Origin of the sequence: Streptomyces sp. NPDC093591, assembly GCF_044764885.1 — a bacterium.
Taxonomy (GTDB): Bacteria; Actinomycetota; Actinomycetes; order Streptomycetales; family Streptomycetaceae; genus Streptomyces.
Genome location: NZ_JBIWIY010000003.1, coordinates 450,299 through 504,294, shown reverse-complemented (window position 1 = coordinate 504,294; position 53,996 = coordinate 450,299). Strand labels below are relative to the sequence as shown.

Here is a 53,996-nt window from a genome sequence, read left to right as displayed (position 1 = left end):
CGCTTCAAGTCCCCCGCATCCTGATAGGCACCGGCAAGGTTGCTACGGCTGGTCAGAGTGTCGGGGTGGCAGTCACCGAGGGTCTGCTCACGCTGGGCGAGGGCGGCCTCATACAGCGGGATGGCCCGCTTCAAGTCCCCCGCATCCTGATAGGCACCGGCAAGGTTGCTACGGCTGGTCAGAGTGTCGGGGTGGCAGTCACCGAGGGTCTGCTCACGCTGGGCAAGGGTGACCTCGTACAGGAAGATCGCGAGGTCCAAGCCTCCTGCCGCCCGATAGGCGCTGGCAAGGTTGTTACGGCTGGTCAGCGTCTTGGGGTGGGTCTCGCCGAAGGTCTGCTCACGCTGGGCGAGGGCGAGTTCGTGCAGGAGGATGGCGCGCTGCAGGTCCCCCGCCTCCTGGTAGGCGAGGGCCAGGTTGTTGCGGCTGGTCACGGTGTCGGGGTGGGAGTCACCGAGGGTCTGCTCACGCTGGGCGAGGGCGAGTTCGTCCAGGAGGATGGCGCGCTCGAGGTCTCCCGCCTCCTGGTAGGCGCTAGCGAGATTGCTGCGGCTGGTCAGAGTATGGGGGTGGGTGTCGCCGAGGGTCTGCTCGCACTGGGAGAGAGTGGCCTCGTGCAGGGGGATGGCCCGGCTCAGGTCCCCGGCCGCCTGGTAGGCGCCGGCGAGATTGCTGCGGCTGGTCAGGGTGTCGGGGTGGGAGTCACCGAGGGTCCGCTCACGCTGGGCGAGAGTGGCCTCGTGCAGGGGGATGGCCCGGCTCAGGTCCCCGGCCGCCTGGTAGGCGCCGGCGAGATTGCTGCGGCTGGTCAGGGTGTTGGGATGGGAGTCACCGAGGGTCCGCTCACACTGGGCGAGAGTCGCCTCGTACAGAGGGATGGCCCGGCTCAAGTCCCCCGCCGCCTGGTAGGCGCTGGCGAGATTGTTGCGGCTGGTCAGGGTGTTGAGGTGGGTGTCACCGAAAGTCTGCTCACACTGGGCGAGAGTGGCCTCGTACAGAGGGATGGCCCGGCTCAGGTCCCCCGCCTGCCGATAGGCGAGGGCCAGGTTGTTGCGGCTGGCCAAGGTGTTGGGGTGCGAGTCGCCGAGGGCCTGTTCGTACTGGACAAGGGCGGCTACGCGCAGCCGGACGGAGTGGGCATCGCGTCCCTGACGCTGCAGGTGCTGCGCGGCGGTGTGGTAGACGTACGCCGTCTTAGTCGACGGGGAGCTGTGGGGCGGTACGGAGTCGGCAACGGCGGCGATGTGAGGCAAGAGTTGCTCCCACTGGATGGTGCTCGTGCCCTTGTCGGTTGTGGCCCGCTGGATGAGAAGTTCGGCATCTCGCCGGCCGGGCGGGTGCTCGCTGGAGTCGGCGATGGGTCGGTGACGCAGGACAGTTTGCACGAGGCGGTGGACGCTGATGGTCTTGCGGTCGGTGCTGAAGGCGATCATGTTGTACGCGTGCAGGGCACCCAGGGCTTCCCCGAGGGTGCGTGGATCGGGGCAGAGCGGGGCGAGCAGGGGGCGGGGGATGTCGTCGGGTGCCAGCCAGGCCATGGCGTCGAGGAGCGTGACGGCCTGCGGGTCGCGGCGTTCGATGGCGGTCAGGGTGTGGCGCCAGATCCGGGCGATGGTGCGCTCGGGATCGATCCCGCCTGCGGCTGTGTCCATCACCTGCCCCAGCATGTCCCGGTAGTCGGCCAGCGAGGTTCCGGTCTCGAAGAGGTAGGCGCCGGCCTGTTCCAGCGCCAGCGGCAGGTAGCCGAGGTCGGCGGCAAGGGCGGCCGCGTGCTGGCGCTGCTGTGGTGTGGGAGTGTGCTCCGGTCCGAGGGCGAGGGTGCACAGCAGATCAACGGCGGCATCGGTGTCGAGTAGGCCCAGGGGCATGGTGGGGGCGATGGCGTGCCAGCCGGTCGCGGTGCGGCTGGTGGCCAGGTGATGCCCGTCCGGGAGCGTGCCGAGGTAGTGGCGTAGGTCGGCGGGGTCTTCGACGTTGTCGAAGACGAGCAGCCAGCCGGGATGCCACTGCAGCCACAGAATCGCCCACGCTGCCCGCTCCTGCACCCCTGCGGTCGTGGCCCACTGCGGGCACAGCCGCACGGACAGGGCGGCCAGACTGGTGACGATGTGCTCGGTGCCGACGGCGTTGATCCACCACACCAGCGCGTACGTGCGTCGGTAGGTATGGGCGTAGTGCAGGGCGAGCGTGCTCTTGCCGATCCCGCCCAGCCCATGGATCGCCCGCGTCCCGGACATCTGGGTGACCGCGGCCTCTCCCTCGTCGGCCAGGAGCCGGCGCAGATGGGCCAGCTCGTCCCGGCGTCCGACGAACACGCCGGACGCGGATCCGGGCAGATTCCCGGCCCCGGGCGGTGCCTCGATCTCCCTGGCCCAGCGCACCGCCTCGGCCGGCAGCATTACCACCTGAGTGCCGTCCCCGGTGATCGCCACCCCGACACCGCCGCCCACCGCCACAGACCGTGCACCCGTCGCCTGCGGACCTCCGCCCCCGGGCACAACGCTGTCGGTCATGGCCTGATCGTCGTGTGGTCCCCGGTGACGGCCGTGGTGATGGTCTTCGCGGCGATGGACCTCTCACCCGACGCCGTCACGTTCACCGTCTCGGCAGCGGGCAGCATCCGGGCCAGCTCGGCCAGCAGCTCGGCGTCCTCGCGCAGGGCGCGTTTGATCTGCTGGCGCACAGCGGCTGCCGCGTCCGTGTCGTCCGGCGCTTCGGCCGCGTCCTGGACCGCGGCTTCTAGCTCCGCCCGGCCCTGCTCGTCACGGCGGCGCCACACCGCCTGCAGGATCCGCCGGCCCAGGTTCGCCGTGGCGTCCACGGCCGCACTCTCCGCCCGGGAGAACACCGCCACCCCATACGCGCTCACCGCAGTCGTCAGATACGGCCCAGCCTGCTCCACCAACTGCACGATCTCGGCACTCACTAGATCCCCCGGCGCTCACGGCTTCCAAAGACCCAGCGTAGGAACACAGCTCCCCGCACGTAGCCCAAACGCCCAAACCATCCCGAGCGGTTCCCGCTGCCACCCGCGTGGGAGAGACCTCCTCCCATCAGGAAGGGAGCTCGCGGACCGGCAAGTCAGTAAGTCCGGAGGTCCTCAGACCCACTCCACCTCGGAAACGACGTGCGGGGTACTTCCGGGGCCCGGCAATGGCGTCCGAGAGGGCGCCGACGGGCGAGCGACCGAAGCGCCGACCGCAGCCAACGCGGCGGCCACCACCTCCTCGCTCATCCCCGCCGGCACCGTCAGTGCGCGTGCCCGCTCGGCGCCGCCGCGGCGTTCTTGACCGTCAGCGGCAGCAGCTTCTTACCGGTCGGCCCGACCTGGATATGCGTGTCCATCTGCGGACACACCCCACAGTCGAAGCACGGCGTCCACCGGCAGTCCTCCACCTCGGTCTCGTCGAGGGCGTCCTGCCAGTCCTCCCAGAGCCAGTCCTTGTCCAACCCGGAATCCAGGTGGTCCCAGGGCAGGACCTCCTCGTACGTGCGCTCGCGCGTCGTGTACCAGTCGACGTCGACGCCGAAGGGGGCCAGCGCCTTGTCGGCACAGCTCATCCAGCGGTCGTAGGAGAAGTGCTCGCGCCAGCCGTCGAAGCGGCCGCCGTCGTCGTAGACCGCGCGGATGACCGCGCCGATGCGGCGGTCGCCCCGAGAGAGGAGGCCCTCGACGATGCCGGGCTTGCCGTCGTGGTAGCGGAAGCCGATCGAGCGGCCGTACTTCTTGTCGCCGCGGATCTTGTCGCGGAGCTTTTCGAGACGGGCGTCCGTCTCCTCCGCGGACAGCTGGGGTGCCCACTGGAACGGCGTGTGGGGCTTCGGGACGAAGCCGCCGATCGAGACCGTGCAGCGGATGTCGTTGGAGCGGGAGACCTCGCGGCCCTTCGCGATCACGTTCATCGCCATGTCCGCGATCTGCAGGACGTCGTCGTCGGTCTCCGTCGGCAGGCCGCACATGAAGTACAGCTTCACCTGGCGCCAGCCGTTGCCGTACGCCGTCGCGACCGTCCGGATCAGGTCCTCTTCCGAGACCATCTTGTTGATGACCTTGCGCATGCGCTCGGAGCCGCCCTCGGGGGCGAAGGTCAGGCCCGACCGGCGACCGTTCCTCGTCAGCTCGTTCGCCAGGTCCACGTTGAACGCGTCCACGCGGGTGGAGGGGAGGGACAGACCGATCTTGTCCTCCTCGTACCGGTCCGCCAGGCCCTTGGCGATGTCGCCGATCTCGCTGTGGTCGGCCGAGGACAGGGACAGGAGGCCGACCTCCTCGAAGCCCGTCGCCTTCAGGCCCTTGTCGACCATCTCTCCGATGCCCGTGATCGAGCGCTCACGCACCGGGCGCGTGATCATGCCCGCCTGGCAGAAGCGGCAACCGCGCGTGCAGCCGCGGAAGATCTCGACCGACATGCGCTCGTGGACCGTCTCGGCGAGCGGAACGAGGGGCTGCTTGGGGTACGGCCACTCGTCGAGGTCCATGACCGTGTGCTTGGACACACGCCACGGGACGCCCGACTTGTTCGGGACGACGCGGGCGATACGGCCGTCGGGGAGGTACTCGACGTCGTAGAACGCCGGGATGTACACCGAGCCGGTCTTCGCGAGGCGGAAGAGGACCTCCTCGCGGCCGCCCGGCCGGCCCTCCGCCTTCCACTCGCGGATGATCTTCGTCATGTCGAGCACGGCCTGCTCACCGTCGCCGATGATCGCCGCGTCGATGAAGTCCGCGATCGGCTCGGGGTTGAAGGCCGCATGGCCGCCCGCCAGCACGATCGGGTCGTCGATCGTCCGGTCCTTCGACTCCAGCGGGATGCCCGCCAGGTCCAGGGCGGTGAGCATGTTCGTGTAGCCCAGCTCCGTGGAGAAGCTGAGCCCGAACACGTCGAAGGCCTTCACGGGGCGGTGGCTGTCCACCGTGAACTGCGGTACGCCCCGCTCCCGCATCAGCGCCTCCAGGTCCGGCCACACGCTGTACGTGCGCTCGGCGAGGACGCCCTCCTGCTCGTTCAGGACCTCGTAGAGGATCATGACGCCCTGGTTGGGCAGGCCGACCTCGTACGCGTCCGGGTACATGAGCGCCCAGCGGACGTCGCACGACTCCCATGGCTTGACCGTGGAGTTGAGCTCTCCGCCGACGTACTGGATCGGCTTCTGCACATGCGGGAGCAGAGCTTCGAGCTGCGGGAACACCGACGCAGCGACTTCGGCAGGCATCTCGCGAACCTTCGTGAGCTGGACTGAACTGACAGGGGTGACCATCTAGCCTAACGCGGCCGCGACCACCCCCCGTACGCCCGGAAGGTCAGAGTGCGTCCGCCGCGTCCTTGATCCCGTCCCAGCGCCCGGGCAGCTCGGCCTCCACGGCCGCCGCCCGCTGCTCCTCACGCCCGTACAGCAGCCCGTACGTGAAGGCGCTCTCCCCCGCCGCGTGCGCCACCGCGGACAGCTCGCGCAGGGTCTGGCGGGCCATGACGCTGTCCTGGTGCTCCCCGAGCAGGTTCTGCAAGGACTTCATGGTCTTGGTCAGGGCCTTGGCGGGCTTGCCCAGGGCCGGGGTGGCCGCCTCCGCCGCGTAGCGGGTGCGCTTGGTCTTCTTGCGGGCCTCGTGGATGGCGACGTCCCGCTCGGCGCCCGGCTCCAGCTCCAGCGCCTGCTCGACGAGCGCGGACACCTTGCCGAAGTCCTTGCGCACCGCCTTGGGGAGCACCTTGCCGGGCTTCTTCCCGGCCGCCTTCAGCAGCGGCGGGTCGGCGAGCACCCCGTCCAGGGTGTCGAGCAGGGCCAGGTAGCGGCGGGAGTCCAGGACTCCGATCAGCCGGCCGCTCGCCCCGCCCGGCCTGTCACCCGCCCAGTGGCTCAGCCGCTCGGCGACCGGACCGGAGACCAGCGCGTGGGGCACCTCGTGCAGAGCCGCCGACAGGCGTTCGTTCAGCACCTCCCGGTCCCGGTCCATGCCCAGCTCGCCGGCCAGCCACTTCAGCTCGTCGCCGATCGGGTCGGTGACGGCCCGGTCCAGCACTTTCCCGTACGACTTGAAGGTGCTGCGCAGCCGACGGGTGGCGACGCGCATACGGTGCACGGAGTCCTCGACGTCCTGGCGTACGGCCGGGTCGAGCTCGACGATCGCGTCCCGCTGAGCGCGGATGTAGGCGAGCACATGGTCACCGGCGGTCACGGCGCCGTCGAGCGCGGCGGAGGAACGCTTCTTCTTGGGCGCGGTCTCCGCAAGGGCGCGGGCCAGCTTCGAGGAGGACGCGGACGGCCGTACGCCCGCCTTGCGCAGCCGCTTCTCCACCTTGTCGAGGAAGGCCGGGTCACCGCCGTCGGCGAGCTCCACCTCGATCTCGGTCCACTGGGCGTCACCGACGCCGCCACTGAGCCGCTCGGCGTGCACGGCGTCCACGCTGACCTCCGCCAGCAGCCGTCCCTCCGCGTCGAGGAGGTCACGCACGTCACGGTCCGAGCGCAGCCGTACCACGGGCAGCAGTTCGACGTCCCGGACCCGGGAGCGGACCAGAGCGGCGAGCTCGTCGGGGAGGGTGTCGGAGAGCGGGGCGCCGATCTCGTCGCGGACACCCTCGGAGACGGGGAACTTCAGGTGCCAGCCCGCGTCCGATCCGCCGGTGCGGCGGCGCAGGGTGATCGAGGACGCGGTGAGGCGTTCGTCCGCGGTGTCGTAATAAGTGGCGTCCAGGTGAGCCACACCCTTGTCGACGACGGACTCGACCCCGGCGACGCCGGTCAGATCGGGCAGGCCGCTGTCGTCGGATTCATACTTCCGCTCGATTTCGCGCTTCGTGTCCGCCATGAACCGAATCTAATCGGAGTCACGGCGGCACGACAGGGCTTACCAGCCATGAACCCCAGGTGAACCCACTCAGCCCGTCCGGCGTTTGAGGACGAGGCCGTTCAGACCGAAGCGCAGGGGGCCTGGAGGCCGGGGCATGGAGGCCGGGCCCTGAGGGCGGCGGCCCTCAAGGAAGGCCACCCCGCCCCACGGTCACCGCCCGAACGGCCCCACCGCCGGAGGCCTACGCGGACATCGGACGCTGCACCCGGATCGACTGCAGCAACCCCACCGCCACCCACACGGCGAACATCGACGACCCGCCGTATGACACGAACGGCAGCGGCAGACCGGTCACCGGCATGATCCCCAGGGTCATCCCGATGTTCTCGAACGACTGGAAGGCGAACCACGCCACGATCCCGGCCGCGACGATCGTCCCGTACAGCTCGGTCGTCTCGCGCGCGATACGGCAGGCCCGCCACAGGATCACGCCGAGGAGCAGGATGATCAGCCCGCCGCCGATGAAGCCCAACTCCTCCCCCGCCACCGTGAAGACGAAGTCGGTCTGCTGCTCCGGCACGAACTGGCCGGTCGTCTGCGAACCGTGGAACAGCCCGGCGCCCGACAGCCCGCCCGAACCGATCGCGATGCGCGCCTGGTTGGTGTTGTAGCCGACGCCCGCGGGGTCGAGGCTGGGGTTCGCGAAGGCGGCGAAGCGGGCGATCTGGTAGTCGTCCAGGACACCCAACTGCCAGACCGCGATGGCGCCCATCGTCCCCGCGCCGATCAGCCCGAAGACCCAGCGGTTGGAGGCGCCGGACGCGAGCAGCACGCCCAGCACGATCACCACCATCACCATGACCGAACCGAGGTCGGGCATGAGCATCACGATCAGCATCGGTACGGCGGCCAGGCCCAGCGCCTGCACCACCGTGCGGTGGTCGGGATACTGCTTGTCCCCGGCGTCCACTCTCGTCGCCAGCAGCATCGCCATGCCCAGGATGATCGTGACCTTCACGAACTCGGAGGGCTGGAGGGAGAAGCCGCCGGGGAGCTTGATCCAGGAGTGGGCGCCGTTGATCGTGGAGCCGAGCGGGGTGAGCACCAGAAGGATCAGGAAGACCGACAGCCCGTACAGGATCGGCACCGCCGTGCGCAGGGTGCGGTGCCCCAGCCAGACCGTGCCGACCATCAGGGCGAGGCCGATGCCGGTGTTCAGCAGATGCCGGACCAGGAAGTAGTACGGGTCGCCCTGGTTGAGCTCGGTGCGGTTACGGGTCGCCGAGTACACGAGGAGCGTGCCGAGGAGCGACAGGGCCAACGCCGCCAGCAGTATCGGCCAGTCGAGCCTGCGGGCGAGCGAGTCGCGGGCGAACAGGCGGGTCCAGCCCGCCCGTTCGGGCCCGTACCCGGAGACCTGGAAGCTGTTGACGCCGGTCATGTGAGCATCCTCCGGCTTCCCCGCCTGCGGCCCCTGCCGCGCCTGCGCCGGGTGTCACGGTTCTCCGGCGTGGGCGTCGACACCGTCCCGGCGAGCTGCTGAGCGTCCGGCGTCTTCTCGCCCTCCTGGTTGGCCCGCTGCTCCTTCGCCGGGTCCTTGGAGACCTTCGGCGAGGCGATCGTCCCGTCGGTGCGGACCTTCGGCAGGCTCTTCTGGGGCGTCGGCAGCAGCGCGTTCTTCCTGTTGATGGTGCCGTCGTCGGAGACGCCGTACAGCGCGTCGTAGATGTTGCGTACGGCCGGACCCGAGGCACCGGAACCCGTACCACCCTGGGAGATCGTCATGACGACCGCGTAGTCCTTGGTGTACGTGGCGAACCACGAGGTCGTCTGCTTGCCGTAGACCTCCGCGGTACCGGTCTTGGCGTGCATCGGGATCTTGTCCTGCGGCCAGCCGACATCGGCGAACCGCCAGGCGGCGGTACCGCGGGTGGCGACGCCGGCGAGGGCGTCGTCCATCTCGGCCAGCGTCTGCCGGCTTATGGGCAGCTTGCCGTGCGACTTGGGCTCGATCTCGTGGACGGTCTTGCCGTCGGCGCTGACGACGGCCTTGCCGACGGTGGGGTCGTACAGGGTGCCGCCGTTGGAGATGGCCGCGTAGATGGTGGCCATCTGGATGGGGGTGACCAGGGTGTCGCCCTGTCCGATGGAGTAGTTGACCGAGTCACCGGCGCGCATCCGGTTGCCTTCGAGGCAGTTCTCGTAGGCGATCTGCTCGGCGTACGAGCCGCCCTTCTTGCCGTACTTGCACCAGGCGTCCTTGTTGGCCTTCCAGTACGCCTGCTTCCACTGGCGGTCGGGGATACGGCCGGTGACCTCGTTGGGGAGGTCGATGCCGGTCTCCGCGCCGAGGCCGAACTGGTGGGCGGTCTTGTAGAACCAGTCCTTGGCGTTCTTCTTCGGCTTGGTGCCGCCGTCCCGCTTCCACTCCTCGTGCGAGAGGCGGTAGAAGACGGTGTCGCAGGAGACCTCCAGGGCGCGGCCGAGGCTGATCGGGCCGTACCCCTTGGACTCGAAGTTCTTGAAGACCTGGCCGCCGATCGAGTACGAGCTGGAGCACTGGTAGGGGCCGTCGAAGGAGTAGCCCGCGTTGACCGCGGCGGCCGTCGGGACGACCTTGAAGATGGAGCCCGGCGCCGACTGGCCCTGGATCGCGCGGTTGAGCAGCGGGTAGTTGGAAGCTTTACCGGTGAGCTTCTTGTAGTCCTTGGCGGAGATGCCGCCCACCCAGGCGTTCGGGTCGTAGGTCGGGTTGGACGCCATGGCGACGATGCGGCCGGTCTTGGCCTCCATCACGACGACCGCGCCCGAGTCGGCCTTGTACTTCTCGCCCGTGTTGCGGTCCCACTCCTGGCGGGCCTTCTTCATCGCGTCGTTCAGCTCGTACTCGGCGACCCGCTGCACGCGGGCGTCGATGCTGGTGACGAGATTGGAGCCGGCCTGAGCGGCGTCGGCCTCGGCCTGGCCGATGACCCGGCCGAGGTTGTCGACCTCGTAGCGGGTGACGCCCGCCTTGCCGCGCAGCTCCTTGTCGTACTGGCGCTCCAGGCCGGAGCGGCCGACCTGGTCGGAGCGCAGGTACGGCGAGTCGGTGTCCTGGGCCTTCTGGAGCTCCTCGTCGGTGACCGGGGAGAGGTAGCCGAGGACCTGGGCGGTGTTGGCCTCGCCCGGGCTCGGGTAACGGCGCAGGGCCTGCGGCTCGGCGGTGATGCCGGGGAAGTCCTCGGCACGCTCACGGATCTGCAGGGCCTGCTTGGGGGTGGCCTCGTCGGTGATGGGGATCGGCTGGTACGGCGAGCCGTTCCAGCACGGCTGGGGCGTCTCGGCGTCGCACAGCCGGACCTTCTCCATGACCTCCTTGGGGGTCATGCCCAGGACACCGGCGAGCTTGGTGAGGACGGCCTTGCCGTCGTCCGGCATCTTCAGCAGGTCGGTGCGGGAGGCGGAGACCACCAGCCGTGTCTCGTTGTCGGCGAGCGCCACTCCGCGCGCGTCCAGGATCGAGCCGCGGACGGCGGGCTGGACGACCTGCTGGACGTGGTTGCCGGACGCCTCCTTGGCGTAGGCGTCGCCCTCGCGGATCTGCAGGTACCACAGGCGCCCGCCGAGGGTGCCGAGGAGGGAGAGGACGAGGACTTGGATGACGATGAGCCGGATCTGGACGCGTGGCGTCCGGCCGGTCTCGGGGATGTTGGTCACTGCGGCTGCCTCCCCCTCTCAGTGCGAGTACCAGTGCGAGTTCCAGTGCGGCTGCGGCCGTGTGTGTACGAGTGCGGATACGGCTGCGTGTGTACGGGTGAGGAACGAAGGGCCCGCGAGCCCGGGTTCCACATGGGCTCACTCGTTCCGGTGAACTCCGCTGCCCTCACAGCCGCTTGACCCCCTTGATGCGCCCGGCGCGCGCCGTCCGCGCCCGCCCGGCCTTCGTCTTCAGGCCGTTCTTCATCCCTCCGAGCCCGCCGCGCTGGCCGCCGATGCGCAGGCCGGTACCGCCGGAGAGCCAGCCCGAGGAGATGCTGGGCTTCTTCGCCTGGGAGTTGGTCTCGGCGAGCGGGTCGTTCTCCGCGCGCCGGGCCAGCGCCATGAGACCGGGCACCACGAACGGCGCCAGCAGCAGGTCGTACAGCGCGGCCGTGAACAGCAGGCTGCCGAGTCCGACATGGCGGGCGGCGGTGTCGCCGACGAGGGCGCCGACACCGGCGTACAGCAAAGTCGCTCCGATCGCGGCGACGACCACGACCACCATCGGCCCGGTGGCCGACTTGAGCCGGCCGTTGTCCGGTTTGACGAGCCCGGCGAGGTAGCCGATCACGCACAGCACCAGCGCGTAGCGGCCGGCGGCGTGGTCGGCGGGCGGGGCGAGGTCGGCGAGCAGGCCGGCGCCGAAGCCGACGAGGGCGCCGCCGACATGGCCGTAGACCATGGCGAGGCCCAGGACGGTGAGGAGCAGCAGGTCGGGGACGGCGCCCGGGAGGTGGAGGCGGGCGAGGACGCTCACCTGGAGCACCAGGGCGACGACGACCAGGGCGGAGGAGAGCAGGATCCGGTTGACGCGCATGTGGCTTCAGCTCCTACTGCTCTTGCTCGTACTGGGACTGGCCGTCGACCGGGGGCGCACCGGACGGCGTGACGGTCACCGTCACGGTAGGCGTGGGGGTCGGCTCGGGCTTGTCGGGGAGCACCGTGTCGCGCGGGTCCTTCGTGGGGGCCTGGACGACGACGCCGACGATGTCTAGCTTGCTGAAGCCGACGTACGGCGTGACGTACAGGGTGCGGGTGAGGTTGCCGCCGGACGGGTCGACGCGGGAGACGACGCCGACGGGGACGCCGGGCACGAAGGGCTTGTCGGCCTGGGAGCCGAAGGTGACCAGACGGTCGCCCTTCTTCACCTCGGCCTTGCCGTTGAGGAGTTCGACGCGCAGCGGTCGGTCGCCCTGGCCGGAGGCGAAGCCGAGCTCGTCGCTGGCCTCCATGCGGGTGCCGACGGTGAAGTCGGGGTCGTTGGCGAGGAGCACGGTCGCGGTGTTCGGGCCGACGGTGGTGACCCGCCCGACCAGTCCGTCCCCGTTCAGGACGGTCATGTCGCGCTGGATGCCGTCGTTCGCGCCGGCGTCGATGGTGATCGTCCAGGAGAAGCCCTGGGCCGCTCCTATGGCGATGACCTCGGCGCCCTTGATGCCGTACTGGCCCTGGCCCGCGATCTTCAGCATCTTGTCCAGCTGCCGCAGCCGGCTGCGGTCGCGGTCGTCGCTGCCGAGTTTCGCCTTGAGGGCGGCGTTCTCCTGCTCCAGCCGGGCGAGCCGGTCGTGTCGCTCGCCGGAGTCACGGATCGCGGCGACCGCGTTGCCCACCGGGTCGACCGCCGATGAGACGCCGTTCTCGATCGGGCCGAAGACCGCGGCGGCGGCGGACCGGGCGCCGTCGACAGGGGAATCCTCACCACCGCGGATGTCCACCGTGATCAGCGCGAACGCGATGGCGATCAGCAGCACCAGGAGCAGCCGGCTCTCTCGTGTGTCCCTCACGTGCGGCGGCCGTGCCCTTCCTCATAGGAATTGCGGAAACCCCTGGGAAACCCGAAGGGTTCTGTATACGGAGTTTGTCTGCGGAGTTTGCTGCGGGGCTTGTCCGCTGAGCTTGTATGCGGAGCTTGTATGCGGAGCTTGTATGCGGAGGTTTCGAGGCTCTTCGGGGAGCTTATGCCTCTATATCAACGATCCGCCGTACGAGAGGAGATCATCCCGTACGGCGGAATCGAAGAGTTACGTCATCTGCGCGGCTGGGCGTCCAGCACCTGCTGCAACGCCTCGAACTCCTCGACGCACTTGCCGGAGCCGAGCGCCACGCTGTCCAGCGGGTCCTCGGCGATGTGGATCGGCATGCCGGTCTCACGGCGCAGCCGCTCGTCGAGGCCGCGCAGCAGGGCGCCGCCGCCGGTCAGAACGATTCCTCGGTCCATGATGTCGCCGGACAGTTCCGGCGGGCACTTGTCGAGGGTCGTCTTCACCGCGTCGACGATGGCGTTGACCGGTTCCTCGATGGCCTTGCGTACTTCGGCCGCGGAGATGACGACGGTCTTCGGCAGCCCGGAGACGAGGTCCCGGCCGCGGATTTCGGTGTGTTCGTCTGCGTCGAGGTCGTACGCCGAACCGATCGTGATCTTGATCTGCTCGGCCGTCCGCTCACCCAGCAGAAGGGAGTACTCCTTCTTGATGTGCTGGATGATCGCGTTGTCCAGCTCGTCGCCCGCGACGCGGATGGACTGGGCGGTGACGATGCCGCCGAGGGAGATGACCGCGACCTCCGTGGTGCCGCCGCCGATGTCGACCACCATGTTGCCCGTGGCCTCGTGGACCGGCAGGCCGGAGCCGATGGCCGCGGCCATGGGCTCCTCGATGATGTGCACTTGGCGGGCGCCGGCCTGGGACGACGCCTCGATGACGGCGCGGCGCTCGACGCCGGTGATGCCGGAGGGCACACAGACGACGACCCGCGGACGAGCCAGATACCGCCGCTTGTGGATCTTCAGGATGAAGTAGCGGAGCATCCGCTCGGTGATCTCGAAGTCGGCGATCACGCCGTCCTTCAGCGGACGTACGGCAACGATGTTGCCGGGCGTGCGCCCGATCATCTTCTTCGCTTCGGCACCGACCGCGAGGATGCCACCGGTGTTGGTGTTGATCGCGACGACGGACGGCTCATTGAGTACGATCCCGCGACCCCTGACGTACACCAGCGTGTTGGCGGTCCCGAGGTCGACAGCCATGTCACGGCCGATGAACGACATTGAGTTCCCCATCAGGATTCGTCTGGCCTTCCTGGGAGCTTTTGATGGCTTTTCAGGTCGGCGAAGTGGGTGCTGTGACGTGAAGGCTTCCATCGTAGACGCGCCTTCGCGAACACTGCGGGAGGGTCTTCGCCATTGTCATCAGATGGCGAGTCGCCCCGCTTGTGGAGACGGGCCATCGGGGGCACTCGTTCCCTCGATCGCCGCGCATATGCCGCGGGGCGGCCGGCTTTCTGCGGCCGCCCCTGTTCAGGCCACTCAAGTGGGGGTCAGGCGCGGCCCGGGAAGAAGATCTTCACCTCGCGCTCGGCGGACTCCTCGGAGTCGGACGCGTGGATGAGGTTCTCCCGGACGATCACGCCGTAGTCCCCCCGGATGGAGCCCGGCGCGGCGGCGATCGGGTCGGTCGGACCGGCGAGCTGACGCAGCCCCTCGATGACCCGCTCGCCCTCGACGATCAGCGCGACGACCGGGCCGGAGGCCATGAACTGAACCAGCGGCTCGTAGAAAGGCTTGCCCTTGTGCTCGCCGTAGTGCTGCTCCAGCGTCTCCTGGTCCAGGGTGCGCAGCTCCAGCGCGGTGATCTGCCAGCCGGCCTTGCGCTCGATACGGCTGATGATCTCGCCGGTCAGGCCTCGACGGACGGCGTCGGGCTTGAGGAGGACGAGGGTGCGCTGGCTCACGGGATGGCTCCTTCTTACAGCCGGGGTGCGGTGGGATGAGGTTACAGGGCGTGTCCAGGAGCTTGTTACGCAGTGTCAGCTTGCGCTCGGGGGCACTCAGGCGTATTCAGGCGCCGGACGGGCTGCCTTCGCCGGCCTGCGCCGCGAATCTCGCCTTCGCCTCGTCGACCTTCCGGCCGAAGTGCACCGACGCCCACCACAGGGCCGCGAAGATCGCGCCCAGGAAGAACATCGTGGGGACGACGAAGCCGGACGCGATCAGGGCGATCTGCAGGGCCCAGCCGAGGGCGACGCCGCCGGGCCGGGTCACCAGGCCGCACAGCAGCACGCACAGGAACATCGCGATGCCGCTGACCGTCCACACCGTCGACATGGACAGGTCGGGATCCTTCATGGCGACCAGACCGGCGAAGCCGATGACGAAGAACTCGCCGATCAGGGTCGAGGAACAGAGCGTACGCATCCTTGGACTCAGCCCTTCCCCAGCAGCAGCCGGGCTTCGCCGACCGTGATGACGGACCCGGTGACCAGCACACCGCCGCCCGCGAACTCGCCCTCCTCCTCGGCCAGCGTGATCGCGGCCTCCAGGGCGTCCGGCAACCGCGGCTCCACCTGCACGCGTTCGTCACCGAACACCTCGACGGCGATGGCCGCGAGTTCGTCGGCGTCCATCGCGCGATGCGAGGAGTTCTGCGTGACGACGACCTCGGCGAAGATCGGCTCGAAGGCCTCGAGCAGCCCCCGCACGTTCTTGTCGCCGCTCGCGCCGACGACCCCGATCAGCCGGCTGAAGTCGAAGGCCTCCCCCACCGCCTCGGCGGTGACCCGCGCGCCGGCCGGATTGTGGGCGGCGTCGAGCACGACGGTCGGCGAACGCCGTACGACCTCCATCCGCCCCGGCGAGGCGACGGCGGCGAACGCCTTGCGGACGGTGTCGATGTCGAGCGGCTCGGCCCGCGCGGCGCCGACGCCGAAGAACGCCTCCACGGCGGCGAGCGCGACGGCGGCGTTGTGCGCCTGGTGCGCGCCGTGCAGCGGCAGATACACCTCGGTGTACTCACCGCCCAGCCCGCGCAGGGTCACCAGCTGCCCGCCGACGGCGACCTGCCGCGCCACGACGCCGAACTCGAGCCCCTCGCGGGCCACGGTCGCGTCGACCTCGACGGCCTTCTTCAGCAGCACCTGCGCCGCGTCCACCGGCTGCTGCGCCATGATCACGGTGGCGTCCTGCTTGACGATGCCGGCCTTCTCGGCGGCGATCTCGCCGGGAGTCTCGCCGAGCCGGTCGGTGTGGTCGAGGTCTATGGGCGTCACGACGGCGACATCACCGTCGATGACGTTCGTGGCGTCCCAGGAGCCGCCCATGCCCACTTCCACGACGGCGACATCGACGGGCGCGTCGGCGAAGGCGGCGTACGCCATGCCCGTGAGCACCTCGAAGAAGGACAGCCGGAACTCCTGCGAGGCGTCGACCATCTCGATGTACGGCTTGATGTCGTGGTACGTCTCGATGAAGCGCTCGGCGGAGATCGCGGCGCCGTCCAGGCTGATCCGCTCGGTGATCGACTGGACGTGCGGTGAGGTGTAACGGCCGGTCCGCAGCTCGAAGGCGCCGAGGAGGGCCTCGATCATGCGGGCGGTCGACGTCTTGCCGTTGGTGCCGGTGATGTGGATCGAGGGGTACGACCGCTGCGGCTCGCCCAGCACGTCCATGAGCGCGGCGATACGGGCGACCGACGGCTCCAGCTTGGTCTCGCCCCAGCGGGTGGCGAGCTCCGCCTCGACCTCGCGCAGTGCCTTGTCGACCTCGGGGTCTTCGGGGCGCGCGGGCACGTCGGCCTGCGGCGCGCCGCCCTGGGTGCGCAGGGTGCGGCTGCCGGCCTCGATGACCGCGAGGTCGGGGTCGCGGTCGGTCTCGGCCGCGATGATCTCTTCGAAGGGGTCGAGGGGGTCGGGCTCGTTCTGGTCGCTCACGGGGCCAGTCTACGGAGGGGGACTGACAGTGCGCCCAAGGAGTGGGGTCCGTGGCGTTGTGCGGCGTGTGCGGGTGCGTTGTGGCTGGTCGCGCCCACGCGGCGGAGCCGCATGTCGACACAGCCCCGCGCCCCTTGCAGGTCGGCAAAGGCCCCGGCACCTGACAGCACCGGGGCCTTCACACCGTACGAACACCTACGCCTGCGGCAGCCGCTCCAGCTGCGCGGCGATCCGCGCGATGTCCTCCTCCGCCTTGGCGAGACGCCCGCGGATCTTCTCCACCACCTGGTCCGGGGCCTTCGCCAGGAACGCCTCGTTGCCGAGCTTGGCCGTGGCCTGGGCCTTCTCCTTCTCGGCCGCCGCCAGGTCCTTCGCGAGGCGCTTGCGCTCCGCCGCGACGTCGATCGCGCCGGAGAGGTCCAGGGCGACCTCCGCGCCCGCCACCGGCAGCGTCGCCGTGGCCGTGAAGGCGTCACCCTCCGGCTGCAGGCGCAGCAGCTGGCGGATGGCCGGCTCGTGCGGGGCAAGGGCCGTACCGTCCAGGGTCAGGCGGGCCGGGACGCGCTGGCCCGGCTGCAGGCCCTGGTCGGCGCGGAAGCGGCGGACCTCGGTGATGACCTGCTGGAGGACGGCGATCTCCTGCTCCGCCGCCGAGTCCCTGAAGCCGCTGTCCTTCGGCCAGTCGGCGATCACGATCGACTCGCCGCCCGTGAGGGTGGTCCAGAGAGTCTCCGTGACGAACGGGACCACCGGGTGCAGCAGCTTGAGGGTGACGTCGAGGACCTCGCCCAGGACGCGCTTGCTGACCTCGGCCGCCTCGCCGCCCGCCTGGAACGTCGTCTTGGACAGCTCGACGTACCAGTCGAAGACCTCGTCCCACGCGAAGTGGAAGAGCGCGTCGGACAGCTTGGCGAACTGGTAGTCCTCGTAGAACGCGTCGACTTCGGCGACGACCGAGTTCAGGCGGGACAGGATCCAGCGGTCCGTCGACGACATCTCCGACGGCTCCGGCAGCGGTCCGTCCACCGTCGCGCCGTTCATCAGCGCGAAGCGCGTGGCGTTCCAGATCTTGTTGGCGAAGTTGCGGGAACCCTGGACCCAGTCCTCGCCGATCGGGACGTCGACGCCGGGGTTGGCGCCGCGCGCGAGGGTGAACCTGAGCGCGTCGCTGCCGTACTTGTCCATCCAGTCCAGCGGGTTGACCGCGTTGCCGAAGGACTTCGACATCTTCTTGCCGAACTGGTCGCGGACCATGCCGTGCAGGGCGATGGTGTGGAACGGCGGGGTGCCGTCCATCGCGTACAGGCCGAACATCATCATCCGGGCGACCCAGAAGAAGAGGATGTCGTAGCCGGTGACCAGGACGGAGTTCGGGTAGAACTTCGCGAGCGACTCGGTCCGTTCGGGCCAGCCGAGCGTGGAGAACGGCCACAGGCCGGACGAGAACCAGGTGTCGAGGACGTCGGTGTCCTGACGCCAGCCCTCACCGCTCGGCGGCTCCTCGTCGGGACCGACGCAGACGACCTCGCCCTCCGGGCCGTACCAGACCGGAATGCGGTGGCCCCACCACAACTGCCGCGAGATACACCAGTCGTGGAGGTTGTCGACCCAGTCGAAGTACCGCTTCTCCATCTCCTGCGGATGGATCTTGACCTTGCCCTCGCGGACCGCGTCACCGGCGGCCTTCGCCAGCGGGCCGACCTTGACCCACCACTGCATGGACAGGCGCGGCTCGATGGTGGTCTTGCAGCGCGAGCAGTGGCCGACGGAGTGGACGTACGGCCGCTTCTCCGCGACGATCCGGCCCTCGGCGCGCAGCGCGCCGACGATGGCCGAGCGGGCCTCCAGGCGGTCCAGGCCCTGGAAGGGGCCGTGGGCCGTGATGACCGCGTGCTCGTCCATGATCGTCAGGGACGGCAGGTCGTGCCGCTGGCCGATCTCGAAGTCGTTCGGGTCGTGGGCCGGGGTGACCTTGACGGCGCCGGTGCCGAACTCGGGGTCGACGTGCTCGTCGGCGACGACGGGGATACGGCGGCCGGTGAGCGGCAGCTCGATGTCCCGTCCGACGAGGTGGCGGTAGCGCTCGTCCTCGGGGTGGACGGCGACCGCGGTGTCGCCGAGCATCGTCTCGGCGCGGGTCGTCGCCACGACGATGGAGTCGTCGCCGTCGCCGTACCGGATGGAGACGAGCTCGCCGTCGTCGTCCTGGTACTCCACCTCGATGTCCGAGATGGCGGTCAGGCAGCGCGGGCACCAGTTGATGATGCGCTCGGCGCGGTAGATCAGCTCGTCGTCGTAGAGCCGCTTGAAGATGGTCTGGACGGCCTGGGAGAGGCCCTCGTCCATGGTGAAGCGCTCGCGCGACCAGGCGACGCCGTCACCGAGGCGCCGCATCTGGCCGGAGATCTGCCCGCCGGACTCGCCCTTCCACTGCCAGACCCGCTCGACGAACGCCTCACGGCCCAGGTCGTGGCGGGACTTGCCCTCCTTGCCGAGCTCGCGCTCGACGACGTTCTGGGTGGCGATACCGGCGTGGTCCATGCCGGGCTGCCACAGCGTCTCGTAACCCTGCATGCGCTTACGGCGCGTGAGGGCGTCGATGAGGGTGTGCTCGAAGGCGTGCCCGAGGTGCAGGCTGCCCGTGACGTTCGGCGGCGGGATGACGATGGTGTAGGGCGGCTTGTCGCTCTTCTCGTCCGCCTCGAAGTAACCCCGCTCTACCCAGCGCTCGTACAGCGGCCCCTCTACATCGGCCGGCGCGTACTGGGTCGGCAGTTCGGTGTCGGGCGCTGGTGGCTGCTGCTGAGCGTTCTCGGTCACCCGCCCAGTTTAGGGGTGTCCCGGGCGTGTCCCGAAACGCCTTTGTTCTGTAACGGTGGGCACCCCGGTGCCGTACGTGCGCTGTGATTGCGCCAGGATGTCGTGAACATATAAGCATCTGGAGGGGAACCCAGAAATGAGCTACAACCAGCCGGGCCCGTACGGCGGGCAGCCCCAGCAGCCCGGTCCGTACGGCCAGCCCGGTCCGTACGGCCAGCAGCCGCAGGCGCCCCAGCCCGGCTACGGCTACCCCCAGCAGGCTCCTCCGCCCCAGCCCCAGCCCGGTTACGGCTACCCGCAGCAGGCCCCGCAGGGCGTTCCGCCGCAGCAGCCGTACGGCCAGCAGCAGCCGCCGTACGGTCAGGCCCCGTACGGGATGCCGCAGCCGCCGGCGCCGGGTGGCGGCAGCAAGAAGACGGGCCTGATCATCGGCGCGGTCGCGGTCGTGGCCGCGATCGGTGTCGGGGCGTACTTCGTGTTCGGTGGGGGCGGCGGCGCGGGCGGCGTCGAGGACGACGGGGCCCACACGCTGACGACGCCGGCGACCGTGCTGAGCGGCGAGTACAAGAAGTCGGAGAGCGCCAGCTCCGCGGACTCGATGAACGACGACGACATCTCGGACTTCGAGGAGTGGGGGGTGAAGGACGCCAAGGACGTCAGCGCGGGTTACCAGAAGGGCACGGGTATCAGCGCGAAGAACCTCTCCTTCAGCGGCGTCTACGGCACCATCGACGATCCCGAGGCCGTCGTCGACGCGATGTTCGCCAAGATGAAGACCGAGGCCGAGAAGGACCAGAGCAGCAGCGACAGCAAGGGCAAGCTGGTCGGCAGCCCGGAGACGGTCTCCCCCTCGGGCTTCGAGAACGGCGTCATGAAGTGCCAGGTCGCCGAGATCACGAACACCGGTTCGTCCGCCTCGAGTGCCGGGGTCGCGCAGACGATGAAGATGCCCATGTGCATCTGGGGTGACCACAGCACCGTGGCCCTCGTCATGGCGTTCGGCGTCGCCGAACTCGCCAGCGGCGAAGGCGGTTCGCTCGACGACACCGCGGCCCTGGCCGCCAAGCTCCGCAGCGACGTGCGGGTCAAGGCCTGACGCCGCAGGCCTCGACGGCGACGTACCGCAAGGATGAAGAAGGGCCCCGGTCTGCTGACCGGGGCCCCTTCGTACGTGCGTTGAGCGGTTACGCCGTCTTCTGCTCCCCCGACCCACGCCCTCGCGCATCCCGCGGAATCAGCGTCGGGTTCACGTTCGAGTGAACGACGTCCGCCGTGATGACGACCCGGGCGACGTCCTTGCGCGACGGCACCTCGTACATCACCGACATCAGGACCTCCTCCATGATGGCGCGCAGGCCGCGCGCGCCCGTCTGGCGGAGGATGGCCTGGTCGGCGATGGCCTCCAGGGCCTCGCGCTCGAAGTCGAGTTCCACGCCGTCGAGTTCGAAGAGGCGCTGGTACTGCTTGACCAGGGCGTTGCGGGGCTCGACGAGGATCTGGAGGAGGGCTTCCCGGTCGAGGTTGTGCACGCTCGTGATGACGGGGAGCCGACCGATGAACTCGGGGATCATGCCGAACTTGACCAGGTCCTCGGGCATGACGTCCTCGAACTGGTCCTTGGCCTCCAGCTCGCGCTTGGAGCGGATCGTCGCGCCGAAGCCGATGCCCTTGGCGCCGGCCCGGGACTCGATGATCTTCTCCAGACCGGCGAACGCGCCACCCACGATGAACAGGACGTTCGTCGTGTCGATCTGGATGAACTCCTGGTGCGGGTGCTTGCGGCCGCCCTGCGGCGGGACCGAGGCGGTGGTGCCCTCCAGGATCTTCAGCAGGGCCTGCTGGACGCCCTCACCGCTGACGTCCCGGGTGATCGACGGGTTTTCACTCTTCCGCGCGACCTTGTCGATCTCGTCGATGTAGATGATCCCGGTCTCGGCCTTCTTGACGTCGTAGTCGGCCGCCTGGATCAGCTTCAGCAGGATGTTCTCGACGTCCTCGCCGACGTACCCGGCCTCCGTCAGCGCCGTCGCGTCGGCGATGGCGAACGGGACGTTCAGCATGCGGGCCAGGGTCTGCGCCAGCAGGGTCTTGCCGGATCCCGTGGGGCCCAGCAGCAGGATGTTGGACTTCGCCAACTCGATGGCGTCCTCGCGGCTTTGACCGCCGCCGTTCTCGCCTGCCTGGACGCGCTTGTAGTGGTTGTAGACGGCGACGGAGAGCGCCTTCTTGGCTGCTTCCTGGCCGACCACATAGCCCTCGAGGAACTCGTAGATCTCGCGCGGCTTGGGCAGTTCCTCCCAGCGGACCTCACTGGTCTCCGCGAGCTCTTCCTCGATGATCTCGTTGCAGAGATCGATGCACTCGTCGCAGATGTACACACCAGGGCCTGCGATGAGCTTCTTGACCTGCTTCTGGCTCTTGCCGCAGAACGAGCACTTGAGCAGATCGCCGCCGTCACCGATGCGTGCCACGGTGTGCTTCCCCTTCGCCGTGGAGACGACTGGACGTTTTCGAATCCAGCGGCTCCTGGTGCTGCCTTATGTCCGACGGTACCTTGCCTGGCCCCCCGTTCGGGCCCCCCTTGGCGCGGTTCACTTTGACGTGCACCGTCCCAAACCGTGCCAAGGGGCAGCAGACATTACCGGTCCGCGTCAGCGAACGTCGGCGTTGTTCATCTTCCGGGTGGAGATGATCTGGTCGATCAGCCCGTACGACAGCGCGTCCTCGGCCGTGAGGATCTTGTCGCGCTCGATGTCCTCGCGGATCTTCTCGATCGGCGTGGTGGAGTGCTTGGCCAGCATCTCCTCCAGCTGCGAGCGCATCCGCAGGATCTCGTTGGCGGCGATCTCCAGGTCGGAGACCTGACCGCGGCCCGTCTCGCTGTACGGCTGGTGGATCAGCACGCGCGCGTTCGGCAGCGCCATGCGCTTGCCGGGCGTGCCGGCGGCCAGCAGGACGGCGGCGGCGGAGGCCGCCTGGCCCATGCAGACCGTCTGGATGTCCGGCTTCACGAACTGCATCGTGTCGTAGATGGCCGTGAGCGCGGTGAAGGAGCCGCCGGGGCTGTTGATGTAGACCGAGATGTCCCGGTCGGGGTCCATCGACTCCAGGCACAGCAGCTGCGCCATGACGTCGTTCGCGGAGGCGTCGTCGATCTGCACGCCGAGGAAGATCACGCGCTCCTCGAAGAGCTTCGCGTACGGGTCGTACTCGCGGATGCCCTGCGAGGTGCGCTCCACGAAGCGCGGGATGACGTACCGGGACTCGGCCACGGGGCCCGCGTACTCGGCGCGCGTACGGTCGTACAGGCCGTTGCCGGGGAAGTCGTTCACTGTCTGTCTCCTTGGGGCTGAGGCGGTCGGCTGGGGGCTGTCCTGGGGCCTCAGGCCCCGGTGCCGCCGCCACCCGGCATACCGGCGGCCGTTTCCATCACGTCGTCAATGAGGCCGTACTCCTTGGCCTCGTGGGCGTCGAACCAGCGGTCGCGGTCCGAGTCCCGGGTGATCTGCTCGATCGTCTGACCGGTGTGCTGCGCCGTGAGCTCGGCCATGCGCTTCTTGGTGTGCAGCAGCCGCTCGGCGTGGATCTTGATGTCGGAGGCCGAGCCGGCCAGGCCCGCGGAGGGCTGGTGGATCAGGATCTCGGCGTTCGGCAGCGCGAAGCGCTTGCCGGGGGTGCCCGCGCTGAGCAGGAACTGGCCCATGGAGGCGGCGAGGCCCATGGCGATGGTCACCACGTCGTTCTTGATGTACTGCATGGTGTCGTAGATCGCCATACCGGCCGTGATCGAGCCGCCGGGGCTGTTGATGTAGAGGTAGATGTCCTTTTCCGGGTCAGCGGCAAGGAGCAGCAACTGCGCGGTGATCTTGTTCGCGATGTCGTCGTCGACCGGCTGGCCGAGGAAGATGATCCGCTCGTTGAGCAGCCGGTTGTAGACCTGGTCGCCGAGGCCACCACCGATGGAAGGCTCGCCGGCGGCGGAGGGCATCAGATTCGTCACGTATCCACCTGCTCGTCTTACGACGGCGCCGGGCCGTCTTACGTCTTCTGCGGGCAACGGGGGCTCCCCTGCCCTCATATTCATGGACCCTAACGCGGTGGCCCTGCGCTGCAATCCCGGTTCAGCGGGTGTTCGCTGTCAGCGCATGCGCTCCGCTGGGTGGGGCGGATTTCTCGCCGTAGCTCCGCTGGTCAGTGGGTGAGTGCGGGTGGTGTGTGGTTGCTCGCGCAGTTCCCCGCGCCCCTGAGCGGCATTACCCGGCCGTACGACAGAGGGGCCCCGGGGACGTTGTGTGTCCCCAGGGCCCCTCCTACGAGCTACGCGGCGCCGTGGGCTCAGCCCTCGGACTTCTCCTCGTCGGAGGCGTCGGCGGTGCCCTCGGCGGCCTCGACGGTCTCCGTGGCCTGCTCGACCTCGTCCTCGTCGTCCAGGTCGATGACCTCGCCGTTGGTGTCCTTGACCGTGGCCTTCTCGACCACGACGGCCAGGGCCTTGCCGCGGGCGACCTCGCCGACCAGGAGCGGAACCTGGCCGCCCTCGACGACCGCCTGGGCGAACTGGTCGGGGGACATGCCGGAGGAGGCGGCGCGGCGCATGAGGTGCTCGGTGAGCTCCTCCTGGTTGACGTTCAGCTTCTCCTGCTTGACGAGCTCGTCGAGGACGAACTGCGTCTTGATGCCCTTGACCGCGGCTTCCTTGGTCTCGGCGTCGAACTCCTCGACCGTCTTGCCCTGGATCTCGAGGTACTTCTCGAGGTCGAGGCCCATCTGGCCGAGCTGGTGGTGCTCCAGGTTGTGCTTACGGGTGTTGATCTCGTCCTCGAGGAGCTTCTCGGGGACGGGCACCTCGACGAGCTCCAGCAGCTTCTCCAGGACGCGCTCCTGGGCCTGCGTGGCCTGGTCGTACTGCTTCATGTTCTCGAGGCGCTTGCGGCTGTCGGCCTTGAGCTCGTCGAGGGTGTCGAACTCGGAGGCGAGCTGCGCGAAGTCGTCGTCCAGCTCGGGCAGTTCGCGCGCTGCGACCTGGGTGACCTTGACGGTGACCTCGGCCTCCTTGCCGGCCGCCGAGCCGCCCTTGAGCTCGGAGGTGAAGGTGGCCTCGCCACCGGCCTCCAGGCCCTTCACGGCGTCGTCGATGCCGTCCAGCAGCTCGCCGGAGCCGATGGTGTAGGAGACGCCCTCGGCGACGCCGTCCTCCAGGACCTCGCCGTCGACCTTGGCCTGCAGGTCGATCGTGACGACGTCGCCGTCCTCGGCGGCGCGCTCGACCGGGGAGGTCGACGCGAAGCGCTCGCGGAGCTGCTCGACCGACTTCTCGACGTCCTCGTCGGTGACCTCGACGGCGTCGACCTCGACCTCGATGCCGGAGTAGTCCGGGATCTCGATGGCGGGGCGGACGTCGACCTCGGCGGTGAAGTTCAGCGTCTCGCCGTCCTTCAGCTCGGTGATGTCGACCTCGGGCTGGCCCAGGACGTTGAGCTCGGCCTCGTTGACCGCCTCGGTGTAGAACTTCGGAAGCGCGTCGTTGACCGCCTCCTCCAGGACCGCACCGCGGCCGAACCGCTGGTCGATGACGCGGGCCGGGATCTTGCCCTTGCGGAAGCCCTTCACCGTGACCTGCTGGTTGATCTTCTTGTACGCCGCGTCGAGGCTGTCCTTGAGCTCCTCGAAGGGCACCTCGACAGTGAGCCGAACCCGAGTCGGGTTCAGGGTCTCCACGGCGCTCTTCACGGTTCGGTCTCCTTGTGGCTGACTTCTTGGGTTCTGCCGGAGCCAGACTGGTCCGGCAAATTCGCCGCCCGGAGGACTTCGTGACTTCGTACGGAGAGACACACGGGCGTGCAGCTTGCATAGTAACGGCAGCGGCGACACGCCCCAAAGGCGATCAAGGGACGCGATCACCCGAGGTCGTCGCGCGTATGGCCGGCGTGGACCCGGTCGTGGTCGGGGTGGCGGGATTTGAACCCACGGCCTTCCGCTCCCAAAGCGGACGCGCTACCAAGCTGCGCCACACCCCGTGCTGGTGCGACACGTAGGGTACATGCCCGCAGGCAGTGGGTCCGCCGCATTTCGCCGACGTCGGCGACCGGGATCGGGCGTACGGCAATGGGGTGTGCGTCGAGGGGGCGTGACCCGCTACGATGCCTGCAGTGCCGCGGTCACCTGACCTGCGGCGCGTCCTGTGCGGGCGTAGCTCAATGGTAGAGCCCTAGTCTTCCAAACTAGCTACGCGGGTTCGATTCCCGTCGCCCGCTCTGTACGGCTCAGGGCCAGGTCAGAGGATGATTCCTCCGCCTGGCCCTGATCGTTTTCCGGGGGGCCGGTCTCACAGGGTGCGTACGTCCACGGTGTAGACGGAGCGGATGCCGTACGGGACGTAGAGGGCGTCGCCTACGAGGGTCAGGGGGGCGCCGCTGCCCGTGGAGCCGGCGGTGCCGCCGTCGTCGCGGCCCTGGAGGGTGGCCTCGACGGTGCCGGTGCGCAGGTTCAGGGCTGCCAGGCGGCCGGTGGGGGAGGCCAGGTACAGGCGGGCGGCGGAGGCGGTCGGGGGGCCCGGTGATTCCACGGTGGAGTTGCTCTGCCAGATCTGGCGGCCGCTGTCCGGGGCGATCGCGCGGACGCTGCCGCTGGGGAAGGTGAAGTAGAGCCTGCCGTTCAGCAGGGTGGGGGTCCCGCCCTCGGGCTGGGCCTGGGACAGCCGTACGGTCGTCACGACGTGCGAGGCGGCGTTGATCAGGGTCAGTGTCCGGTGGGGACCGGTCGTGCCGAGCGCCACCAGGCGTCCGTCGGCCTGTCCTACGACGTCCTGGCCGCCCTTGACCTGCACGGTCCAGCGAGGACGGCCGGTGGCCGGGTCGAGTTGCGCGACGCTCGTGCTGGTGATGGTGTCGCCGGCCCACTTCTGGCACACCAGGTACCCGTTCCGGGCGGCGCTGCGCAGCAGGCACATCCGGGTGTCCGGGTCGGGCAGCGGGCGTTTCCAGCGGACCTTGCCGTCGTCGGCGTCGAGCAGGGCGTACTGCCGTCCCTTCGCGCCGTGGACGGAGATGACGCCCTCGGGTACGGCTGCCGACAGGCCGTGCTCGCTGCTCGGCTCCGTCGCCTCCTCGCCTTCGCCGGTGACCGTCCTCCAGATCGCCTTGCCGGTATCGGCGTCCAGTGCCTGGATGGTGTAGCGCGACGGGAACCTGTCCTCGCCGACGTCGCGTCGTCGGCGCCGTAGACGTACACGCGGCCGCTGCGGGCGGCGATGATCGTCCCCGCGTCGCCGCCGCCGAGGTCGTCGGGTGTCTCGTCGATCGGCCGGGCCCAGGTGTTGCGGCCGTCGGCGAGGGCGAAGCGGGTCGCCATGATGTCGTCGCCGGCACACACGAGGGACCTGCCGGTGGCCGCGCAGCGGCTGAAGGGGCCGTCGGCGGTCACCGGCTCCTTGTCGACGCTGGGGTCCTTCGACTTCTGGTGCCAGGCCTGCCAGCCGACGGGCAGGTTCCCCGGGTCGGAGCCGTCGGCGGTGAGGGCGACCGTCGTGGTGGCGACGGCCGCGAGGGCTACCGCGCCCGCCGCGGACGTCAGCCACAGGCGCCTGCGCCGCTCGCGGGGCCGGGCGGCGTCCGTGACCGTCGGCGTCTCGGCCGCGGGGCGCGGGTCGGGCAGGGCGCCGTCGCGCAGCAGGCCCAGCAACTCGTCCGGTGTCGGGCGGGACTTGGGGTGCTTCTCCAGGCAGAGGCGGACGAAGGGGAGCAACTCGGGCGGCACGTCGTCGAGTTCCGGGTCACCGTCGACGACGCGTACGGCCGTCTCGTAGGGGCTCGGGCTGTCGAAGGGGCCGTGACCGGTGGCGGCGTATGCGACGACCGAGCCGAGGGAGAAGACGTCGGCGGCCGGGCCCACGTCCTGGGGGGAGGAGAACTGTTCCGGGGACATATAAGGCGGGGTGCCCATCACGCGGCCGGTCTGGGTGAGGACGTCCTGGGCCGCGAACTCGACGGCGCGGGAGATGCCGAAGTCGATGACGCGGGGGCCGTCCTCGGCGAGCATCACATTGGCCGGTTTCAGATCGCGGTGGACCATGCCGGCGCGGTGGATGTCCCGGAGGGCCTCGGCGAGGCCGGCGGCGAGTTCGCGCAACTCCGGCAGGGGCAGGGGGCCGTGGCGGCGGACGTGGGTGCCGAGGTCCTCGCCGGGGATGTAGAGCGTGGCCATCCAGGGGCGCGGCGCGTCGGCGTCCGCGTCCACGACGGGAGCGGTGAAGGCGCCGCTGACCTGGCGGGCGGCGGCCACCTCGCGGCGGAAGCGGGTGCGGAACTCGTCGTCGTCGGCGTACTGCGCGTGCACGACCTTGAGGGCGAGGCGCCGACCGGAGGCGGAGCGCGCCAGGTAGACCACGCCCATGCCGCCGGAGCCGAGACGGTCCTCGATCCGGTAGCCGCCCACCTCGGGCGGGTCCGTCTCGCGCAGCGCCATCCGTACGTTCCCCCGTTCCGGACCGTTCGACGATCACGAACGAGGGTATCCGTACGTTTCCAGGCGGCCCCACGGACCCTAGAACTGGATGGAGTTGATCGTCTCCGCTATCGAGTTGAGGAACCGCTGGATGTCGTCGGCCATGCCGGTCGAGGCCAGGAAGAAGCCGAACAGCACGGCGACGACGGCAGGACCGGCCTTCAGGGATCCGCCACGGATCAACACCACCAAAATGATCGCCAACAGCAACACCACTGACAGCGAAATGGCCACAACAGATCACACCCTCGGTCGGTCCGCTCTCCCGGCCCGGGGATGCACCCCGCGCACCCCCGCCAGAACCATCGTGCCACCAACCGGGCTCCGCTATGCGGCACGTGACGTTTCGTTCGCCACACCTGTGCCGGATCTGTGCGGACCCTCGGCCCGCGCCGACCTCTCACGTTGTACCCGTACAGCATTTCGAGGGGACGCTCGCGCAGGGAATTCGGCGGGATCGTTTCCATCGGCACACAACGTGTTCGCGGGTATTTCGAATTCTCCGCACTCTGATCATTCCACCGGAGTCAGCTCCTGCCCATATGCACCCCTTAGTCCGGATGAATCCGGACAAGACGGGTGGCCAACAGGTGTCCGCCAGGTGCATGTTCGTCGTACACGCGTGGTCAAGCGCAATAACCAGGAATGACCTGGCGCGTTTTACGAAAACACACAGACAACGCTAGGGTGCCTCAGATGTTCCACGCTGCCTCGTCCCCCGCATGCGCAGCAAAGTCCTGGATCGCCTCCCCCGGCTTCCGGCGGGAGGGCCTGTGACGGACTCACTGCGACCGCACGGCCACAACAGAACGCCACTCCCCCCGGCCCAGTCGCCGGCGGACGGAGTGCCGAGTCCGCGCTCGCCGCACAACAGCAAGGCTCAGGCGAACAACAGACCCGCGTCCAGCGGGTCCAAGCAGCGCGACGCGTTCTTCGACAACGCCAAGTACCTGGCGATCGTTCTCGTCGCCATAGGACACGCCTGGGAGCCGATCAAGGGCGACAGTCGGACCCTGGAGGCCGTGTACACCGTCGTGTACACCTTCCACATGCCGGCGTTCATCATCATCTCCGGCTTCTTCTCGCGCAGTTTCGACGCGAGCCCGAACCGGATGAAGCGGCTGATCACCGGCGTCGCCGTGCCGTACATCGTGTTCGAGACGGCGTATCCGCTCTTCAAGCGCTGGATCGACGAGGACCCGAGCCAGGAGATCAGCCTCCTGGACCCGTGGTACCTGACGTGGTTCCTGTGCGCGCTGTTCATCTGGCGGATGACCACGCCCATCTGGAAGATGGTGCGCTGGCCGCTGCCGATCGCGCTCGGCCTCGCCATGGCGGCGACGGTCACCCCGGAGATCGGCGACGACCTGGACCTGCAGCGGGTGCTGCAGTTCCTGCCGTACTTCGTGCTGGGCCTGATCATGAAGCCCGAGCACTTCCACATGGTGCGCACGCGCACGGTGCGGATCCTGTCCGTGCCGGTGGGCGCGGTGGCGCTGGCCTTCGGCTGGTGGGCGGTACCGCGGATGAACACCGCGTGGTTCTACCACCGTGACGCCGCGCAGGAGCTGGGCGCGCCGTGGTGGAGCGGACCGGTCATGGTGCTGGCGATGTTCGGCTGCTCGCTGCTGCTGACGGCCTGCTTCTTCGCCTGGGTGCCGCGTCGGCACATGTGGTTCACGGCGCTCGGCGCGGGGACGCTGTACGGCTATCTGCTGCACGGGTTCTTCGTGAAGGCCGGGGACTACCAGGGCTGGTTCGAGGCCGCCTGGCTGCACCGGCCGCTCGGCGAGATCTTCGTCACCGTCTGTGCTGCTGTCGGTGTGACGCTGCTGTGCACCAAGCCGGTGCAGCGGGTGTTCCGGTTCGCGATGGAGCCCAAGATGGACTGGGCGTTCAAGCGGGACGCGGCGGAGGTGGCGCGGGAGCGCGAGAAGCGTGAGGGTGCGGCGCCGCGCGAGAAGGTCAACGCCTGAGCCGACGCCGAGGGTTCTCCTCGTGACCGTTCCCCTCGTGGGACGTCACTTGCCGACCAGACCGAGAAGTGCGCGCATGCGTGCGTACTTCTCGGTCAGTCGTTTGCGGGTGGCCTCGTCGAGGACCGCGAGGCGGGTCGGGTTCGCGTTGTGCGCCAGGTCTGCCTCCTTCACCAGCAGGGCGCCGTCGGTGGCGAGGATGCGTGCGGCGTAGGCCTCGGGGGGTTCTCCGGGCCGCTTGGTGAGCGCCAGCACGATGTCCTTCGTGCGGCGGCTCAGGGGGGTTTCTTCCAGTCGGTGTTCGGTCAGGGCGTCGTCCTCCACGGCGTCGTGCAGCCAGGCCGCGGCGATCTGGTCGTTGTCGCCGCCGCGTGCGCGTACGCCTTCGGCGACGGCCTGGAGGTGTTCGGTGTACGGGCGGCCGGCCTTGTCGGTCTGGTGGGCGTGGGCGGTGCGGGCGAGGGCCTCTACGGCGGTGAGGGGCAGCGGGGTTCGGTCGGGTTCGGTCACTCGTCCAGTGTGTCGCCCCCGCCGCCCCTACCCGTCCCATCCTCCAGGGGCTGCCGCCCCTTCGACCCCGCGTCCCTGGGGGCTGCCGCCCCCAGACCCCCGCTTCGGCCCTGAACGGGCCTCGTCCTCAAACGCCGGACGGGCTGGAATGACCGGACTGGCGTTGAAGAAGTGACGCCAGAGGCTGGGAAGCGACGCCAGACGCTGAGAAGCAACGTCAGAGGCTGAGGCGCGACGCCAGACGCTGAGAAGCGACGCGAGACGCTGAGAAGCGACGCGAGACGCTGAGAAGCGCGCCCGGCACCGGGGAGCCGGGTGGGGTCAGCGTGGGGTCGTTGTCGTCGGGCCCTCGCGGCAGATCAGGAGGAGTGCCCTGTCGTCGTTGACGTCCCTCGCGACGGCCTCGATGAGGTGCCAGGCGGCGCCGTGGAAGCCGCCGGCGACGTAGCGGTCGGCCTCGCCGGTGAGGCGGTCTATGCCCTCGACGATGTCGCGGTCGGACGTCTCGACCAGGCCGTCCGTGAACAGCATGAGCACGTCTCCGGGGCGGAGTGTGCCCTTCACGGGGTCGAACTGGGCGCCGTCGTACACGCCGAGAAGGGGGCCCTCGGCCGCCTTCTCCTCCCAGCGGCCGCTGCCCGCGCTCAGTTGCAGGCCCGGGGGGTGGCCCGCGGAGTACAGCTCGTAGTCTCCCGAGTCCAGGTCCAGGACCAGGTGGATCGAGGTCGCGAAACCCTCGTCCCAGTCCTGGCGGAGCAGGTAGCCGTTCGCCGCCGGGAGGAACGCGTGTGGGGGCAGGCTGCCCAGGAGGCCGCCGAAGGCTCCGGACAGGAGCAGGGCGCGGGAGCCCGCGTCCATGCCCTTGCCGGAGACGTCCGTCAGGACGACCTCCAGCGTGCGGCCGCCGTTCGTGCGGGCCGCGACGACGAAGTCGCCGGAGAAGGACTGACCGCCCGCCGGGCGCAGGGCCATCTCGCGGTGCCAGCCGTGCGGCAGGCTCGGGAGCTTGCTCTGGACGCGGATGCGTTCGCGCAGGTCGAAGAGCATCGTGCCGCCGCGCCGCCAGGGCACGCCGACGCGGCTGCGGAACTGCGCGATGAGGAGGCCGAAGAAGCCGCAGGCCGCCACCACCAGGACCACGCCGGGGGTCACGCGGGACGGGCCCTCCGTGTAGGGCCCGAGCTGCACCGACTCCACGATCAGGGCGGTGGCCGCCGCGGCGTACAGGCCCAGCAGGCTCGCCGGGCGCAGCAGCAGACCGCCGGCGACGATGGGGAGGACGAGCGCGGCGGGAGAGAACCACACCGGGTTGGCCATCGTCACGGCGCAGATCAGGGGAACCGTGAGGAGCAGGCCGGCCAGTGCGATCCAGTCCGAGCCGTCGCCGCGGAAGTAGTCCACCGCGCTTCTGCGCACGCCGACGCGGGCCCGGTGCCACTGCATCTTCAACCGGGCCGTGAACGTCTCGGCCGCCGTGCGCCGCTCTCGTCCTGCTGCCATTAGTTCGGGACCCTATCCATCGGACCAGCTGCTTGGCACGGGAGGTCCCACTTGTCCCCCGTCCGAGGTTCAACTTCACAGTGAACTTCACAGAAAGCGGTCTCGCCGCCGTCAACGAGAAATTCCCTCGCTCGTCCCGCAATGCCCTGGTACGCATGGTTCATGGCGAAAGACAGTGCGAGCCACCAGGGGAACTCCGGCCGTCCCGAGCTGCGGGTGCTGCGGCAGGACGAGTGGGACATCTGGTACGACACCCTCATCCGCGCCTTCGGCGGTGTCCCGGAGACGGCCGAGGAACGGGATTTGTGGAGGTCCCTCACCGAGTTCGACCGTTCCCTCGGCGCCTGGGACGGGGGCGAGTGCGTCGGCACGGCAGGGGCCTTCAGCTTCCGGCTGACCGTGCCGGGGGGCGCGTCGGTGCCCGCGGCCGGCGTCACGATGGTCGGCGTCGCCGCCACGCACCGTCGGCGCGGCGTCCTGACGTCGATGATGCGCCGGCAACTGGAGGATGTGCGTGAGTGGGGCCCGCCGCTCGCCGTGCTGACCGCCTCCGAGCCGGAGATCTACGGCCGGTTCGGGTACGGCGTCGGCACCTTGCACGTGAACGCCGAGATCGACACGACCCGCGTCCGGCTGTCCGTGCCGCCCGGCACCGACGACGTACGCCTGCGCTACGCCGTACCTGGCGACGTCCTCGACGTGTGCGAGGCGGTGTACGCGCGCAAGGTGGCCGACCGGCCCGGAATGCTCGCGCGGCTGCCCGGCTGGGAGCGGCTCGGGCTGCTCGACCCGGACAGCGAGCGGGACGGCGGGTCGCCGCTGCAGTGTGTGCTCGCGGAGCGGGACGGTGAGGTCGTCGGGTACGCGCGCTTCCACGTCAAGCCGGAGTGGGATGCCGGTGGGCCCAAGGGCTCCGTCCAGCTGCGGGACACGCAGGCCCTGGACCCGGCCGCGGAGGCCGCGCTGTGGCGGTTCCTGTTCGGGATCGACCTGACGTCCACGGTGAAGGCGTACGGGCGGCCGATGGACGAGGCGTGGCTGCACCAGGTGTCCGACATCCGGCGGTGTGCGCTGCGGGTGCGGGACTCGTTGCACGTACGGCTGGTGGACGTGGGGGCGGCGCTTCAGGCGCGGACGTATCAGGCGCCGGTGGACGTGGTGTTCGAGGTCGAGGACGCCTTCTGCCCCTGGAACGCGGGGCGTTGGCGGCTGTCCGGGGATGCCAAGGGTGCGGCGTGCGAGCGTACGACGGACGCCGCCGATCTCTCTTTGTCGGTACGGGAGTTGGGTGCGGCCTATCTCGGCGGCGTGAGCCTGGGGGCGTTGGGGGCCGCCGGGCGGGTGCGGGAGTTGCGGCAGGGGGCGTTGACGGAGGCGGCGGTCGGGTTCGCGTCTGCCGTGGTGCCGTGGTTGCCGCACGGGTTCTGACGCGCGGGTTATTCGGGCGTCGGCGGCTTCCTTACGGGGTCTGGCAGGCCGGGCACCAGAAGAGGTTGCGGGCGGCGAGGTCGGCGGTGCGGATCTCGCCGCCACAGATGTGGCAGGGCAGGTTGGCCCTGCGGTAGACGTAGACCTCGCCGCCGTGGTCGTCGACGCGCGGCGGGCGGCCCATCGCCTCCGGGGTGTGCTGCGGGCGGACGGTGTCGATGCGGTTGTTGCGGACGCCCTCGTGCATGAGCTCGACGAGGTCGGTCCAGATCGCGTCCCACTGGGTGAGGGTGATGTCCTTGCCGGCGCGGTACGGGTCGATGCGGTGGCGGAAGAGGACCTCGGCTCGGTAGACGTTGCCGACGCCCGCGATGACCTTCTGGTCCATGAGGAGGGCGGCGATGGTGGTGCGGCTGCGGGAGATCCGCCGGTAGGCCAGGTGCGGGTCGGCGTCGTCCCGGAGCGGGTCGGGGCCGAGGCGGGCGTGTATCGCCTGCTTCTCGGTGGGGGTGATCAGGGCGCAGGTGGTGGGGCCGCGGAGGTCTACGTAGGCGGTGCTGTTCGCCAGGCGCAGGCGGACGGTGTCCGTGGGTGGGGGTGCGGGGGTGGCGCCGAAGTTGACCTTGCCGAAGAGGCCGAGGTGGATGTGGATCCAGTCGGTGGCGCGGAAGCCCAGGAAGAGGTGTTTGCCGTGGGCCTCGGTGTGGGTGAGTTCCGAGCCGGTCAGGAGTTCTGCGGCGTCCGAGAACTTGCCCTGGGGGCTGGTGACGTGGGGGGTCGTGCCGAGGAATGCGGTGGAGTAGTCCTGGGCCAGGCGGTGGATGGTGTGGCCCTCGGGCACGGGGACTCCTTTTTCGTCTGCGGGTGGGTGGGCTGAGGGCAGGTTTTCGCCCCCGCCGCCCCTACCCGTCCCATCCTCCAGGGGCTGCCGCCCCTTTCGACCCCGCTCTCCTGGGGGCTGCCGCCCCCAGACCCCCGCTTCGGCCCTGAACGGGCCTCGTCCTCAAACGCCGGACGGGCTGAGAGATGCCGGCCGGCGCCGAGAAGCGGGGCTGGGGACGGCCGTGCTCGTCCTCAGACGCCGGACGGGCTGGAATGCCTGGACCGGCGTTGAGAGGTGAAGCCCCCGTCGCGGGGGGCTACTGCTGGGGGTGGTGCGGGGGGATCGGGGGGAGGTCGCCGGTCGTTTCGTAGGTGGCCAGCATGTTGATGCGGCGGGTGTGGCGCTCGTCACCGGAGTACGGGGTGCCGAGGAACGTCTCCACGAACTTGGTCGCCTCGTCCAGCGTGTGCATGCGCGCACCCACCGCGACGACGTTCGCGTTGTTGTGCTGGCGGCCCAGCGACGCCGTCTCCTCGCTCCAGGCCAGCGCCGCGCGGACGCCCTTCACCTTGTTCGCGGCGATCTGCTCGCCGTTGCCCGAGCCGCCGATCACGATGCCGAGGGAGTCGGGGTCCGCGGCCGTCTTCTCCGCCGCGCGGAGGCAGAAGGGCGGGTAGTCGTCCTGGGCGTCGTAGATGTGAGGGCCGCAGTCGACCGGGTCGTGGCCCGCCGCCTTGAGCCAGTCGACGAGGTGGTTCTTGAGTTCGAAGCCCGCATGGTCGGAGCCGAGATACACGCGCATGGAACGAGTGTGACACGGCTGTTTCGGGGCAGCAGCGCCGGGTGTCGGGCGTGTTTATTGTGATGCGCGCCATGGAAGCTCAAGGAAACCTCAAGTAACAATCACGAATCAAAGGTTCCCGAATTCGTTCTCCTCGGATTCACTGGTCCGACTCGTACGCCGCTCCATCACCGCTCGTACGAGAACCGCTCCCCACGGCTCAAAGGAAATCCGTTCCATGACTTCGCAGCCGACGCAGAAGGCGGCCGGACCGGCCGTCGGCGGCCACGGCCTACAGGCCGGGCTCAAGAACCGCCATCTGTCCATGATCGCCATCGGTGGCGTCATCGGCGCCGGACTCTTCGTCGGGTCCAGCTCCGGTATCGCCACCGCGGGACCCGGCATCCTCCTGTCCTACGCCCTCGTCGGCACGCTCGTGGTGCTGGTGATGCGGATGCTGGGTGAGATGTCCGCGGCCAACCCGACGTCCGGGTCGTTCTCCGCCCACGCCGACCGGGCGCTCGGGCCCTGGGCCGGTTTCTCCATCGGCTGGCTGTACTGGTTCTTCTGGGTGGTCGTGCTGGCGGTCGAGGCGACCGCCGGTGCGGAGATCCTGGAGGGCTGGATCCCGGCCGTTCCGCAGTGGGGCTGGGCGCTCATAGTGATGGTGGTGCTGACCGCCACCAACCTCGTCTCCGTCGGGTCGTACGGCGAGTTCGAGTTCTGGTTCGCGGGCATCAAGGTCGTCGCCATCGCCGCGTTCATCGTCATCGGCGGACTGGCCGTATTCGGGCTGCTGCCGGGCGTCGACAGCGAGCACGCCGGGCTGAGCAACCTCACCGACCACGGCGGCTTCCTGCCCAACGGTGCCGGCGCGATCCTCACAGGTGTGCTGCTCGTCGTCTTCTCCTTCATGGGCAGCGAGATCGCCACCCTCGCCGCCGGTGAGTCCGAGAACCCGCAGCAGGCCGTCACCAAGGCCACCAACAGCATCATCTGGCGGGTCGCCGTCTTCTACCTCGGCTCGATCTTCGTCGTGGTGGCCCTGCTGCCCTGGGACAGCAAGTCCATCGCCGACAAGGGCTCGTACGTCGCCGCGCTGGACTCGCTCGGCATCGCGCACGCCGGTCAGATCATGAACTTCATCGTGCTGACCTCGGTGCTGTCCTGTCTCAACTCCGGCCTCTACACCGCCTCCCGCATGGCCTTCTCGCTCGGCCAGCGCGGGGACGCGCCGAAGTCCTTCGCCCGCACGACCGGCAACGGCGTGCCGCGGACGGCGATCCTCGTCTCCGTCGTGTTCGGCTTCGTGGCCGTGTTCTTCAACTACAAGTTCCCGGACTCCGTCTTCCTCTTCCTGGTCAACTCCTCCGGTGCGGTCGCGCTGTTCGTCTGGCTGGTGATCTGCTTCTCGCAGCTGCGCATGCGGAAGATCATCCAGGCCGAGGCGCCGGAGAAGCTGGTCGTGAAGATGTGGCTGTACCCGTATCTGACCTGGGCGACGGCCGCGCTGATCGTGTTCGTCCTCGGCTACATGCTGACCGACACCGAGCACGACGGGCGCTCGACCGTGCTGTTGTCGCTGCTGGTGGCGGCGATCGTGCTGGTCATCGCCTTCGTGAAGCAGCGGGTCGGCGGCGGGCACTCGGCGGTTGCCGGGGCGGCTGACGGGGCTGCTGACGGGACGACTGCCGGAGCGCCTGCTTCGGATGCGCCGCGCGACGAGATCAAGACCAGCTGAGGCGTCGTGGCCTTTGGGGCCCTGAGGTGCGTGCGTGCGCTCACCTCAGGGCCCGACCCATGTCCCGGTCCATGTCCCGGCCCGTGTTTCGGCCCACTCCCGATCCACGTCCGATCCGTGTCCCGGACCATGTGCCGTCACAGCACCGTGAAACTGTCCCTCACCTTCTCGTAGGTCCTGAGGGCCTGCGCCTCGATGTCCGGCTGGTACCACGTGTTGATCTGGTACGACTTGCCGTCCACGGTGAAGCCCAGCAGCCGGGCGTGCCAGGGGGCGCCCTGGAGGGTGAAGGTGTACTCCCAGACCACCGCCGGGTGACCGCGGAACGTCGTCCGTTCCAGGCGGATCTTGCGGTACTGGCCCTGCTGCGCGTTCTCCTCCGACTTGCTCCACGAGTCCATCAAGTCGTCGCGGGCCAAGGACGATTTGCCGGCGAGTTCCTGTTTGGCGTCCGGGGAGGTGTAGTGGACCTCCGACCCCGTCTTGACGTCCCGCCGCCAGCCCTCGGGTGTCACCCACGCGAACCCGCCCGCCTCCCGGCGCGCTCCGGGCGGCAGGCTCTGCGGCCTCGACGTGCCCTCGACCGTGGAGGACCGGGTGCCGCCCGGGGAGGATGTCGTCGGTGTGGCGGAACCCGCCTGATTGTCCTTGGGTGGATCGGAGTTGGCCGCCAGGATGACCGCTACGGCAGCGCCCGCGACCGCGATTCCGGCGGCGGCGATGAGGCCGGTGCGGCGGCGCCCGCGCCGGGATCGGGGTCGGGGTCGGGCCGGGGCCGCGGGGCCTGGTAGCTCGCCGGGCGGCATGGCGTGGGCCGATCCCGCGGCGCCGGGCACGAGCTCCGGCTCCGGGGCCGGCCGTCGCTCGGTCACCGCTTCGGCGCGGGACAGGGAGACGCCGGCACGGCGGGGTCCGGCGCCCTTGGGAGTGCCGGTCGGGACCGGTGAGCGCACCTCCGCCTCCCCAACGCCTCCACCGGACTCGCCTCCGAGGTCCGTTCGGGGGCTTCCCGCGCCCTCGGTCACCGTCGAGGGCTGTGGCGGTATCGCGTCGTGTACGGCTGCCGGCTGCCGGGGGTCGGGTGGGGCGCAGGCGCGGGAGGCTTCAAGGGAGGCGGGCGTGGATGTGGGGGGCCTCGGGGTGGCTGGGGTCACCGGGTCCGGCGGGGGCTCGGGGTCGGGGGTGCGTGCCGTCCTGGGCTCGGGGGCGGGCTGAGGGCTGCCGTTGGGGTCGGGCCTGCGTGTGGTTTCGGGCTGGGGGCGAGGTGCGGGATCGGCTCGGCGGATGGGCTCGGGCCCTGGATGGGGCTCGGGCTCGGAGCCGGGGTGGGGCTCGGACCAGGCAAGGGACTCGGACTCAGGCGCGCGTTCGGCCCCCTGGGCAGCCACGAGCCCACCCGCCGGCCCGTTCAGCTGCCCGTAAAGCTGCCCGCCCACCGGCCCAACTTCCGGAGCTGCAGCGGCCGTTGCCTCCGGCTCGGGCGCCGTACCACTCGCAGAACCCGCGGGCTCCGTACCCGAGCGCCCGGCAGCAGCCGCAGGCGCCCCTCCCCCGACCACCCGCATCGTCGGCGTAGGCGCCGGAAACGCGACCGGCTGCAGTGCCGTCTCCAGGTCGTCCAGGCCGGGGCGGATCGATGGTTCCTTCTCCAGCAGGGCGGCGAGGATGTCCCTCAAGGGGCCTGCGGTCGCCGGGAGTTCGGGCTCCTCGTACAGGACCGCGTGCAGGGTCGCCAGGGTCGTGTCCCTGGAGAAGGGGGAACGGCCGGCGAGGGCCGCGCTCAGGGTGGCGCCCAGGGACCAGACGTCGGACGGGGGGCCCTGGGGGCGGCCGGAGATGCGTTCGGGGGCCATGTAGTCGGGGGAACCGACCAGCATGCCGACCATGGTGAGGGCCTTCGCGTCCTGGATCGCCGCGATGCCGAAGTCGGTCAGGACCACCCTGCCCCGCCCGCTCACCGCTTCCGGCTCCACCAGGACGTTGCCCGGCTTGATGTCCCGGTGCAGCACACCTCGGGCGTGGACCTGGCGCAGTGCCGCCACCAGCCCGAGGCCGATCCGGGCCGCCGCGCACGGGCCCAGCGGGCCCTCCTCGGCCATGATGCGTTCCAGGGAGCGGCCGGCCACCAACTCCATGACGATCCACAGGCGTTCGCCCTCGTCGACCACGTCGTAGACCCGTACGACGTTGGGGTGGTCGATCCGCGCCGTCGCCCTCGCCTCCCGCAGGGTGCGCTCCCGGCGCGTGCGCGTGTCCTCCGGGTCGAGGCCGTCGATGCGCATTTCCTTCACGGCGACCAGACGGTCGAGTATTTCGTCGACCGCCCGCCACACCCGCCCCATTCCACCCTGGCCGATACTCTCGACCAATCGATAGCGCCCCGTCACCAGTAAACCCGGAACCCCACCGCTTCTCGTATTTCCCATATTCCCCGGCAAACCACTGCACCCCCCTCTGCGCCGCATCGGACATCCGCGACTGAAACACAATGGTCACACTTCACGCCGTACCAGCATAGTGCGGAGAAATCTTGTGGTAGCTCTTCAAGTACTGCGAATTCAGGCGCAGGCAAGGGGGACGAACATGAGTTCTCGTCGCACGACGGCCATCGTGGGATCGCTGGTCGCGACATCTTTCTCGGCAGTGATGATCCTTTCCGCCACTGCCGGCGCGGATGACCAGGGTCCCGGCAGCAGCAAGGGGGGAAAGGTCATCGACGAGGCGCCGGCAGGGGTGGAACTGGCCACTCTGCTGCCCGAAAAAATCTCGGTGGACAACAGTTCGCAAGAGACCGAACTCACCGCCACGGTGAAGAACGAAGGGACCGAGGGCAGCGGAAAGATCAGGCTTTTGGTCGTCGGTTTCGACGGCCTTACGGTCAAGAATGTCGAGGGCTGTTCGGCGATCGAGAAGAGCGGTCTTCCGGAGGGCTCGAACAGCGGTTTCGCATGCGCACTCGACAATCTCCCGGCCGGTGAGTCGAAGTCGTACGCCGTCGATGCGACGTACGACCTGAGCAAGACCGGGAAGATCTGTCTTCCCGTCCAGACGAGTGACGGCGGGAAGACGTACTGGCAGCAGGGCCCGGTGCCGTTCGGTACGACGAACCCGTCACCCGACGCCCCGGCCACCCCGTTGCTCCTCGGCACCGACAACAAGCCGGTCGCACCGGGCGCCGACGAGCTGCCCAAGACCGGACTCGTCCGTGACGTCCTGCCGTTGGGCGCGGCCGGCGCGACGCTGATCGCGGCGGGGGCGGCCGGGCTGTGGTGGTCTCAGCTGCGGCGGCCGAGGCGGCAGGCGGACTGAGCGGAAGGCCCACGGCAAAAGAGGCTCGCCGGGTCGAAGTCGCAGTGCGACCCGGCGAGCCTCTTCCGAACGGACTACGGCGTCAGCGGTTGAGCAGCTTCCAGGTAGTGGGCAGCGCGCCCATCGCCAGAGCCGCCTTGACGGCGTCGCCGATCAGGAAGGGGGTGAGGCCGGCCGCGATCGCGGCGGTGGCCGACATGCCGGTGGCGAGGGCCAGGTACGGGACGCCGATGGCGTAGATGATCGCCTCGCCCAGCAGCATCGCGCCCGCCGTGCGCAGCGCGGTGCGGTCGGCGCCGCGGCGGGCCAGGGCGCCGACGACGGTGGCGGCGAGGATCATGCCGAGGATGTAGCCGAACGACGGGGCCGCGGCGCCGGAGGTGCCGTTCGCGAACCACGGCACGCCCGCGATGCCCGCCAGCGCGTACAGCGCGAGGGAGAGGAAGCCGCGGCCGGCGCCGAGGGCGGTGCCGACCAGCAGCACCGCGAGGGTCTGGCCGGTCACCGGAACCAGGGAGCCCGGCACGGGCACGGAGATCTGGGCCGCGAGGCCGGTGAACGCGGCGCCGCCGACGACGAGCGCGATGTCGCGGACGCGGGAGGCCGGGAGCAGGTCGGCGAGGACCTGTCCGGTGCGGGCGGGGGCGGCGGCAGCGGTGCTCATGGGGACTCCGCGGAGTGAGGGCGGTACGGGACGCAGTGACGCTATCCCAGGGGGTTTCGGTCCATCACCGTCAGTGGTCGACAAAGGCCGGATCGTGGGGTTGGTGGGCTCCGGACAAAGGGTGGGGGTTACACGGGGTTCGGGGTGATGCCGGTCACTGAGGCAGGGACGTTCAGCTCACATTTCGGGCCGTGGGGCCGACTGTAGGGTTTCACCAATCGGGCTTGGCCGCGCGTAATCCCCGGTTCACGCACCGTGCGACAAGTGTCCGCATAGTGGACAGTCTCCCCTCCTGGGCGGAGAGGCTGCCCAGACTGTGGGCGTTTTTGCCCTCTCACGCCTTGGACGAGCCGCGCCCATGCACAGCACCTCCACGGAGACGCCCCCGAAGGCGGACGGTCTCTCCCCCGGACTGAACCACGGCCTCAAGCAGCGCCATCTGTCGATGATCGCCCTCGGCGGTGTCATCGGCGCGGGCCTGTTCGTAGGCTCCGGCGCCGGTATCGCCGCCGCCGGCCCTTCGATCGTCATCGCCTACGTCCTCTCCGGCCTCCTCGTGATGCTGGTGATGCGGATGCTCGGCGAGATGTCCGCCGCGTATCCCTCCTCCGGCTCCTTCTCGGCGCATGCCGAGCGGGCGATCGGCCCCTGGGCGGGCTTCACGGCCGGCTGGTCGTTCTGGGTGCTGCTGTGCACGGCCGTCGGCCTGGAGGGCATCGGCGCCGCGAAGATCGTCACGACCTGGCTGCCGCACACGCCCGAGTGGGCGTGGGTGGCCCTGTTCATGGTCGTCTTCTGCGGCGCGAACCTGGCCGCCGTGAAGAACTTCGGCGAGTTCGAGTTCTGGTTCGCCGCCCTGAAGGTCGGCGCGATCGCGCTGTTCCTGGTGCTGGGCGGGCTGGCCATCGCGGGCGTACTGCCGGGCACGGACGCGCCGGGCACGGCACACCTCACCGGTGAGGGCGGTTTCTTCCCGCACGGCAGCGAGGGCCTGATCATCGGCCTGCTCGCCTCGGTCTTCGCCTACGGCGGCATGGAGACGGTCACCATCGCCGCCGCCGAGTCGGAGAACCCGGTCAGCGGCGTGGCGAGCGCGGTCCGCACGGCCATGTGGCGCATCGCCCTCTTCTACATCGGCTCGATGGCGGTCGTCGTCACCCTCGTCCCCTGGGACTCCAAGGAGATCGTCGACAAGGGCCCCTACGTCGCCACCCTCGACCACCTCGGCATCCCCGGCGCCGGCCAGGTGATGAACGTCGTGGTCCTGGTCGCCCTGCTGAGCGCCATGAACGCCAACATCTACGGCTCCTCGCGCATCGCGTACTCCCTCGTCCAGCGCGGACAGGGGCCTGCGGCGCTGGGCCGGGTGTCGGGCGGGGTCCCGCGGCTCGCCGTCCTCGCGTCGTCGGTGTTCGGCTTCGTGTGCGTGGTGCTGAGCTACTGGCGGCCGGACGACGTCTTCCCCTGGCTGCTGAACATGATCGGCGCGGTCATCCTCGTCGTCTGGTTCTTCATCGCCGTCTCCCAACTGCGCCTGCGGCGCCGGCTGGAGCGGGAGACGCCGGAGAAGCTGGTCGTGCGGATGTGGGCGTTCCCGGTGCTGACGTGGGTCGCGTTGGCGGGGATGGTGGCGATCTTCGTGCTGATGGCTCGGGAGGCGGATACGCGGGTGCAGTTGTATTCGACGGGCGGCATGACGGTGGTTCTGGCGGCCGTCGGGTACGCGTGGCAGCGGGCTCGGGCCAAGGGCTGACAGCCCCTCCAACGGCACAGAAGCCCCCGTGTGATCCACACGGGGGCTTTTTGCTGTTAGCTTGTTGTTGCAAGCTACTTGCAATAAGAGCATCTGAGGGGACCCTTCATGCCCGTCTACACACTCCCGGAACTGCCCTACGACTACTCCGCGCTCGCGCCCGTGATCAGCCCCGAGATCATCGAGCTGCACCACGACAAGCACCACGCGGCCTATGTGAAGGGCGCCAACGACACGTTGGAGCAGCTCGCGGAGGCGCGGGACAAGGAGCAGTGGGGGTCGGTCAACGGCCTGGAGAAGAACCTGGCCTTCCATCTGTCCGGGCACATCCTGCACAGCATCTACTGGCAGAACATGACCGGCGAGGGCGGCGGCGAGCCGCTCGCCGCCGACGGGGTGGGTGAGCTGGCGGACGCCATCGCCGAGTCCTTCGGGTCCTTCGCGGGCTTCAAGGCGCAGCTGTCCAAGGCGGCCGCGACCACGCAGGGGTCGGGCTGGGGTGTGCTGGCGTACGAGCCGCTGAGCGGGCGGCTGATCGTCGAGCAGGTCTACGACCACCAGGGCAACGTCGGCCAGGGCGCCACGCCGATTCTCGTGTTCGACGCCTGGGAGCACGCCTTCTACCTCCAGTACAGGAACCAGAAGGTCGACTTCATCGAGGCGATGTGGGCCGTCGTCAACTGGCAGGACGTGGCCCGGCGTTACGAGGCCGCCAAGTCCCGTACGGACGTGCTGCTGCTGGCACCGTGACGGCGAGCGGCCGTATCAGTCGTCCTGCCTCGTGATCGTCTTCTCACCCTTCACGACGGCAGGCGGAAAGAAGGAAGCCCCCGCGAGGACGTGACTCGCGGGGGCTTCCCGTTGCCGGGAAGGCGGACGTCAGGGCTTACGGCCGAGGCCGCCGTGCTGGCCGATCGGCCGGGGGTCCCCGTCGTCCGGCTCGGGGCGCCACAGCGGGACGGAGACGATGCCGGGGGCCACCAGGTCCAGGCCCTCGAAGAAGGCGGCGATCTGGTCGACCGGGCGGAGGAAGTAGGGGACGGCACCGGTCTCGTTGTAGGCGTCCTGGGCCTGTTCGTAGGCCGGGTCGGTGCCTCGGGAGCCCTCGTTGAGGGAGAGGTGGCTGCCGGAGGGCAGGCCGGACAGGAGGCTGCGGACGAGGTCGCGGGCCTGGTCGTGGTCGGCGACGTGGCCGAGGATGCCGCTGAGGATCAGGGCCGTGGGGCGCGTGAGGTCGAGGGTCCGGGACGCGGCCGCGAGGATCTTGTCCGGTTCGTACAGGCTCAGGTCCTCGTAGGCGGTCGCGCCCTGCGGGGTCGACGTCAGCAGGGCGCGGGCGTGGGCCGAGACCAGGGGGTCGTTGTCGACGTAGACCACCCTCGACTCGGGAGCGAGGCGCTGGGCGACCTCGTGGGTGTTGTCGGCGGTCGGCAGTCCGGCGCCGACATCGAGGAACTGGCGTACGCCCGCCTCCGTGACCAGGTACCGGATGCTGCGGCCCAGGAAGGCACGGCTGCTGCGGGCGATGGTGACGATGCCGGGGAAGACGGCGGTGTAGGCGTCGCCGGCCGCCTCGTCCACCGGGTAGTTGTCGCTGCCGCCCAGCCAGTAGTTCCAGATGCGGGCCGAGTGCGGTACCGAGGTGTCGATCTCCGTCATGGGCCCATGGTGCTACGGGAGTTGCGGCTCGCAGGGCACATTGAGGGAGAGAAGTGCGGCGGATCCGTCGGTTCTCACGAGGAGTTCGCTGATCGCCGCGTTGCGCAGCCGCGGGAACACTCTGCGGTACTCCCCGGCCGGGATCGACAGCAGGGTGCACAGCACCAGGCGGAACAGGGTGTTGTGGGCGACGACGAGGACGCGTTCGCCCGGGTGGGCGGCGGCGATGCGGCGCAGGGCGGCGGCACCGCGGTCCGCGGCGTCGGCGGGGTTCTCCGCCCGCGGGAACGGGTGCGCCACCGGGTCGGTGCGGAAGGCCTCCGCGGCAGCCGGGTCCTCGGCCGCGAACTCCGCGAGCGTACGGCCCTCCAGTACGCCGAAGTCGCATTCGCGCAGGCCGGGTTCGCGGTGCGGGGTGAGGCCGAGGGCCCGGCAGGCGGGGTCGGCGGTGATCACGGCCCGGGAGAGGGGGGAGGTCCAGATCGCGTCGACCGGGTGGGCGGCGGCCCAGCGGCCGAGGGCCTCGGCCTGGGCGCGGCCCGTGTCGGTGAGGGCGACGTCGCTCACGCCGGCGTAACGGTTCTCGGCGTGCCAGACGGTCTGTCCGTGGCGGGCCAGCAGCAGCGTCGTATCCAGGGTCATGAGGCTGAAGTATCCCCGTCCACGTCCCCGTCCCCGCTCCTGTCCAGGCGGGCGTGTGCGTGCGCCGCGACCGGGGGTGGGAGCCAGCCTCGGGCCGTCAGGGCGTCGATGAGGCGGGCGTACGGTTCGGCGTAGCGGGTGGTGCGGTCGGGCCGGGGTTCGACGGTCGTGCCGATGCGGACCATGCCCTCCGCGGCCTCCTGGAGGCCGGGGGCCGCACCCGCGCCGTACGCCGCCAACGCGGCCATCCCCAGGGCCGGTTCCGTCTGCCGCGGTACGCGGGCCGGGCGGCCCAGGATGTCGGCGCGCAGCTGGTTCCAGTACGGGCTGCGGGCGGCGCCGCCCGTGAAGGTGAGCGGGCCGTCGACGGGGGCGCCGAGGTGGTGCAGGTAGTCCAGGCACAGTCGTTCCGCGAAGGCGACGCCCTGGAGGAGTCCGGCCCACAGGTCGGCGTCCGACTCCGGTTCGCCCAGGACCAGCGCGGAGGCGTCCGGGGCGAGGAACGGGAAGCGCTCACCGGGGGACACCAGGGGGTACGTGATCGCGCCGGACGGCTCATGGGCCGCTGCCAGCGCGTCCATGGCCGCCGGGTCGGCGCCCGGGAACGCCGCCGTGAGCACGCCCGCGCCCACGCTGGAGGCGCCGCCGGGCAGCCAACTCCCGTCAGGTGCACGGTGGTTGTAGACCACGCCGGTCGGATCCCGGACAGGGTTCGTGGCGGCGCCCTTGAGGACCAGCGTGGTGCCGAGCACCGAGTTCCAGGAGCCGGGGCTGAGGGCGGCGGAGGCGATCTGGGCCGCGCAGCCGTCGGTCATCCCGGCGATGACGGGGGTGCCGGCGGGGATGCCGGTGGCCTCGGCGGCCGTCGGGGAGACCTCGCCGAGGGGGCTGCCGGGGCGTACGACGTCGGGGAACGCCCGGTCGGGCAGCCCGAGCCGGGGCAGTGCGGTCGGCCAGGCGTCGCGCTCCAGGTCGTAGCCGGTCTTGAGAGCGTGACTGGAGTCGGCCGGGGGGAGATCACCGGTGAGGAGGGAGACGATCAGGTCCGGCTGGTGGGTGATCCGGCCCTGGCCGTAGGTCCCGGTCAGCCACAGCGCCTTCGGCAACGCCCAGGTGTCCTGCACCGCGAGCCCCGCTGCCCGCGCCCGCGCCGCCTCCTCGGCGGCGCGCCGGTCGTCGTACATCAGCGCGGGGCTCATCGGCCGCCCCGCCCCGTCCGTCAGCAGCACGGTCCCGGACGTCCCGCACACCGCGAGCGCGCCGACCCGTACCCGGGAGTGTCCGAGGAGTGCGGCCCGGGACGCCGCGCACAGCCCCTCCCACCACTCCCCCGGATCCTGCTCGTGCCGCACCCCGTCCCGCCGCCCGGCGAGCGGGGCCGAGCCGCTGCCGAGGACGGTGCCGTCCCCGGTGACCAGCAGGACCCGGACACTCTGGGTCCCCAGGTCGATCCCGAGCCACGCCTCGCGCTCGTCCGCCATCCGGACCTCCTGCCTCTTTCGGTCGTTCGCCTGCGCAGTGCCTTCTGCACCGGCGTGCCCCTCGGGCCTCACTCCCGAACATCTCGATCCGTGAACTTCTCACTCTGCACTGAGATTTTCCCCTGCGCGAGGGATTGACGCCCAACTTCCGCCGTTCCACCCTCTGTTAACGAGTCGACTCGCCGTGTTAACGCTCAGCACCCGGATGGCCGAACCCCACGTGGAGGTCACGGATGGACACGCACGCGCACGATCGCCGCCGCTTCCTCGCCCTGACCGCCGCGGCCGCCGCGACCCCGCTGCTCGCGGCCTGCGGGGCCGGATTCGGCGGTGACGACGACAAGAGCGACGGCTCGGCCGCCGACGACGTCACCGGCTCCTTCGACTGGAAGCGGGAGAAGGGCACGACCGTCAAGGCGCTGCTCAACAAGCACCCGTACACGGACGCGCTGATCGCCGACCTGAAGTCCTTCACCGAGAAGACCGGCATCAAGGTCGAGTACGACGTCTTCCCCGAGGACAACTACTTCGACAAGCTCACCGTCGACCTCTCCAGCGGGCGCGCCTCGTACGACGTCTTCATGCTGGGCGCCTACATGGTCTGGCAGTACGGGCCGCCGGGGTGGCTGGAGGACCTCGGCCCGTGGATGCGCAACTCCTCGGCGACCGGCGCCGAATGGGACCAGGCCGACTTCTTCCCGAACCTGCTCCAGGCCGACCAGTGGTCCCTCAAGGCGGGCGCGCCGCTCGGGCAGGGCGGGCAGTACGCGCTGCCGTGGGGCTGGGAGACCAACGTCGTCGCCTACAACACGGACGTCTTCAAGAAGCTAGGGCTGAAGCCCGCGGAGACCTTCGACGAGCTGCGCGAGATCGCCGGGACGATCAAGCGGAAGGCGCCGGGCGCGGGCTTCGACGGCATGTACGGGATCGCCGTACGGGGATCGAGGAGCTGGGCGACGATCCACCCGGGCTTCATGACGATGTACGCCCGCAACGGGCTCAAGGACTTCACGGTCTCCGGCGGGAAGCTCACACCCGCCATGAACAGCCCCGAGGCCGTCGCCTTCACCGAGGACTGGGCCGGCATGGTCAAGCAGGGCGGGCCGCCGTCCTGGACGTCGTACACCTGGTACCAGTGCTCCAGCGACCTGGGTGCGAAGAAGGCCGGGATGCTGTTCGACGCGGACACGGCGGCGTACTTCCAGGCGGTCGAGGGCGCGAGCCCCGCCTCCGGGAAGATCGCCTTCCATCCCGGCCCGAAGGGACCGGACGGGTCCCTCGCCACCAACATGTGGATCTGGTCGCTCGGCATGAACGCCAAGAGCAAGAAGAAGAGCGCCAGTTGGCTGTTCCTGCAGTGGGCGACCGGCAAGGAGCACCTGCTCAAGAGCGCGATCACGCACAACCACATCGACCCGGTGCGCAAATCGATCGCCGACGACTCCGCCTACAAGAACAAGATGAACAACCTCCCCGGCTTCATCGAGACCTTCGAGGCCGTCGTCGACCAGACGAAGATCCAGTTCACCCCGCAGGCCCAGTTCTTCGACGCGACCACCAGCTGGGCCTCCGCCCTTCAGGAGATCTACGGCGGCCAGGGCGCCAAGTCGGTGCTCGACGGGCTGGCGGGCGATCTCGCCGACAAGGTGGGCTAGCGCGATGGGATGGCGGCTCGCCCTGCGCCCGTACGTCCTGATCGTCCCCGCCCTGCTGCTGACCTGCGGGATCCTCTACCCCTTCGGACTCGGCCTCTACTACACGCTGTTCGACTTCTCGGCGAGCAAACCGCAGCCGGACATGGTGCGGTTCGAGAACTACGAGACCGTCTTCACGCAGGAGGCCTTCTGGAACTCGGCCTGGGTGACGGTGCTGTACGCGGTCGGGGCGGCCGCCGTCGAGACGGTGCTCGGTGTGGCCGTCGCCCTGCTGCTGCACCGGTCGACGCTCGTCGGGCGGGTACTGGAGAAGATCCTCATCCTGCCGCTGATGATCGCGCCGGTGATCGCGGCGATCATCTGGAAGCTGATGCTCCAGCCGTCGGTCGGGGTGATCAACTACCTGCTGAGACCCTTCGGCCTCGGCGGCGTCCAGTGGACGGACACCCCGACCGGGGCCCTGCTGTCGTCGATCGCGGTGGACGTCTGGGTCTACACCCCGTTCGTGGCGATCCTCGCCCTCGCCGGCCTGCGCTCGCTGCCCGCCTCCCCCTTCGAGGCGGCGGCCGTCGACGGGGCGGGCTGGTGGTACACCTTCCGGCGGCTGACGCTGCCGATGCTGTGGCCGTACGTCCTCGTCGCGGTGATCTTCCGGTTCATGGACTCGCTGAAGGTGTTCGACATCATCTACGCCCTGACGGAGGGCGGGCCCGGCGACTCGACGGTGGTCCTCCAGATCCGCGCCTACCTGGAGGCGATCCGGTTCCAGCGCTACTCGTTCGGCATCAGCTACACGATCGTGCTCTGGGCGGTCGTGTATCTCGCCGCGATGGTGCTGGTGAAGCACCTCGGCAAGATCCAGCGGAAGGCGGCGGAGGTGAAATGACCATGCGCAAGCGCCTGTTGGGGTGGCTGGCGGACGCCGCCCTCATCCTCTACTTCGTCTTCGCGCTGTTCCCGATCGCCTGGATGGTGATCCTCTCCCTGAAGCCGACGAACGAGCTGTTCTCCACGTACTTCTCCTTCTCCCCCACCCTCGACGGCTACCGCACGGTCCTCGGCGACAGCGAGGGCATCCCGTTCGTCCGCTTCTTCGTCAACAGCCTGGTCGTGTCGCTGGGCGCGGTGGCCCTGTCCCTCCTCGTCGGCCTTCCGGCGGCGTACGCCTCGGCGCGCTGGCGGTTCAAGGGCTCGGAGAACCTGATGTTCACGCTGCTGTCGTTCCGGTTCGCACCCGAACTCACCGTGATCATCCCGCTGTTCGTGCTCTACCAGAAGCTCGGCCTGTTCGACACGTACGTCGGCATGATCTGGGTCCTGCAGCTGGTCACCCTCCCCCTGATCGTGTGGATCATGCGGTCGTACTTCGCCGACCTCACGCCCGAGCTGGAGCAGGCGGCGCTGCTGGACGGCTACAGCCGCAAGCAGGCCTTCTTCAAGGTGGCGATCCCGCTGGTCAAGCCGGGCATCGCGGCCGTGTCGCTGCTGGCGTTCATCTTCGCCTGGAACAACTTCGTCTTCCCCCTCATCCTCACCTCCAACGAGGCCCAGACCGTGACCGTGGGCGCCCTGTCCTTCCTGGGCGGCGACCGGCCCAAGTACAACCTCACGGCCGCCGCCGCCCTCGTCTCCGTCGTACCACCGCTGCTGCTCGCGCTGACGATCCAGCGGTATCTGGTGCGGGGGCTGTCGTTCGGGGCGGTGAAGTCATGAGCCCGGCCATCGCACTGCGCGGGATCAGGAAGACGTACGGAAAGACCGCGGCCCTCGACGGTCTCGAACTGGAGGTGGCGGAGGGCGAGTTCTTCTGCCTGCTCGGCCCGTCGGGCGCGGGCAAGACGACCACGCTCAAGACGGTCGCCGGGCTGGAGCTCCCCGACGCCGGCACGATCGAACTCGACGGCAAGGACATGCGGGGCATCGAGCCGTACGACCGGGGCGTCGCGATGTGCTTCGAGAGCTACGCCCTGTACCCGCACAAGTCGGCCTACGACAACCTGGCCTCGCCGCTGCGCTCCCCGCGCCACCGCCTCCCCGCCGCGCAGGCCCGGGAGCGGATCGGCGAGATCGCCGAACTCCTCGGGATCTCCGCCCTGTTGGACCGCCCGGTCGGCCAGTTGTCCAACGGCCAGCGGCAGCGCGTCGCCCTGGGCCGGGTCCTGGTCCGCCCCGCCCGCGCCTTCCTCCTCGACGAGCCCCTGTCCCACCTGGACGCCAAGCTGCGCCAGCAGATGCGGGCCGAGCTGAAGGCGATCGGGGCGGTGCGGCACACGACCACCCTCTACGTCACCCATGACTCCGTCGAGGCACTGGCGCTCGGCGACCGGATCGGGGTGATCCGGGAGGGGCGGATCGTGCAGACGGGGACGCGGGAGGAGATCTGGTACCGGCCCTGTGACACGGAGGTGGCACGGGCCTTCGGACGGCCGCGGATCAATCTGCTGCCGGGGACGGTGACGCGGGACGGCGGCTTCCGGTCGGCGGACGGGGAGATCGAACTGCCGGTCGGTGCGCAGGCGGCTCCCGGCACCGAGGTGCTGATCGGACTGCGGCCCCGCGACATCACCCTGCACGGACCCGGTCACCGGCTCACCGGCACCGTCTATGTCACCGAGGTGCTCGGGCGGTCGGTCGAGGTCACCGTCCGGCTGGGCGAGCAGCAGGTGTCGCTGGTCGCCCCGCGCTCCGACACGAGCGGGCTGCGGCCCGACGATCCGGTCCGGCTGTCGGTCCGGCCTGAGAACCTGCTGCTGTTCGAGGCCGACCGGCCGCAGCGTCCAGGACGACGGATCGAGAAACGATGAGCAACAACAGCGCACAGCAGGGTCCTGCCGCCCGCCAGGCCGCCATGGCCGAGCGGGTGCTGGCCGAGGGTTCGGCGACCGCCGCCGAGCTGGCCGAGCGCTTCGGGGTGAGCCTGATGACCATCCACCGGGACCTCGACGAGCTCGAACGGCAAGGCATCGTGAGGAAGTTCAGAGGCGGGGTGACGGCCCAGCCGTCCGGTGTCTTCGAGTCGAACGTGCAGTACCGCCTGAAGACCATGCGCGCCGAGAAGGCCGCCGTCGCCGACCGCGCCCTGAAGCTGATCGAGCCCGGCATGGCGATCATGCTGGACGACTCCACGTCCACCCTGGAGATAGCCCGCGGGCTGCGCCTCGGCGAGGTCACCCCGCTCACGGTCGTCACCAACTTCCTGGAGGCCATCAACCTCCTCTCCGACCAGCGCGGCATCCACCTCATGGCGCTCGGCGGCGACTACGACCCGCTGCACTCCTCCTTCCTCGGCGTGTCCTGCGTCGAGGCGATAGAGCAGCTGCGCGTGGACGTCTGCTTCACCTCGACGTCGGCCGTGCGCGGGGGCTACGCCTACCACCAGGAGCAGCACATCGTGTCGGTGAAGCGGGCCATGCTCGACGCGGCCGCCCGCAACGTCCTGCTGATAGACCACACCAAGCTCGCCAGGGTCGCCCTGCACCGGGTGGTCCCCCTCTCCCGCTTCGACCTGCTCCTCGTGGACGACGGGGCGTCGCCCGAAGCACTGCGGGACCTGGACGAGCACAAGGTCACCTACGAAGTCTGCGCGAAGCCGGCGACCGTGACGAAGGGCAGCGATGACCGAGCTGGAGCTACGTGACCTGCGCAAGACCTACCGCGCGCGGGGCCGCCCGGCGGTGGACGCCGTGCGCGGCATCGACCTGGCCCTGCGCTCCGGCGAGCTGCTCGGCCTCCTCGGCCCGTCGGGCTGCGGGAAGTCGACGACCCTGCGGATGATCGCCGGGCTGGAGACGGTGACCGGCGGGGACATCCTGGTCGGCGGGGCGTCGGTGACCGCCCGCCCGGCGCAGCAGCGCAACATCGGGGTCGCCTTCGAGAACTACGCCCTCTACCCGCCCCTCACGGTGGCGGAGAACCTGGCCTTCGGCCTGAAGGCACGGCGCCGGGCCGACCGGGGCGACGTCGACCGCAAGGTCAAGGACATCGCCGAGCGCGTGGACCTCACCGCCATCCTCGACGCCCGCCCCGCCGGCCTCTCCAGCGGCCAGAAGCAGCGGGTCTCCCTGGCCCGCGCCTTGATCCGCGAGCCGGACGTCCTCCTCCTCGACGAGCCCCTCTCCCACCTGGACGCGGCCCAGCGCGACACGACCCGCCGCGAACTCAAGCGCATCCAGCGCGACCTGGGCCACACCACCATCCTGGTCACCCATGACCAGGAGGAGGCCCTCTCCCTCGCCGACCGGATCGCCGTGATGAAGGACGGCGTCATCCAGCAGCTCGGCACCCCGTACGAGATCTACGACAGCCCGGCCAACGTCTTCGTCGCGGACTTCGTCGGCGAGCCCGCGATCAACCTTTTGCCCGGCGTCGCGGACGGCGACGGTCACGCCCGCCTCTCCGACACGCTGCGGATCGCCGTGCCGGTGCCGGTGGCGGCGGGCCGGGAGGTGGTGGTCGGCATCCGCCCCGAGGACCTGAGCCTGACCGGCGCCGACGGCCTGCCCGCCCGCGTCGTCGCCCACGAACCCCTCCTGGAGTCGGGCATCGCGACCCTCGCCCTCGACGGCATCGAGCGCCCCCTCGTCGTCCTCACCGACCCCGAGGTACGCCTCGCCCACGACGACCGCGTCCAGGTCACCGCCGACCCTGACCTCACCCATGTCTTCGACGCCGAGACGGGAGACTCCCTCAGATGACCAACGGGAACAGCGTGCGCGTGGTGGCCGCCGGCGACCACTTCATCCTGCCGTCGCTCATCAGAGAGGCGCTCGCTCACGAACCGGCCTGCGACGTGGCCGAACTGACCCTCGGCTGGCCGCTCGACCCCTTCGGCCCGGTGGCCGAGGTGACGGAGGCGAGCGACGCCGAGGACGAGCTGATCGAGGCGCTCGCGGGAGCCCAGGTGCTGGTCACCCAGATGGGCCCGGTGACCGAACGCGTCCTCGACGCCTGCCCGGACCTGCGCCTGGTCGTGGTCTGCCGGGGCGGCCCGGTGAACGTCAACCTGGACGCGGCCAAGCGGCACGACGTCCGCGTCTGCTACGCCCCCGGCCGCAACGCCGCCGCCACCGCCGAGTTCACCGTCGGCCTGATGCTGGCGGCCCTGCGCCGCATCCCCCAGGCCCACGACCTCCTGGCCCGGCGGGGGAGCTGGGAGGGGGCGACCTACTACACGTACGAGCACAGCGGCCTGGAGCTGGAGGACCTCCCGGTCGGGCTGGTCGGCTACGGGGCGGTGGGCAGCAGGGTCGCGCGCGTGCTGTGCGCGTTCGGGGCACGGGTGATGGTCTACGACCCGTACGTCCACCATCACGAGATCCACGGCCTGCGCCTCGCCTCCCTCGACGAACTCCTGCGCCGCTCCCGGGTGATCACCCTGCACGCCCGCCTCACCACCGAGACGCGCGGCCTGATCGGCGCCCGCGAACTCGCCCTGCTGCCACGGGGCTCGGTGGTCGTGAACGCCGCCCGGGGTCCGCTGCTGGACGAGGAGGCGCTGTGCGCAGCCCTGGAGAACGGCCACTTGTCGGCGGCGGCCCTGGACACCTACGTACAGGAACCGCTCCCCCCGGACTCACGCCTGCACGCCCTGGCCGACCGGGTCGTCCTGACCCCGCACCTGGGCGGGGCGTCCCGCGCGGTCGCGGAGAAGGCGGCGGCGATCGCTGCGGCGGAGGTGGCCCGCTGGGTACGGGGGGAGCCACTCGCGCATTGCCTGACCTGAGGGCCGATTTGGGCGCGTGCCCACCAACCTCACTGGTCCGACGACACCGGCACTCAGCGCCCCGTAGGCGACCGAGCCAAAGAAGGTGATGGGAATGTACGTCGGTATCGATGTAGGCACGTCCACGGTGAAGGCCGCCGCGTTCGACCCCGAGGGCCGTGAACTGGCCGTCGCTGCCCGCCCGGTGGCCCTCGCCCTGCACGGCGGCGTCGTCGAGCAGGACATGGACGAGCTGTACGGTGCGGTCGTGGCCGTGCTCCGCGAGGTCACCGAGCGCGCCCCGGAGCCGGTCGAGCTGGCCGGGCTCACCGGGCAGGGCGACGGCGTCTGGCTGGTCGACGCGGACGGGCGTCCGGTGCGCCCCGCCGCCTCCTGGATGGACGGCCGCGCGCACGAACTCGTCGACCGCTGGCTGGCGGACGGCACCTTCGAGACGGTGTTCCGGCGCACCGGCAGCGCGATGTTCCCGGGCTGTCCGGGGCCGCTGCTGGCGTGGCTGGACAGTCACGAGCCGAAGGCGCTGGATGCCGCGAGGGCGGCCCTGTACTGCAAGGACATGGTGTTCCAGCGGTTGACGGGGGCGGGTCCGACGACGGATGTCTCGGACGCGTCGATGCCGTTCCTGGACCCGCGTACCCGGACGTACGACAACCGGGTCGTGGAGCTGCTCGGCCTGACCCACCGCCGAGGCCTGCTCGCCCCGGTCAGCGACCCGATAGCGACGGCGCGGACCCACGCCGCGGCCGAGGGCCTCCCGCCCGGCACCCGTATCGCGAACGGCCCGTACGACCTGCCG

Annotated in this window: 43 protein-coding genes, 2 tRNA genes and 2 pseudogenes (1 of these 47 cut by a window edge); 16 read left to right on the top strand and 31 right to left on the bottom strand. The window is 69.8% G+C overall.

Annotated features, from left to right (window positions below; genetic code table 11):
• The 13 genes from ACIREI_RS08885 to ACIREI_RS08825 form a co-directional block, all read right to left on the bottom strand.
• Positions 1-2,513, bottom strand: a 2,513-nt coding sequence (locus ACIREI_RS08885; protein WP_403329145.1) for a tetratricopeptide repeat protein, incomplete at its 3' end; no start/stop codon positions are given.
• A complete protein-coding gene (locus ACIREI_RS08880; protein ID WP_403329142.1) occupies positions 2,510-2,926 on the bottom strand; it encodes a hypothetical protein in 417 nt (138 codons plus the stop codon). The genes ACIREI_RS08880 and ACIREI_RS08885, both read right to left, overlap by 4 nt.
• 323 nt (positions 2,927-3,249) lie before the next feature.
• Positions 3,250-5,214 carry a TIGR03960 family B12-binding radical SAM protein gene (locus ACIREI_RS08875; protein WP_403329139.1) on the bottom strand — a complete coding sequence of 655 codons (1,965 nt, stop codon included), beginning with the start codon at positions 5,212-5,214 and terminating at the stop codon, positions 3,250-3,252.
• Between the two features lie 88 nt (positions 5,215-5,302).
• Complete coding sequence (locus tag ACIREI_RS08870; RefSeq protein ID WP_403329136.1) at positions 5,303-6,808, bottom strand: CHAD domain-containing protein; 1,506 nt, start codon at positions 6,806-6,808, stop codon at positions 5,303-5,305.
• Between the two features lie 223 nt (positions 6,809-7,031).
• The gene (gene rodA / locus ACIREI_RS08865; protein WP_403329133.1) at positions 7,032-8,231 is read right to left on the bottom strand and encodes a rod shape-determining protein RodA; all 1,200 of its coding nucleotides are present in this window, start codon (positions 8,229-8,231) and stop codon (positions 7,032-7,034) included.
• On the bottom strand, positions 8,228-10,489 hold the full coding sequence (gene mrdA, locus ACIREI_RS08860; RefSeq protein ID WP_403329130.1) for a penicillin-binding protein 2: 2,262 nt from the start codon (positions 10,487-10,489) through the stop codon (positions 8,228-8,230). The genes rodA and mrdA overlap by 4 nt, the downstream gene beginning before the upstream one ends.
• A 166-nt stretch (positions 10,490-10,655) precedes the next feature.
• Positions 10,656-11,348 carry a rod shape-determining protein MreD gene (gene mreD, locus ACIREI_RS08855; protein ID WP_403329127.1) on the bottom strand — a complete coding sequence of 231 codons (693 nt, stop codon included), beginning with the start codon at positions 11,346-11,348 and terminating at the stop codon, positions 10,656-10,658.
• A gap of 13 nt (positions 11,349-11,361) precedes the next feature.
• Positions 11,362-12,315, bottom strand: a complete 954-nt coding sequence (gene mreC, locus ACIREI_RS08850) for a rod shape-determining protein MreC (RefSeq protein ID WP_403329124.1) — start codon at positions 12,313-12,315, stop codon at positions 11,362-11,364.
• A 242-nt stretch (positions 12,316-12,557) separates the two neighbouring features.
• Positions 12,558-13,577 carry a rod shape-determining protein gene (locus tag ACIREI_RS08845; protein ID WP_004931372.1) on the bottom strand — a complete coding sequence of 340 codons (1,020 nt, stop codon included), beginning with the start codon at positions 13,575-13,577 and terminating at the stop codon, positions 12,558-12,560.
• A 269-nt stretch (positions 13,578-13,846) separates the two neighbouring features.
• Positions 13,847-14,260 carry a nucleoside-diphosphate kinase gene (gene ndk / locus ACIREI_RS08840; protein WP_403329120.1) on the bottom strand — a complete coding sequence of 138 codons (414 nt, stop codon included), beginning with the start codon at positions 14,258-14,260 and terminating at the stop codon, positions 13,847-13,849.
• A gap of 106 nt (positions 14,261-14,366) precedes the next feature.
• Complete coding sequence (locus ACIREI_RS08835) at positions 14,367-14,723, bottom strand: DUF4233 domain-containing protein (RefSeq protein WP_403329117.1); 357 nt, start codon at positions 14,721-14,723, stop codon at positions 14,367-14,369.
• 8 nt (positions 14,724-14,731) lie between these two features.
• The gene (locus tag ACIREI_RS08830; RefSeq protein WP_403329114.1) at positions 14,732-16,234 is read right to left on the bottom strand and encodes a bifunctional folylpolyglutamate synthase/dihydrofolate synthase; all 1,503 of its coding nucleotides are present in this window, start codon (positions 16,232-16,234) and stop codon (positions 14,732-14,734) included.
• Between the two features lie 195 nt (positions 16,235-16,429).
• The gene (locus tag ACIREI_RS08825; RefSeq protein ID WP_403329111.1) at positions 16,430-19,054 is read right to left on the bottom strand and encodes a valine--tRNA ligase; all 2,625 of its coding nucleotides are present in this window, start codon (positions 19,052-19,054) and stop codon (positions 16,430-16,432) included.
• 136 nt (positions 19,055-19,190) lie between these two features.
• Here ACIREI_RS08825 and ACIREI_RS08820 point away from each other — a divergent pair, with 136 nt between their 5' ends.
• On the top strand, positions 19,191-20,150 hold the full coding sequence (locus tag ACIREI_RS08820; RefSeq protein WP_403329108.1) for a hypothetical protein: 960 nt from the start codon (positions 19,191-19,193) through the stop codon (positions 20,148-20,150).
• 88 nt (positions 20,151-20,238) lie between these two features.
• Here the strand turns inward: ACIREI_RS08820 and clpX are convergent, their stop codons facing one another.
• The 5 genes from clpX to ACIREI_RS08795 form a co-directional block, all read right to left on the bottom strand.
• Positions 20,239-21,525, bottom strand: a complete 1,287-nt coding sequence (gene clpX, locus ACIREI_RS08815) for an ATP-dependent Clp protease ATP-binding subunit ClpX (RefSeq protein WP_004001291.1) — start codon at positions 21,523-21,525, stop codon at positions 20,239-20,241.
• A gap of 180 nt (positions 21,526-21,705) precedes the next feature.
• On the bottom strand, positions 21,706-22,386 hold the full coding sequence (locus ACIREI_RS08810; protein WP_128428488.1) for an ATP-dependent Clp protease proteolytic subunit: 681 nt from the start codon (positions 22,384-22,386) through the stop codon (positions 21,706-21,708).
• A gap of 50 nt (positions 22,387-22,436) precedes the next feature.
• A complete protein-coding gene (locus ACIREI_RS08805; protein ID WP_128428974.1) occupies positions 22,437-23,042 on the bottom strand; it encodes an ATP-dependent Clp protease proteolytic subunit in 606 nt (201 codons plus the stop codon).
• 347 nt (positions 23,043-23,389) lie between these two features.
• On the bottom strand, positions 23,390-24,784 hold the full coding sequence (tig, locus tag ACIREI_RS08800; protein WP_403329104.1) for a trigger factor: 1,395 nt from the start codon (positions 24,782-24,784) through the stop codon (positions 23,390-23,392).
• A gap of 210 nt (positions 24,785-24,994) precedes the next feature.
• A tRNA-Pro gene (locus ACIREI_RS08795) sits at positions 24,995-25,071 on the bottom strand.
• 166 nt (positions 25,072-25,237) lie between these two features.
• Here ACIREI_RS08795 and ACIREI_RS08790 point away from each other — a divergent pair.
• A tRNA-Gly gene (locus ACIREI_RS08790) sits at positions 25,238-25,308 on the top strand.
• 71 nt (positions 25,309-25,379) lie between these two features.
• Here the strand turns inward: ACIREI_RS08790 and ACIREI_RS08785 are convergent.
• The 4 genes and pseudogenes from ACIREI_RS08785 to ACIREI_RS08770 form a co-directional block, all read right to left on the bottom strand.
• Positions 25,380-25,880, bottom strand: coding sequence for a PQQ-binding-like beta-propeller repeat protein (locus ACIREI_RS08785; protein ID WP_403329457.1), 501 nt, complete (start codon positions 25,878-25,880; stop codon positions 25,380-25,382).
• Between the two features lie 198 nt (positions 25,881-26,078).
• Positions 26,079-26,423, bottom strand: a pseudogene (locus tag ACIREI_RS08780) (hypothetical protein); the annotation flags it as partial.
• A gap of 365 nt (positions 26,424-26,788) precedes the next feature.
• Positions 26,789-27,445: pseudogene (locus ACIREI_RS08775) on the bottom strand (serine/threonine-protein kinase); the annotation flags it as partial.
• A 150-nt stretch (positions 27,446-27,595) separates the two neighbouring features.
• Positions 27,596-27,790 carry a hypothetical protein gene (locus ACIREI_RS08770; RefSeq protein ID WP_030044846.1) on the bottom strand — a complete coding sequence of 65 codons (195 nt, stop codon included), beginning with the start codon at positions 27,788-27,790 and terminating at the stop codon, positions 27,596-27,598.
• A 539-nt stretch (positions 27,791-28,329) separates the two neighbouring features.
• On the opposite strand from ACIREI_RS08770, the gene ACIREI_RS08765 reads away from it, so the two are divergent.
• Positions 28,330-29,532 (top strand): acyltransferase family protein, encoded by a 1,203-nt coding sequence (locus tag ACIREI_RS08765; RefSeq protein WP_403329100.1) that lies wholly within the window; start codon positions 28,330-28,332, stop codon positions 29,530-29,532.
• Positions 29,533-29,577: 45 nt separating this feature from the next.
• Here ACIREI_RS08765 and ACIREI_RS08760 read toward each other — a convergent pair whose 3' ends face one another.
• Together ACIREI_RS08760 and ACIREI_RS08755 are read right to left on the bottom strand one after the other, a co-directional pair.
• Positions 29,578-30,042, bottom strand: coding sequence for an HD domain-containing protein (locus ACIREI_RS08760; protein WP_403329097.1), 465 nt, complete (start codon positions 30,040-30,042; stop codon positions 29,578-29,580).
• Positions 30,043-30,363: 321 nt separating this feature from the next.
• Complete coding sequence (locus ACIREI_RS08755) at positions 30,364-31,542, bottom strand: PP2C family protein-serine/threonine phosphatase (protein ID WP_403329094.1); 1,179 nt, start codon at positions 31,540-31,542, stop codon at positions 30,364-30,366.
• A 162-nt stretch (positions 31,543-31,704) separates the two neighbouring features.
• Here ACIREI_RS08755 and ACIREI_RS08750 point away from each other — a divergent pair, with 162 nt between their 5' ends.
• A complete protein-coding gene (locus ACIREI_RS08750; protein WP_403329091.1) occupies positions 31,705-32,970 on the top strand; it encodes a GNAT family N-acetyltransferase in 1,266 nt (421 codons plus the stop codon).
• 31 nt (positions 32,971-33,001) lie between these two features.
• On the opposite strand, the gene ACIREI_RS08745 is transcribed toward ACIREI_RS08750, so the two are convergent.
• The gene (locus tag ACIREI_RS08745; RefSeq protein ID WP_403329088.1) at positions 33,002-33,811 is read right to left on the bottom strand and encodes an Fpg/Nei family DNA glycosylase; all 810 of its coding nucleotides are present in this window, start codon (positions 33,809-33,811) and stop codon (positions 33,002-33,004) included.
• Positions 33,812-34,109: 298 nt separating this feature from the next.
• The gene (locus tag ACIREI_RS08740; protein ID WP_403329087.1) at positions 34,110-34,595 is read right to left on the bottom strand and encodes a ribose-5-phosphate isomerase; all 486 of its coding nucleotides are present in this window, start codon (positions 34,593-34,595) and stop codon (positions 34,110-34,112) included.
• Positions 34,596-34,812: 217 nt separating this feature from the next.
• Between ACIREI_RS08740 and ACIREI_RS08735 the strand changes: the two genes are divergently transcribed.
• Positions 34,813-36,315 (top strand): amino acid permease, encoded by a 1,503-nt coding sequence (locus tag ACIREI_RS08735; RefSeq protein ID WP_403329084.1) that lies wholly within the window; start codon positions 34,813-34,815, stop codon positions 36,313-36,315.
• 137 nt (positions 36,316-36,452) lie between these two features.
• On the opposite strand, the gene ACIREI_RS08730 is transcribed toward ACIREI_RS08735, so the two are convergent.
• Positions 36,453-38,741, bottom strand: a complete 2,289-nt coding sequence (locus tag ACIREI_RS08730) for a protein kinase (protein ID WP_403329081.1) — start codon at positions 38,739-38,741, stop codon at positions 36,453-36,455.
• 157 nt (positions 38,742-38,898) lie between these two features.
• On the opposite strand from ACIREI_RS08730, the gene ACIREI_RS08725 reads away from it, so the two are divergent.
• Positions 38,899-39,624 (top strand): hypothetical protein, encoded by a 726-nt coding sequence (locus ACIREI_RS08725; RefSeq protein ID WP_403329078.1) that lies wholly within the window; start codon positions 38,899-38,901, stop codon positions 39,622-39,624.
• An 82-nt stretch (positions 39,625-39,706) separates the two neighbouring features.
• On the opposite strand, the gene ACIREI_RS08720 is transcribed toward ACIREI_RS08725, so the two are convergent.
• Complete coding sequence (locus ACIREI_RS08720; protein WP_403329075.1) at positions 39,707-40,288, bottom strand: biotin transporter BioY; 582 nt, start codon at positions 40,286-40,288, stop codon at positions 39,707-39,709.
• A gap of 358 nt (positions 40,289-40,646) precedes the next feature.
• Here ACIREI_RS08720 and ACIREI_RS08715 point away from each other — a divergent pair, with 358 nt between their 5' ends.
• Positions 40,647-42,041, top strand: a complete 1,395-nt coding sequence (locus ACIREI_RS08715; RefSeq protein ID WP_403329074.1) for an amino acid permease — start codon at positions 40,647-40,649, stop codon at positions 42,039-42,041.
• A gap of 108 nt (positions 42,042-42,149) precedes the next feature.
• A complete protein-coding gene (locus ACIREI_RS08710) occupies positions 42,150-42,791 on the top strand; it encodes a superoxide dismutase (protein WP_403329071.1) in 642 nt (213 codons plus the stop codon).
• A 129-nt stretch (positions 42,792-42,920) separates the two neighbouring features.
• Here the strand turns inward: ACIREI_RS08710 and ACIREI_RS08705 are convergent, their stop codons facing one another.
• Genes ACIREI_RS08705 through ACIREI_RS08695 form a run of 3 tightly spaced genes read right to left on the bottom strand, consistent with a single transcriptional unit; the run spans position 42,921 to position 45,823 of the window.
• Complete coding sequence (locus ACIREI_RS08705; protein WP_403329069.1) at positions 42,921-43,700, bottom strand: SAM-dependent methyltransferase; 780 nt, start codon at positions 43,698-43,700, stop codon at positions 42,921-42,923.
• A 12-nt stretch (positions 43,701-43,712) separates the two neighbouring features.
• Positions 43,713-44,342 (bottom strand): histidine phosphatase family protein, encoded by a 630-nt coding sequence (locus ACIREI_RS08700; RefSeq protein ID WP_403329066.1) that lies wholly within the window; start codon positions 44,340-44,342, stop codon positions 43,713-43,715.
• A complete protein-coding gene (locus ACIREI_RS08695; protein WP_403329063.1) occupies positions 44,339-45,823 on the bottom strand; it encodes an FGGY-family carbohydrate kinase in 1,485 nt (494 codons plus the stop codon). Before ACIREI_RS08695 ends, ACIREI_RS08700 begins: the two co-directional genes overlap by 4 nt.
• Positions 45,824-46,056: 233 nt before the next feature.
• Between ACIREI_RS08695 and ACIREI_RS08690 the strand changes: the two genes are divergently transcribed.
• The 8 genes from ACIREI_RS08690 to ACIREI_RS08655 form a co-directional block, all read left to right on the top strand.
• Positions 46,057-47,478, top strand: a complete 1,422-nt coding sequence (locus ACIREI_RS08690; protein WP_403329061.1) for an ABC transporter substrate-binding protein — start codon at positions 46,057-46,059, stop codon at positions 47,476-47,478.
• Positions 47,479-47,482: 4 nt separating this feature from the next.
• Complete coding sequence (locus ACIREI_RS08685) at positions 47,483-48,364, top strand: carbohydrate ABC transporter permease (protein WP_403329058.1); 882 nt, start codon at positions 47,483-47,485, stop codon at positions 48,362-48,364.
• On the top strand, positions 48,361-49,191 hold the full coding sequence (locus ACIREI_RS08680; protein ID WP_403329055.1) for a carbohydrate ABC transporter permease: 831 nt from the start codon (positions 48,361-48,363) through the stop codon (positions 49,189-49,191). Before ACIREI_RS08685 ends, ACIREI_RS08680 begins: the two co-directional genes overlap by 4 nt.
• Entirely contained in the window at positions 49,188-50,282 is a 1,095-nt protein-coding gene (locus tag ACIREI_RS08675; RefSeq protein ID WP_403329052.1) for an ABC transporter ATP-binding protein, read from the top strand. The genes ACIREI_RS08680 and ACIREI_RS08675 overlap by 4 nt, the downstream gene beginning before the upstream one ends.
• Entirely contained in the window at positions 50,279-51,115 is an 837-nt protein-coding gene (locus tag ACIREI_RS08670; RefSeq protein WP_403329049.1) for a DeoR/GlpR family DNA-binding transcription regulator, read from the top strand. Before ACIREI_RS08675 ends, ACIREI_RS08670 begins: the two co-directional genes overlap by 4 nt.
• Positions 51,093-52,172: an ABC transporter ATP-binding protein gene (locus ACIREI_RS08665; protein WP_403329046.1), complete on the top strand. Its 1,080-nt coding sequence runs from the start codon at positions 51,093-51,095 to the stop codon at positions 52,170-52,172. Before ACIREI_RS08670 ends, ACIREI_RS08665 begins: the two co-directional genes overlap by 23 nt.
• Positions 52,169-53,200, top strand: coding sequence for a 2-hydroxyacid dehydrogenase (locus ACIREI_RS08660; RefSeq protein ID WP_403329043.1), 1,032 nt, complete (start codon positions 52,169-52,171; stop codon positions 53,198-53,200). Before ACIREI_RS08665 ends, ACIREI_RS08660 begins: the two co-directional genes overlap by 4 nt.
• A gap of 94 nt (positions 53,201-53,294) precedes the next feature.
• Positions 53,295-53,996, top strand: the start of a protein-coding gene (locus ACIREI_RS08655; protein WP_403329040.1) for an FGGY family carbohydrate kinase. It continues 729 nt past the right edge of the window; only the first 702 of its 1,431 coding nucleotides appear in the window; it begins with the start codon at positions 53,295-53,297; its stop codon lies beyond the right edge, outside the window.

Bases quoted from the DNA above. Each gene is read 5' to 3' on its own strand.
- ACIREI_RS08875 (WP_403329139.1), bottom strand. From the start codon at position 5,214: ATGCCTGCCGAAGTCGCTGCGTCGGTGTTCCCGCAGCTCGAAGCTCTG.
- ACIREI_RS08870 (WP_403329136.1), bottom strand. From the start codon at position 6,808: ATGGCGGACACGAAGCGCGAAATCGAGCGGAAGTATGAATCCGACGAC.
- rodA (WP_403329133.1), bottom strand. From the start codon at position 8,231: ATGACCGGCGTCAACAGCTTCCAGGTCTCCGGGTACGGGCCCGAACGG.
- mreD (WP_403329127.1), bottom strand. From the start codon at position 11,348: ATGCGCGTCAACCGGATCCTGCTCTCCTCCGCCCTGGTCGTCGTCGCC.
- ACIREI_RS08845 (WP_004931372.1), bottom strand. From the start codon at position 13,577: ATGTCGTTCATCGGCCGTGACATGGCTGTCGACCTCGGGACCGCCAAC.
- ACIREI_RS08835 (WP_403329117.1), bottom strand. From the start codon at position 14,723: ATGCGTACGCTCTGTTCCTCGACCCTGATCGGCGAGTTCTTCGTCATC.
- ACIREI_RS08820 (WP_403329108.1), top strand. From the start codon at position 19,191: ATGAGCTACAACCAGCCGGGCCCGTACGGCGGGCAGCCCCAGCAGCCC.
- ACIREI_RS08805 (WP_128428974.1), bottom strand. From the start codon at position 23,042: ATGCCCTCCGCCGCCGGCGAGCCTTCCATCGGTGGTGGCCTCGGCGAC.
- ACIREI_RS08755 (WP_403329094.1), bottom strand. From the start codon at position 31,542: ATGGCAGCAGGACGAGAGCGGCGCACGGCGGCCGAGACGTTCACGGCC.
- ACIREI_RS08750 (WP_403329091.1), top strand. From the start codon at position 31,705: ATGGCGAAAGACAGTGCGAGCCACCAGGGGAACTCCGGCCGTCCCGAG.
- ACIREI_RS08740 (WP_403329087.1), bottom strand. From the start codon at position 34,595: ATGCGCGTGTATCTCGGCTCCGACCATGCGGGCTTCGAACTCAAGAAC.
- ACIREI_RS08735 (WP_403329084.1), top strand. From the start codon at position 34,813: ATGACTTCGCAGCCGACGCAGAAGGCGGCCGGACCGGCCGTCGGCGGC.
- ACIREI_RS08730 (WP_403329081.1), bottom strand. From the start codon at position 38,741: ATGGGAAATACGAGAAGCGGTGGGGTTCCGGGTTTACTGGTGACGGGG.
- ACIREI_RS08725 (WP_403329078.1), top strand. From the start codon at position 38,899: ATGAGTTCTCGTCGCACGACGGCCATCGTGGGATCGCTGGTCGCGACA.
- ACIREI_RS08720 (WP_403329075.1), bottom strand. From the start codon at position 40,288: ATGAGCACCGCTGCCGCCGCCCCCGCCCGCACCGGACAGGTCCTCGCC.
- ACIREI_RS08715 (WP_403329074.1), top strand. From the start codon at position 40,647: ATGCACAGCACCTCCACGGAGACGCCCCCGAAGGCGGACGGTCTCTCC.
- ACIREI_RS08710 (WP_403329071.1), top strand. From the start codon at position 42,150: ATGCCCGTCTACACACTCCCGGAACTGCCCTACGACTACTCCGCGCTC.
- ACIREI_RS08705 (WP_403329069.1), bottom strand. From the start codon at position 43,700: ATGACGGAGATCGACACCTCGGTACCGCACTCGGCCCGCATCTGGAAC.
- ACIREI_RS08700 (WP_403329066.1), bottom strand. From the start codon at position 44,342: ATGACCCTGGATACGACGCTGCTGCTGGCCCGCCACGGACAGACCGTC.
- ACIREI_RS08695 (WP_403329063.1), bottom strand. From the start codon at position 45,823: ATGGCGGACGAGCGCGAGGCGTGGCTCGGGATCGACCTGGGGACCCAG.
- ACIREI_RS08690 (WP_403329061.1), top strand. From the start codon at position 46,057: ATGGACACGCACGCGCACGATCGCCGCCGCTTCCTCGCCCTGACCGCC.
- ACIREI_RS08685 (WP_403329058.1), top strand. From the start codon at position 47,483: ATGGGATGGCGGCTCGCCCTGCGCCCGTACGTCCTGATCGTCCCCGCC.
- ACIREI_RS08680 (WP_403329055.1), top strand. From the start codon at position 48,361: ATGACCATGCGCAAGCGCCTGTTGGGGTGGCTGGCGGACGCCGCCCTC.
- ACIREI_RS08675 (WP_403329052.1), top strand. From the start codon at position 49,188: ATGAGCCCGGCCATCGCACTGCGCGGGATCAGGAAGACGTACGGAAAG.
- ACIREI_RS08670 (WP_403329049.1), top strand. From the start codon at position 50,279: ATGAGCAACAACAGCGCACAGCAGGGTCCTGCCGCCCGCCAGGCCGCC.
- ACIREI_RS08665 (WP_403329046.1), top strand. From the start codon at position 51,093: ATGACCGAGCTGGAGCTACGTGACCTGCGCAAGACCTACCGCGCGCGG.
- ACIREI_RS08660 (WP_403329043.1), top strand. From the start codon at position 52,169: ATGACCAACGGGAACAGCGTGCGCGTGGTGGCCGCCGGCGACCACTTC.